Source organism: Nocardia coubleae NBRC 108252 (assembly GCF_001612805.1).
Classification (GTDB): domain Bacteria; phylum Actinomycetota; class Actinomycetes; order Mycobacteriales; family Mycobacteriaceae; genus Nocardia; species Nocardia coubleae.
The window spans coordinates 57,672-115,342 of the sequence record NZ_BDBD01000025.1 but is presented as its reverse complement, the minus strand read 5'-3'; the positions used below and the strand labels follow the sequence as shown (position 1 = coordinate 115,342).

52 protein-coding genes and 1 riboswitch (2 of these 53 cut by a window edge) are annotated in these 57,671 nt (G+C 69.6%); of the genes, 31 read left to right on the top strand and 21 right to left on the bottom strand.

Annotation, left to right across the window (positions count from 1 at the left end; genetic code table 11):
* The 4 genes from ctaE to qcrB form a co-directional block, all read left to right on the top strand.
* Positions 1-112, top strand: the 3' portion of a protein-coding gene (ctaE, locus tag NCO8_RS25680; RefSeq protein WP_067642954.1) for an aa3-type cytochrome oxidase subunit III. Its footprint begins 500 nt before the window's first position; 112 of the gene's 612 nt are visible here — the last part of the coding sequence; the start codon falls outside the window, past its left edge; the stop codon is at positions 110-112.
* A 58-nt stretch (positions 113-170) separates the two neighbouring features.
* A complete protein-coding gene (gene qcrC / locus NCO8_RS25675) occupies positions 171-1,028 on the top strand; it encodes a cytochrome bc1 complex diheme cytochrome c subunit (RefSeq protein WP_084457473.1) in 858 nt (285 codons plus the stop codon).
* A 118-nt stretch (positions 1,029-1,146) separates the two neighbouring features.
* On the top strand, positions 1,147-2,286 hold the full coding sequence (gene qcrA, locus NCO8_RS25670; RefSeq protein ID WP_067642948.1) for a cytochrome bc1 complex Rieske iron-sulfur subunit: 1,140 nt from the start codon (positions 1,147-1,149) through the stop codon (positions 2,284-2,286).
* On the top strand, positions 2,283-3,914 hold the full coding sequence (gene qcrB / locus NCO8_RS25665) for a cytochrome bc1 complex cytochrome b subunit (RefSeq protein ID WP_067642945.1): 1,632 nt from the start codon (positions 2,283-2,285) through the stop codon (positions 3,912-3,914). The genes qcrA and qcrB overlap by 4 nt, the downstream gene beginning before the upstream one ends.
* 54 nt (positions 3,915-3,968) lie before the next feature.
* Here qcrB and NCO8_RS25660 read toward each other — a convergent pair whose 3' ends face one another.
* Complete coding sequence (locus NCO8_RS25660; RefSeq protein WP_067642942.1) at positions 3,969-4,466, bottom strand: polyadenylate-specific 3'-exoribonuclease AS; 498 nt, start codon at positions 4,464-4,466, stop codon at positions 3,969-3,971.
* A 194-nt stretch (positions 4,467-4,660) separates the two neighbouring features.
* On the opposite strand from NCO8_RS25660, the gene NCO8_RS25655 reads away from it, so the two are divergent.
* Entirely contained in the window at positions 4,661-6,046 is a 1,386-nt protein-coding gene (locus NCO8_RS25655) for a class II 3-deoxy-7-phosphoheptulonate synthase (RefSeq protein WP_067497414.1), read from the top strand.
* Between the two features lie 102 nt (positions 6,047-6,148).
* On the opposite strand, the gene pknB is transcribed toward NCO8_RS25655, so the two are convergent.
* On the bottom strand, positions 6,149-8,068 hold the full coding sequence (gene pknB, locus NCO8_RS25650) for a Stk1 family PASTA domain-containing Ser/Thr kinase (RefSeq protein WP_067643290.1): 1,920 nt from the start codon (positions 8,066-8,068) through the stop codon (positions 6,149-6,151).
* A 127-nt stretch (positions 8,069-8,195) separates the two neighbouring features.
* On the opposite strand from pknB, the gene NCO8_RS25645 reads away from it, so the two are divergent.
* Positions 8,196-8,564, top strand: a complete 369-nt coding sequence (locus NCO8_RS25645; protein ID WP_067643287.1) for an Rv2175c family DNA-binding protein — start codon at positions 8,196-8,198, stop codon at positions 8,562-8,564.
* Positions 8,565-8,829: 265 nt separating this feature from the next.
* Here the strand turns inward: NCO8_RS25645 and NCO8_RS25640 are convergent, their stop codons facing one another.
* The 4 genes from NCO8_RS25640 to NCO8_RS25625 all read right to left on the bottom strand — a co-directional run bounded on the left by NCO8_RS25640 (position 8,830) and on the right by NCO8_RS25625 (position 14,384).
* Complete coding sequence (locus tag NCO8_RS25640) at positions 8,830-9,876, bottom strand: phytoene/squalene synthase family protein (protein WP_067642939.1); 1,047 nt, start codon at positions 9,874-9,876, stop codon at positions 8,830-8,832.
* Positions 9,873-11,534, bottom strand: a complete 1,662-nt coding sequence (locus NCO8_RS25635) for an alpha-(1->6)-mannopyranosyltransferase A (RefSeq protein WP_067642936.1) — start codon at positions 11,532-11,534, stop codon at positions 9,873-9,875. The genes NCO8_RS25640 and NCO8_RS25635 overlap by 4 nt, the downstream gene beginning before the upstream one ends.
* A 101-nt stretch (positions 11,535-11,635) precedes the next feature.
* Entirely contained in the window at positions 11,636-13,222 is a 1,587-nt protein-coding gene (gene crtI, locus NCO8_RS25630) for a phytoene desaturase family protein (protein ID WP_067642933.1), read from the bottom strand.
* Positions 13,223-13,229: 7 nt separating this feature from the next.
* A complete protein-coding gene (locus NCO8_RS25625; protein ID WP_084457471.1) occupies positions 13,230-14,384 on the bottom strand; it encodes a polyprenyl synthetase family protein in 1,155 nt (384 codons plus the stop codon).
* A 314-nt stretch (positions 14,385-14,698) separates the two neighbouring features.
* Here NCO8_RS25625 and NCO8_RS25620 point away from each other — a divergent pair, with 314 nt between their 5' ends.
* Positions 14,699-15,700, top strand: a complete 1,002-nt coding sequence (locus tag NCO8_RS25620; protein WP_067642930.1) for a methylenetetrahydrofolate reductase — start codon at positions 14,699-14,701, stop codon at positions 15,698-15,700.
* A 33-nt stretch (positions 15,701-15,733) separates the two neighbouring features.
* Here the strand turns inward: NCO8_RS25620 and NCO8_RS25615 are convergent, their stop codons facing one another.
* The 7 genes from NCO8_RS25615 to NCO8_RS25585 form a co-directional block, all read right to left on the bottom strand.
* A complete protein-coding gene (locus NCO8_RS25615) occupies positions 15,734-16,318 on the bottom strand; it encodes a DUF2867 domain-containing protein (RefSeq protein WP_067642927.1) in 585 nt (194 codons plus the stop codon).
* 98 nt (positions 16,319-16,416) lie between these two features.
* Positions 16,417-17,568 (bottom strand): LLM class flavin-dependent oxidoreductase, encoded by a 1,152-nt coding sequence (locus tag NCO8_RS25610; protein ID WP_067642923.1) that lies wholly within the window; start codon positions 17,566-17,568, stop codon positions 16,417-16,419.
* Positions 17,565-18,374: a DUF1684 domain-containing protein gene (locus tag NCO8_RS25605; protein WP_067642920.1), complete on the bottom strand. Its 810-nt coding sequence runs from the start codon at positions 18,372-18,374 to the stop codon at positions 17,565-17,567. Before NCO8_RS25605 ends, NCO8_RS25610 begins: the two co-directional genes overlap by 4 nt.
* Complete coding sequence (locus NCO8_RS25600; RefSeq protein ID WP_067642917.1) at positions 18,371-19,738, bottom strand: NtaA/DmoA family FMN-dependent monooxygenase; 1,368 nt, start codon at positions 19,736-19,738, stop codon at positions 18,371-18,373. Before NCO8_RS25600 ends, NCO8_RS25605 begins: the two co-directional genes overlap by 4 nt.
* Positions 19,735-21,144, bottom strand: coding sequence for an LLM class flavin-dependent oxidoreductase (locus tag NCO8_RS25595; protein ID WP_067642914.1), 1,410 nt, complete (start codon positions 21,142-21,144; stop codon positions 19,735-19,737). Before NCO8_RS25595 ends, NCO8_RS25600 begins: the two co-directional genes overlap by 4 nt.
* On the bottom strand, positions 21,141-22,751 hold the full coding sequence (locus tag NCO8_RS25590; RefSeq protein ID WP_376739958.1) for a dipeptide ABC transporter ATP-binding protein: 1,611 nt from the start codon (positions 22,749-22,751) through the stop codon (positions 21,141-21,143). The genes NCO8_RS25595 and NCO8_RS25590 overlap by 4 nt, the downstream gene beginning before the upstream one ends.
* Positions 22,752-22,816: 65 nt before the next feature.
* Positions 22,817-23,629 carry an ABC transporter permease gene (locus tag NCO8_RS25585; RefSeq protein WP_210740853.1) on the bottom strand — a complete coding sequence of 271 codons (813 nt, stop codon included), beginning with the start codon at positions 23,627-23,629 and terminating at the stop codon, positions 22,817-22,819.
* Between NCO8_RS25585 and NCO8_RS31900 the strand changes: the two genes are divergently transcribed.
* The gene (locus tag NCO8_RS31900; RefSeq protein WP_167353331.1) at positions 23,603-23,986 is read left to right on the top strand and encodes a hypothetical protein; all 384 of its coding nucleotides are present in this window, start codon (positions 23,603-23,605) and stop codon (positions 23,984-23,986) included. The genes NCO8_RS25585 and NCO8_RS31900 overlap by 27 nt on opposite strands.
* A gap of 168 nt (positions 23,987-24,154) precedes the next feature.
* Here NCO8_RS31900 and NCO8_RS25580 read toward each other — a convergent pair whose 3' ends face one another.
* From NCO8_RS25580 to NCO8_RS25570, 3 genes are read right to left on the bottom strand one after another with little or no spacing between them, the layout of a single operon-like run.
* Positions 24,155-25,198 (bottom strand): ABC transporter permease, encoded by a 1,044-nt coding sequence (locus tag NCO8_RS25580; RefSeq protein ID WP_084457490.1) that lies wholly within the window; start codon positions 25,196-25,198, stop codon positions 24,155-24,157.
* Between the two features lie 16 nt (positions 25,199-25,214).
* The gene (locus tag NCO8_RS25575) at positions 25,215-26,837 is read right to left on the bottom strand and encodes an ABC transporter substrate-binding protein (protein ID WP_067642912.1); all 1,623 of its coding nucleotides are present in this window, start codon (positions 26,835-26,837) and stop codon (positions 25,215-25,217) included.
* Complete coding sequence (locus NCO8_RS25570; RefSeq protein WP_067642909.1) at positions 26,834-27,904, bottom strand: LLM class flavin-dependent oxidoreductase; 1,071 nt, start codon at positions 27,902-27,904, stop codon at positions 26,834-26,836. The genes NCO8_RS25575 and NCO8_RS25570 overlap by 4 nt, the downstream gene beginning before the upstream one ends.
* 6 nt (positions 27,905-27,910) lie before the next feature.
* Positions 27,911-28,007, bottom strand: a riboswitch (SAM riboswitch).
* Between the two features lie 258 nt (positions 28,008-28,265).
* Here NCO8_RS25570 and NCO8_RS25565 point away from each other — a divergent pair.
* Positions 28,266-28,973 (top strand): hypothetical protein, encoded by a 708-nt coding sequence (locus tag NCO8_RS25565; protein WP_067642906.1) that lies wholly within the window; start codon positions 28,266-28,268, stop codon positions 28,971-28,973.
* A gap of 85 nt (positions 28,974-29,058) precedes the next feature.
* Here the strand turns inward: NCO8_RS25565 and NCO8_RS25560 are convergent, their stop codons facing one another.
* From NCO8_RS25560 to NCO8_RS25540, 5 genes are all read right to left on the bottom strand, one after another.
* The gene (locus NCO8_RS25560; RefSeq protein ID WP_067642903.1) at positions 29,059-30,231 is read right to left on the bottom strand and encodes a glycosyltransferase family 2 protein; all 1,173 of its coding nucleotides are present in this window, start codon (positions 30,229-30,231) and stop codon (positions 29,059-29,061) included.
* 1 nt (position 30,232) lies between these two features.
* Entirely contained in the window at positions 30,233-30,976 is a 744-nt protein-coding gene (locus tag NCO8_RS25555) for an LppM family (lipo)protein (RefSeq protein WP_067497557.1), read from the bottom strand.
* A 97-nt stretch (positions 30,977-31,073) separates the two neighbouring features.
* Positions 31,074-31,877, bottom strand: coding sequence for a carotenoid biosynthesis protein (locus tag NCO8_RS25550; RefSeq protein WP_067643276.1), 804 nt, complete (start codon positions 31,875-31,877; stop codon positions 31,074-31,076).
* Positions 31,878-32,049: 172 nt separating this feature from the next.
* Positions 32,050-33,627, bottom strand: coding sequence for a phytoene desaturase family protein (locus NCO8_RS25545; protein ID WP_067642900.1), 1,578 nt, complete (start codon positions 33,625-33,627; stop codon positions 32,050-32,052).
* Positions 33,624-34,259, bottom strand: coding sequence for a GNAT family N-acetyltransferase (locus tag NCO8_RS25540; RefSeq protein WP_067642897.1), 636 nt, complete (start codon positions 34,257-34,259; stop codon positions 33,624-33,626). Before NCO8_RS25540 ends, NCO8_RS25545 begins: the two co-directional genes overlap by 4 nt.
* 100 nt (positions 34,260-34,359) lie before the next feature.
* Here NCO8_RS25540 and NCO8_RS25535 point away from each other — a divergent pair, with 100 nt between their 5' ends.
* The 22 genes from NCO8_RS25535 to ileS all read left to right on the top strand — a co-directional run.
* Positions 34,360-34,809 (top strand): SAV_6107 family HEPN domain-containing protein, encoded by a 450-nt coding sequence (locus NCO8_RS25535; RefSeq protein ID WP_067497449.1) that lies wholly within the window; start codon positions 34,360-34,362, stop codon positions 34,807-34,809.
* Between the two features lie 125 nt (positions 34,810-34,934).
* Positions 34,935-35,357 (top strand): SCO2097 family morphological protein, encoded by a 423-nt coding sequence (locus tag NCO8_RS25530; RefSeq protein ID WP_067642894.1) that lies wholly within the window; start codon positions 34,935-34,937, stop codon positions 35,355-35,357.
* Between the two features lie 429 nt (positions 35,358-35,786).
* On the top strand, positions 35,787-36,218 hold the full coding sequence (gene mraZ, locus NCO8_RS25525; protein ID WP_067497455.1) for a division/cell wall cluster transcriptional repressor MraZ: 432 nt from the start codon (positions 35,787-35,789) through the stop codon (positions 36,216-36,218).
* A 192-nt stretch (positions 36,219-36,410) separates the two neighbouring features.
* Entirely contained in the window at positions 36,411-37,409 is a 999-nt protein-coding gene (gene rsmH / locus NCO8_RS25520) for a 16S rRNA (cytosine(1402)-N(4))-methyltransferase RsmH (protein WP_067642891.1), read from the top strand.
* Positions 37,406-38,335: a cell division protein FtsL gene (gene ftsL, locus NCO8_RS32615; protein ID WP_245655496.1), complete on the top strand. Its 930-nt coding sequence runs from the start codon at positions 37,406-37,408 to the stop codon at positions 38,333-38,335. Before rsmH ends, ftsL begins: the two co-directional genes overlap by 4 nt.
* Positions 38,332-40,215, top strand: a complete 1,884-nt coding sequence (locus NCO8_RS25510) for a peptidoglycan D,D-transpeptidase FtsI family protein (RefSeq protein WP_067642888.1) — start codon at positions 38,332-38,334, stop codon at positions 40,213-40,215. Before ftsL ends, NCO8_RS25510 begins: the two co-directional genes overlap by 4 nt.
* A 57-nt stretch (positions 40,216-40,272) precedes the next feature.
* Complete coding sequence (locus NCO8_RS25505; RefSeq protein ID WP_084457469.1) at positions 40,273-41,997, top strand: UDP-N-acetylmuramoyl-L-alanyl-D-glutamate--2,6-diaminopimelate ligase; 1,725 nt, start codon at positions 40,273-40,275, stop codon at positions 41,995-41,997.
* Positions 41,994-43,493, top strand: coding sequence for a UDP-N-acetylmuramoyl-tripeptide--D-alanyl-D-alanine ligase (locus NCO8_RS25500; protein WP_067642886.1), 1,500 nt, complete (start codon positions 41,994-41,996; stop codon positions 43,491-43,493). Before NCO8_RS25505 ends, NCO8_RS25500 begins: the two co-directional genes overlap by 4 nt.
* Complete coding sequence (gene mraY / locus NCO8_RS25495; protein ID WP_067497468.1) at positions 43,490-44,566, top strand: phospho-N-acetylmuramoyl-pentapeptide-transferase; 1,077 nt, start codon at positions 43,490-43,492, stop codon at positions 44,564-44,566. Before NCO8_RS25500 ends, mraY begins: the two co-directional genes overlap by 4 nt.
* Before the next feature lie 50 nt (positions 44,567-44,616).
* The gene (murD, locus tag NCO8_RS25490; RefSeq protein ID WP_067642884.1) at positions 44,617-46,053 is read left to right on the top strand and encodes a UDP-N-acetylmuramoyl-L-alanine--D-glutamate ligase; all 1,437 of its coding nucleotides are present in this window, start codon (positions 44,617-44,619) and stop codon (positions 46,051-46,053) included.
* Positions 46,050-47,498, top strand: coding sequence for a putative lipid II flippase FtsW (gene ftsW / locus NCO8_RS25485; protein ID WP_245655495.1), 1,449 nt, complete (start codon positions 46,050-46,052; stop codon positions 47,496-47,498). Before murD ends, ftsW begins: the two co-directional genes overlap by 4 nt.
* Positions 47,495-48,604 (top strand): undecaprenyldiphospho-muramoylpentapeptide beta-N-acetylglucosaminyltransferase, encoded by a 1,110-nt coding sequence (gene murG / locus NCO8_RS25480; protein ID WP_067642880.1) that lies wholly within the window; start codon positions 47,495-47,497, stop codon positions 48,602-48,604. Before ftsW ends, murG begins: the two co-directional genes overlap by 4 nt.
* Positions 48,605-48,729: 125 nt before the next feature.
* Positions 48,730-50,172 (top strand): UDP-N-acetylmuramate--L-alanine ligase, encoded by a 1,443-nt coding sequence (gene murC, locus NCO8_RS25475; protein ID WP_067643267.1) that lies wholly within the window; start codon positions 48,730-48,732, stop codon positions 50,170-50,172.
* Positions 50,173-50,180: 8 nt separating this feature from the next.
* Positions 50,181-50,858 carry a cell division protein FtsQ/DivIB gene (locus tag NCO8_RS25470; RefSeq protein WP_067643264.1) on the top strand — a complete coding sequence of 226 codons (678 nt, stop codon included), beginning with the start codon at positions 50,181-50,183 and terminating at the stop codon, positions 50,856-50,858.
* Positions 50,859-50,989: 131 nt separating this feature from the next.
* Positions 50,990-52,249, top strand: coding sequence for a cell division protein FtsZ (ftsZ, locus tag NCO8_RS25465; protein WP_067497477.1), 1,260 nt, complete (start codon positions 50,990-50,992; stop codon positions 52,247-52,249).
* Between the two features lie 150 nt (positions 52,250-52,399).
* Positions 52,400-53,131 carry a peptidoglycan editing factor PgeF gene (gene pgeF / locus NCO8_RS25460; RefSeq protein ID WP_067642878.1) on the top strand — a complete coding sequence of 244 codons (732 nt, stop codon included), beginning with the start codon at positions 52,400-52,402 and terminating at the stop codon, positions 53,129-53,131.
* A 34-nt stretch (positions 53,132-53,165) separates the two neighbouring features.
* Entirely contained in the window at positions 53,166-53,903 is a 738-nt protein-coding gene (locus tag NCO8_RS25455; protein ID WP_067642875.1) for a YggS family pyridoxal phosphate-dependent enzyme, read from the top strand.
* Between the two features lie 107 nt (positions 53,904-54,010).
* Positions 54,011-54,766: a cell division protein SepF gene (locus NCO8_RS25450; protein ID WP_067642872.1), complete on the top strand. Its 756-nt coding sequence runs from the start codon at positions 54,011-54,013 to the stop codon at positions 54,764-54,766.
* An 89-nt stretch (positions 54,767-54,855) separates the two neighbouring features.
* On the top strand, positions 54,856-55,158 hold the full coding sequence (locus tag NCO8_RS25445) for a YggT family protein (RefSeq protein WP_067642869.1): 303 nt from the start codon (positions 54,856-54,858) through the stop codon (positions 55,156-55,158).
* Positions 55,159-55,218: 60 nt separating this feature from the next.
* Positions 55,219-56,082, top strand: coding sequence for a DivIVA-like cell division protein Wag31 (gene wag31 / locus NCO8_RS25440; RefSeq protein WP_067642866.1), 864 nt, complete (start codon positions 55,219-55,221; stop codon positions 56,080-56,082).
* Positions 56,083-56,168: 86 nt separating this feature from the next.
* Positions 56,169-56,369, top strand: a complete 201-nt coding sequence (locus tag NCO8_RS25435) for a hypothetical protein (RefSeq protein WP_067497495.1) — start codon at positions 56,169-56,171, stop codon at positions 56,367-56,369.
* Positions 56,370-56,638: 269 nt separating this feature from the next.
* A protein-coding gene (gene ileS / locus NCO8_RS25430; RefSeq protein WP_067642863.1) for an isoleucine--tRNA ligase crosses the window boundary here: on the top strand, positions 56,639-57,671 show its 5' end (the start). It continues 2,102 nt past the right edge of the window; 1,033 of the gene's 3,135 nt are visible here — the first part of the coding sequence; it begins with the start codon at positions 56,639-56,641; its stop codon lies beyond the right edge, outside the window.

Genomic DNA, 57,671 nt, shown 5'->3' with positions numbered 1-57,671 from the left:
GAGCAAGTTCACCCCCGCTCAGGCCACCGCCGCCATCGTGGTGTCCTACTACTGGCATTTCGTCGACATCGTCTGGATCGGGCTGTTCGCCACGATCTACTTCGTCAGCTAGCCCGCGGGCACACAAGCTTTTGCACAAGTCGGTTCCGTCTACTCCAAAGGGACTACAGATGAGTTCATCTCCCCCGTCGGCCCCCGAGCCCGCAGGCGCCGGTCAGGCTGCCAAGACGCGCAAGCAGCGTCGCGCCCGCCGTCGTATCGCGGGTGCGCTCGCGCTGATGGTCGGCCTCGTCGGAGCCGGCTTCCTGGCGAGCGCGCTCACCCCCGAGCCGCAGATCGCCACCGCGAACGAGGACCAGTCCGCGCTGATCCGTGAGGGCAAGCAGCTCTACGAGACCTCGTGCATCACCTGCCACGGTGCGAACCTGCAGGGTGTGCCCGATCGTGGTCCGAGCCTGATCGGTGTCGGTGAGGCCGCCGTCTACTTCCAGGTCTCCTCCGGCCGTATGCCGATGGTGCGCAACGAGGCCCAGGCCATGCGTAAGCCGGAGAAGTTCGACGCGCATCAGACCGACGCGCTCGGCGCCTACGTCGCCGCCAACGGCGGTGGCCCCTCGGTGATCCGCGACGCCAACGGCGAGATCGCCCAGGAATCGCTGCGCGGCGACGACATCGGCCGCGGTTCGGAACTGTTCCGCATGAACTGCGCGTCCTGCCACAACTTCACCGGTCGCGGTGGCGCGCTGTCCGGCGGTAAGTTCGCGCCGCCGCTCGAGCCGGCCAACGAGCAGCAGATCTACGACGCCATGCTCACCGGCCCGCAGAACATGCCCAAGTTCTCCGACCGGCAGCTGACGCCGGAAGAGAAGCGCGACATCGTCGCCTACGTCAAGAACTCCGCCGAGGAGAAGTCGCCCGGCGGCTGGGATCTCGGCGGTTTCGGTCCGGCGACCGAAGGTCTCGCCATCTGGGTCATCGGCATCACCGCTGTGGTCGGCGCCGCTATGTGGATCGGTTCCCGGACATGATCGGTCAGCGTGCGGAGGCGGTAGCGCAGCGTAACCACGCAGCGCGCCCGAGCATGTCCAATCGGGCACAGCACGTGATCGGGCAGGTCGCGCTCGGCGCGTCGGATAGGACACAGTCATGAGTGGACAGGAGCGAAGCGACATGGGTCGCGAACCCACCGAAGACGAACTGGACGCGATGTCGCGTGACGAGCTCGTCGAACTCGGTACCGCGCGAGACGACGTCGAGGTCGTGTACCGCGGCGAGCGCTGGCCGGTGGCCGGCACCCGGGCGGAGAAGCGCGCCGAGCGGGCCGTCACGTTCTGGTTCGCCGTCTCCGGTCTCGCGGCCGCCGCGCTGATCGGTGTCTTCCTGTTCTGGCCGTGGGAGTGGAAGGGCAAGGGCGACGAGGGCCACGAGGCCTACTCGCTGTTCACCCCGCTCATCGGTCTGACCTTCGGTATCTCGGTGCTGGTCATCGGTATTGCCGTGGTGCTGATCCGCAAGCGGTTCATCCCCGCCGAGATCTCCATCCAGCAGCGCCACGACGGCCCGTCCGACGAGGTCGAGCGCCGTACCCTGGCCGCCGAGCTGCAGGACGCGCTCGAGACCTCGACCCTCGGTCGCCGCAAGATGATGCTCGGCACCGCCGGTGCCGGTGTCGGTGTGCTCGGCCTCGGTGCCGCGATGGTGTTCATCGGCGGCATGATCAAGAACCCGTGGGCGAAGAAGGAAAAGTCGCCGCTGTGGGTGTCGGGCTGGACCCCGGACTACCCGGGCGAGACCGTCTACATCCGCCGCGACACCGGCCGCCCCGACGACATCGTCCTGGTGCGCCCGGAGGATCTCGACGCGGGCGCGATGGAAACCGTCTTCCCCTGGAAAGAGAAGTGGCGCGGCGATTCGCACGCCACCCTGCAGTCGCTGCGCGGCATCCGTAACTCCGTCATGCTGATCCGTCTGCGCACCGAGGACGCCGAGAAGGCGATCAAGCGCAAGGGCCAGGAGAGCTTCAACTACGGCGACTACTTCGCCTACTCGAAGATCTGCACCCACCTCGGCTGCCCGACCTCGCTGTTCGAGCAGCAGACCAACCGGATCCTGTGCCCGTGCCACCAGTCGCAGTTCTCGGCGACCGAGTGGGGTAAGCCGGTCTTCGGTCCGGCCGCCCGCGCGCTGCCTCAGCTGCCGATCACCGTCAACTCCGAGGGCTTCCTGGTCGCCGCGGGCGACTTCATCGAGCCGCTCGGCCCGGCCTTCTGGGAGCGTCGTTCATGAGTGCTGGAGATATGGCCGCTAACCAGGCCAACGAGATGGACGAGCGGTATCGTGCCGCGGCGTTCGTGAAGCGGTCGATCAACAAGGTCTTCCCGACCCACTGGTCGTTCCTGCTCGGTGAGATCGCGCTGTACGCGTTCATCATCCTGCTGCTGTCGGGTATCTACCTGACGCTGTACTTCGACCCGTCGATGGCGCACGTCGTGTACGACGGTGCCTACCAGCCGCTGCGCGGTGTCGGCATGTCGCGGGCCTACGAGACGACGCTGAACATCTCCTTCGAGGTGCGCGGTGGTCTGTTCGTCCGCCAGATCCACCACTGGGCGGCCCTGCTGTTCGCGGCGTCGATCATCATCCACCTGTTCCGCATCTTCTTCACCGGCGCGTTCCGCAAGCCGCGTGAGGCGAACTGGGTGATCGGCTCGCTGCTGCTGATCCTGGCGATGTTCGAAGGCTTCTTCGGTTACTCGCTGCCCGACGACCTGTTGTCCGGTACCGGTCTGCGTGCCGCGTTCTCGGGCATCACCATCGGTATCCCGGTGGTCGGCACCTGGATGCACTGGCTGATCTTCAACGGTGACTTCCCCGGCGACATCATCATCCCGCGCCTCTACATCGCGCACGTGCTGCTGCTGCCCGGCATCATCCTGGCGCTGATCGGTGCCCACGTGGCGCTGGTCTGGTACCAGAAGCACACCCAGTTCCCCGGCCCGGCCCGCACGGAAACGAACGTGGTCGGTGCTCGCATCGTCCCGGTGTTCGCCGCCGACCAGGGCGCGTTCTTCGCCTTCACCCTCGGCATCGTCGGCATCATGGGCGGTGTCCTGCAGATCAACCCGGTGTGGAACCTCGGTCCGTACAACCCGTCGCAGGTGTCGGCGGGTTCACAGCCCGACTTCTACATGATGTGGACCGACGGTATGGCGCGTCTGATGCCTGCCTGGGAGCTCTACCTCGGCCGGTACACGATCCCGGCGGCGTTCTGGGTCGCGCTGGTCATGGGCCTGGTGTTCACGCTGCTGATCGCCTACCCGTGGATCGAGAAGCGCCTCACCAACGACCACACCGCGCATCACAACCTGCTGCAGCGTCCGCGCGACGTGCCGGTGCGCACGGCGATCGGTGCGATGGCCATCGCGTTCTACGTGGTGCTCACGCTGTCGTGCGTCAACGACATCATCGCGCTGAAGTTCGATATCTCGCTGAACGCGACCACCTGGATCGGTCGTATCGGCCTGCTGCTGCTGCCGCCGCTGGCGTACTTCATCACCTACCGGTTCTGCATCGGCCTGCAGCGCAGCGACCGCGCGGTGCTCGAGCACGGCATCGAGACCGGTGTGATCAAGCGTCTGCCGCACGGTGAGTACATCGAGGTGCACCAGCCGCTGGGTGGGGTCGACGCACACGGCCACGCCATCCCGCTGGAGTACCAGGGTGCCCCGGTGCCGAAGAAGATGAACCGCCTCGGTTCGGCGGGCAAGCCGGGTACGGGCAGCTTCCTTCGCCCCGACCCGCGCGCCGAGGGCCAGGCTTGGGCCGAGATCGAGGAGGCCGAGGAGCACAAGATGCTCGGCGCCCTCGCCGAGCACCAGGCTCGCACCGGCAATGGTGACCACAGCGGTCACTGATACCGCGAACAACGAAGGCCCCGCGTCGTTTTCGACTCGGGGCCTTCGTCGTTTTCAGAGGCGCGGCGTGCGGCGGTGGGATTCGATGGCCTCGAACTTGGCCAGGTTGTGGCGGGCGTCGGCCAGGGCGTCGTGCGCGTCGTCGGGGATGGGCGGCAGTTCGGGGCTGCCGTGGGCCACCCAGTGCTGGCGCAGTTCGTTGGTGTAGCGGGGCATGTTCTTGGGCAGGGCGGTCATGTCGCCCCACAGCTGGCACAGCGCCACGTGGTCGTAGGCGCCGACCCAGGCCCACAGCTCCGGATACACACCGGGCCGGGGCAGGAAGAACTTGAACAGGTCGTCGCGGATCTGGGCCCGGGTGCGATACAGCGGCGAACCGGCAGGCGGCAGCTTCGGCAGCACATTGCGGCGCACCCACGGCCCGGCCCGTCCGGCGTCGAATTCGGTGGAGACGGCGTAGTACTCGCGTCCGTCCTCGCAGACGACACCGATCGAGATCAGATCGATCGTCACGCCGTCCTCGACGAATTCCGAATCGTAGAAATATCGCAGGGAGATCGCCTCTTCGTGCCGGTGGGCGCCCGTCCCGTCCGGCGCGACGAGGCAGGCGGACCCACGATGAATTGAGTGAAACCCTATGCGGGCACTTCGCGCGTGGTGCGCAGGGGTCGCTGCCGGGGGTCCCGTCGGCCCGTCGCAGGTACGCCGGATATTCGCCCGCTTCGGTGAGTCCGTATTCTGATCTGGTGACCTGGACCGTCGACGTACCGATTGACCGCCTGCCGGAACTGCCGCCGCTGCCTGACGATCTGCGCAGGCGACTGGACGCCGCTCTGGCTCGCCCCGCCCTGCAGCAGCCGTCCTGGGACGCCGACGAGGCCACCACGATGCGCACCGTGCTCGAGAGCGTGCCGCCGATCTGCCTGCCCGCCGAGGTCGAGGACCTCAAGGCGCAGCTGGCACAGGTGGCGCGTGGCGAGGCCTTCCTGATGCAGGGCGGTGACTGCGCGGAAACCTTCGCCGACAACACCGAACCCCACATCAGGGGCAATATCCGCACCCTGCTGCAGATGGCTGTGGTGCTCACCTACGGCGCGAGCATGCCGGTGGTGAAGGTGGCCCGCATCGCCGGTCAGTACGCCAAGCCGCGCTCGGCCGACATCGACGCGCTCGGCCTGAAGTCCTACCGGGGCGACATGGTCAACTCCCTGGTCGCCGACGAGCAGCTGCGCCGCCACGACCCGTCACGCCTGGTCCGGGCCTATGCCAACGCGAGCGCCGCGATGAACCTGGTCCGTGCCCTCACCAGCGCGGGCACCGCCGACCTGCACCGCCTGCACGACTGGAACCGTGACTTCGTCGCCCAGTCGCCCGCGGGTGCGCGCTACGAGACCCTTGCCGAGGAGATCGACAAGGGTCTGCGGTTCATGGCGGCGTGTCAGGTCAACGACCCGAGCCTCAAGACCGCCCGCATCTACGCCTCGCACGAGGCGCTCGTCCTCGACTACGAGCGCGCGATGCTCCGCCTCAGCGAGAGCGAGACGGGCGAACCACTGCTCTACGACCTCTCGGCGCACTTCCTGTGGATCGGTGAGCGCACCCGTCAGCTCGACGGTGCCCACATCGCCTTCGCCGAGTTGCTGGCCAACCCCATCGGCCTCAAGATCGGCCCGACCACCACCCCCGACCAGGCGGTGGAATACGTCGAGCGGCTCGACCCGAACAACGAACCCGGCCGGCTCACCCTGGTGGCGCGCATGGGCAACGGCAAGGTGCGCGATGTGCTGCCGCCGATCATCGAGAAGGTGCAGGCCACCGGCCACCAGGTGATCTGGCAGTGCGACCCGATGCACGGCAACACCCACGAGTCGTCCACCGGGTTCAAGACCCGCCACTTCGATCGCATCGTCGACGAGGTGCAGGGGTTCTTCGAGGTCCACCACGCGCTCGGCACCCATCCTGGCGGCATGCATATCGAGCTGACCGGTGAGAACGTCACCGAATGCCTGGGTGGTGCGCAGGACATCTCCGATCTGGATCTCGGCGGTCGGTACGAGACTGCCTGCGATCCTCGGCTCAATACTCAGCAGTCGCTGGAACTGTCGTTCCTGGTGGCGGAGATGCTGCGCTGAGCTGGTTTCGGTAGAGCCCGGTCAGCGGTTACCGCCGCGGCCGGGCTTTTCCTTGTCGTCGTCCTTGTCGGGCTTTTCGTCTTTTTCCGGGGCGCGATCTCTTCAAGGTAGGGCGGTCAGCGATACGACGCTGCCCGCCTCCACGTTCGTGTTGATGCCGGGGACCTGGCCGATCACCAGGGAGCTGTCGGAGTCGGTGAGGGATTTGACCTCTACGCGCAGGCCTAGTTGCTGGAGTTTGGCGCGGGCGTTGCCGACGTTCTGACCCATCACGTTGGGGACCTTGATCGCGTTGGAGACGAGCAGGGTGACGCTGTCGCCGGACTGCAGGGTGGTGCCGACGGCGGGGTCGGTGCCGATGGCCTTGTCGGCCTCGATGCTCTTGTCGAACTGCACCTTCACCTCGCGGACGGTGAGTCCGGCCTTGGTGAGCGCCTGGGTGGCTTCCTCGGTGGTCTTGCCGCGCACATCGGGCACGTTCACGGGCTGGGAGCCCTTGCTGCGGTACACCTTCACCTGCGCGCCCATCGGCAGCACGGTGCCGGGGGCGGGCTCGACCCTGGCCAGTGAGCCCTTGGGGGCGGTGCTGGCCGCTTCGCCGCTGTCGATGGGTTGCAGGCCCATGTCGCGGATGGCGGCGTTCACGGCACTGATCTGGTCGCCCGGCTTGATGTCCTCGGGGACGCGCGGTTTGCCGTTGGAGATCAGCACGGCGATGGTGGAGCTCTTGGTGACCCGTGAGCCCGCCGACGGGTCGGTGCCGACCACGCCGCCCACCGGGATCGTGTCGGACGCCTTCTGCCGCAGTACGGTCTCGAATCCGGCCTGTTCCAGCACGGCGACGGCCCGCTCGCTGTCCATGCCCGCGATCGGCGGCACGGCCGTGTAACGGCCGACGCCGAGCCACCAGCCACCGATGCCGACCAGCAGCGTCAGCGCGGTGACGATACCCACCCACACCAGGCCGGTGCGGCGGGTATGGGTCTCGGCCGGGACGAACGGATTGTGCAGGGGCGCGGGCGGGTTGGCGTGCTCGTCGAGCCGCGGCCGTTGCGCGGTGACCACCCGGGTGTGCTGCGGCTGGGCGACCGGACGCGGCGGTGCGGGTTCATGCGGGGGCGCAACAGGATTCGCCGCGGCCACGGGTGCGCGAAAGGCCTCGCTGAGATGCTCGGCCGAATCACGGGGTGCCGGAACGCGATACGGCGGCAGGTTCAAGGTCATCGCGACGGCCTGCAGGTTGGCCGCCATCTGGTTGGCGTCGGCGAAGCGCTTCGCGGGGTCGCGGGAGGTGGCCTCGGCGACGAGGGCGTCGAATTCGGCGGGCACACCGTCGATGAACTGACTCGGCGCCGGTACGTCGTTCTCCACGCGCTGGTACGCCACCGACAGCGAATTGTCACCGGTGAACGGCACGCGGCCGGTGAGCAGTTCGAAGATCAGGATGCCGAAGGAGTACACGTCCGAGCGCGCGTCGGCGGTGCCGGTGGTGACCTGCTCCGGCGACAGGTAGGCGGCGGTGCCGAGGATCACGCTGGCGGAGGTGGTGTTGGCGGCGGCCACGGCGCGGACCAAGCCGAAGTCGGCGATCTTCACCTCGCCCGCGTCGGAGATCAGCACGTTCTCCGGCTTGATGTCGCGGTGCACCAGGCCGGCGTCGTGCGCGGTGCCGATGGCGCGCAGCACCGGTTCGGCGACGGCCCGCACGGCGTGCGGCGGCATCGGGCCGCGTTCGCGCAGCAGCTCACGCAGGGTGCCGCCCTCGACCAATTCCATGATGAGGAAGGGGTATTCGCCGTCGACACCCTGGTCGTACACCGCGACGAGCGACGGGTGCTTGAGTTTGGCCACCGCGCGCGCCTCGAACTCGAAGCGGCTCAGGAACTGTGGGTCGCTCGCGAACTTGGGGTCCATCACCTTGATGGCGACGGGACGGTCGAGCCGGGTGTCGGTTCCGCGGAACACCATCGACATTCCGCCGCGCGCGATCGGCGCGTCGATGCGATAGCGCCCTTCCAGCATCTGGCCGATCACAGGTTCCTCCGGCGTACGACAAACTGGCCACGGTGGTGCGGCCCCCACGATCGTAACCGGGTGCGACGGCATGCCCGCCGATGGATGCGCCGCGTCACGTACTACCGTTGTGCGGGTGAGTGCCTTTCCCTGCAGCGACGACGTGCTGCCCGACACCGAAACCCTCGTCTCCCTGCCCGAGGCCGCCGACATACTCGCCGTCCCGGTGACCGCGGTGCACCAGATGCTGCGCGATCACCAGCTCATCGCGGTGCGCCGGGGCGGTGTCGTCGGCATTCCGTCCCGCTTCTTCGACGACAACGACGAGATCGTCCGCATGCTGCCCGGCCTGATCACGGTGATGCGCGACGGCAAGTACAGCGACGAGGACATCCTCCGCTGGATCTACACCGAAGACGACTCCCTGCCCGGCCGCCCGGTCGACGCCCTGCACGGCCCGCTGGCCCGCGAGGTCATCCGCCGCGCCGCCGCAGAGCCTTTCTGAGGACCTGCCGCCGACGGGCGCGTGTCGTGAGCAGGCTGAGCGGAGCGTGCGCGGCGGACAGGTGCGAATCGTCGAGGGCAAAGAATCAGCCCTGACGACCGCGGCGGGCGGTGATGAACGGCCGATTCAGGATCGGTGCACCGGCTGAGCAAGCCGATCGGGGAGTTGCTCGCCGAGTCGCGCATCGTCGGGCTCGCCACATCAGCCTGTCTCCCGGCGGACCGGATGTTCAGTGCGCCCTTGCCCGGCTTCGGCTTCGTGGTGGTTACCTCGCGCGGGAGCGGAGTCCCGGCCCGTGGCGGCGCTGAGTCGCGAAACCCTTGGCGGCGACCACGATTCGGCGGTGGTTGGGAACCGTCGCACGGGTGGTGAAGACCTGGTAGTCGGCTGCTTCGATCTGGTCGAGGATCTCGGCGTAGAGCACGGCGGCGGTTCGGATCGCCGGACGGACCCGGGGAGCCAGCAGGTCGATGCCGGGGACCGCGCGGCGGTAGATGTCGCGGTTGACGGCGATCAGATGGGCCAAAGCGCGTCGCGTCGGCTGATCGGTTCGCCCGGCCGTCCGGCACGCGCGCAGTCGCGCCTCGTCGACACCGAACGCGGCCAGTTCGTCGGCGGGCAGGTAGATGCGGTCGCGATCGAGGTCTTCGGCCACATCACGCAGGAAGTTCGTGACCTGGAACGCCTCGCCCAACGCGGCGGCAGCGGGTTGGGCCTCGGCCACCGGGACCACGGTGCCGAGCACCGGCAGCAACTGCAGACCGATGGCGGCGGCCGACCCACGCATGTACTCGGCCAACTCGGCCATGCTCGCGTAGCGCCTGCGGTGCACGGTCGTGCCGGGGACATCCATGCGCATGGCATCGAGGAACGTCCAGATGTGGTCGTGCGCGATGCCGTAGCGGGCGATGGTGTCGGCCGTCGCGGTGATGATCTGGCGGCGCCGCAGGTCGGCGGTGTCGAGGTCGCCCTGCTCGATGGCCAGCCGGAGCTGCTTCTCGACCAGATCGAGGTGCTGAGCGGGGGAGATGCCGTCGCTGTCGTGGGCAAGGCGGCGATCAGGACCATGTGCGCCTGGGGTGGCGCTGGACGGGAGCGCTTGTGGCCGGTCGGCCGGGTCAAGGATCCACGCGGGGTCGTCGGCGTGGTCGACGATGTCGTCCACCATCCGCGCGAACGCGTACAGCGCGTGCACGGCCCGGCGCCGCTCCGGGCTCAGTAACGCCGTGGCGAGGAAATAGGTGCGTCCGTGCTCGGCGGCGATGCGGCGACAGGTCGCGTAGGCGTCGTCCAGCGCGGTGGGAACACTCATGCCGCGACGGGCGGTGCATGTTCCTTGGCTATCGCGCGGGAACTCGCCGAACGCAGGTGCAGCGGGTCGACGTGGCGCAGCGACACGGCGGCCACCACGGCGGCGAACGTCGCCAGCGCCACGTGCCAGAAGTTGTAGAGGCCGATCGAGCCGTCCGGCTGGAACACCAGCATCAGCCAGGTGCAGATACCGACCAGCCACTGCAGGGTCACCGTCGACATCGCGAAACCGGCGGCCAGCGCAAGCGGCCACGAGTAGTACCAGGGCAGGGCGGCGGGGGAGAGCAGCACGATCGCCACGAACGCGACGATGATGCCCATCACGGCCTCGCGCTCGCTGTGGCGGAACCGCCACCAGGTCGCCACGAGCAGGACGACCAGCGCGACCTTGCACAGTTCGCGGGTGACGGACAGGACCGAATCCAGCGACCACGGCGTCACCCAGGTGACCATGTGGGCGAGGATCGTCGGCAGCGACAGCCAGTTGATGATCTTGTTCGAGCCCTGCAACGCGGTCACCCAGCCGAAGCCCACCCCGGCGATCACCGAGGCCGCACCGAAGACCAGTGCGAAGACGCCGATGCCGATGCCGGCGATCTTGGTGAACACGAGCAGTGGGTGCGGCATGTCGGCCGATGGCCGAGCCGCGTCGGGATGCTTCAGTTCCTCGGCGAGACCGGCATCGGAGTCGGCGCGGGCCCGGCGTTCGGCCGCCCGCCGTTCCTTCTCGTGCAGGATCCAGATCCACACCAGGAACGGCAACGCCACGCCTGCCGTCGCCTTGATCGCGACGCCGATGGCCACCACGACGATGCCCGCCACATGATGACGCTCGAGCACGAGCGCGATACCCGCGCACATCAGCCCGACCATCAGCATCTCGTTGTGCACGCCGCCGATGAGGTGCACGAGCACCAGCGGATTGAGTACCGCCAGCCACAGCGCCACGGTCGGTTTGCCGCCGAGATGCTTGGTCAGATAGGGCACCGCCCACACCATCAGTGCCAGGCCGGGCAGCATGACGAAGCGCAGCGCGATGGTTCCGGCGATCACATTGTCACCGGTGAGCGTGGTGATCGCGCGGCCCATCAGCAGGAACACCGGCCCGTACGGCGCGGTGGTTGTGGTCCACACGGGGCTCACATTGTCCAGCAGCACACCGGGATTGGCGACGGGACCCACCTGGTAGGGGTCGAAACCGTCGCGAAGGAGAGCACCCTGGGCGAGATAGGAGTAGGCGTCGCGGCTGAACATCGGGGCCGCGAAAAGCAGTGGGGTGATCCAGATTCCGACGATCACCCGCAGCTCGTTGAGCGTGACCTTCGGTTCACCGTTGCCGATGAGCGTGCGGCCAAGGCGCACCCACGCGGTGATCATCAGCAGCACACCGGCCCAGATGACGATCATCGACAGGGCATAGCCGTGGCCGAATCGCAGCCACGACAGGTGCAGCGCCTCGAGCAGCGGATCGCGTTTGCGGACGGCGCCCGCACCGAAACCGCCGAAGGTGATCATGATGGCGCCGAAGAATCCCATGAAGGCCGCGTGACCTTCGGGACTCCGGGCGAAATCGCCGACAGTGCGCAGCCGCGACCGGACGCCGGGATCGGTCCCGGCGGGCAGATGGCGCTGCGGTTCGAGGGTGCGCGTGGTGTCCATGGGGCCTACGGTCGTCTCGGGGGGCGGCATCTTCGGTCGGTCCCCCCGGATGGTCGGCGGTCGCAACCGCGAGCTGATAAGTCGGCCGTCAGTTTACGGCTTCAGTTCCGAACACTAACCCGGTGGTCGCTACCGGTGTGCGCCCGGCTGCCGGTGATTCGCGCCGCCGCCAGTTCGCCCGACAGCAGCGTGGTGGGCACACCGACCCCCGGAGTAGTACCGCAACCTGCGAGAACGACATTGTCTACGCCCCTTGGCAGGTTGCGTGGACGCAGCGGTCCGGTCTGCCGGAAAAGGTGCGCCACCGAGAACGGCGTGCCCGCGATCATGCCCTGGGCCGCCCAGGTCGCCGGTGTGTCGAGGTGATCGACGCGGAAATACTCACCGATGCCGCTGTAACCGCGCTGCTCGAGCGTCGCGAGCAGTTCGCGCAGGTAGGCCGGGCCGATGCGGTCCCAGTCCAGCGGCGCCGAGGTCAGGTTGGGGCACGGCGCGAGTAGCGAGAGCGGCTCCCAGCGGCCGTCGGCGCGGTCGACGAACTGGCCCGCGTCGGTGAGCGCGGGGCGGGTGAGCAGCAGCGACGGGTCGCTCATCAGTTTGCCCCGGCCCTTGCCCGCGGCGATCTCGCGGAAGGTCTGCTCCCAGGCGGCCCCGAACTCGATCGTGTGATGGGCCTGCACCGGCCACCGCGCGGCAACCTCGGCGGGCACGGTGCCGTGCGCGACGACGGCCGACGGCGAGGCCCGCAGCCCACGCCGGTTGCGCAGCCCGAAGCGGCGGATCGAGCCGAGGTCGGCGGTGATGACCACCGCGTCGCAGGCGACGTTTCGCCCGTCGACCGTGCGGACGGCCTCGGCGTGGCGGGCACCGGGTGACGCGGTGCCCTTGCGGGTCGCGTACTCGATGCCGGTGACCTCGGTGCCGAGCTCGAGGCGCCCGCCGGCGGCGGTGAAGGCCTCGGCCAGCGCGGTGGTGACGGCCCGCATTCCGCCCTCGGGGAAGTACACCCCGAGGCAGGTGTCCATGTTCGGGATGGCGCCGTAGACGGCGAGGGCCTGGTCCGGTGCCGTCCCCGCGTAGAGCGCCTGGAAGGTGAAAAGCCTGGTCAGTCGCTCGTCGCGGAGGTACGAGCGCACCCGCGGCCCGAGTTTGCCGAGCCCGCCGAGGCGCACCACCCGGGCCAGCGCCGACCGGGCGGCCGGTGTGCGGACCATGTCGAGAGGCGAATCGAAATCGGCGTTCATGAATTCGTCGAACTCGGCCTCGTACATCCGGCCGAGCCAATCGCGCAGACGCCGATAGCCACGTGCCTCGCGGGGACCGCACGCGCGGGTCACCTCGGCCGCCATCTGTTCGGCGTCGTCGAAGACCCGGATGTCGCTGCCGTCGGCGAAGCGCGCGTGATAGGCCGGAGCCAGGCGATGGATGCGCAGCCCGACGTCCTCCCGGGTCTGCCCGACCGCCGCGAGGGCGTTGTCGATCGTCTCGGGCAGCGTGAGCACCGTTGCGCCGCTGTCGATCTCGTAGTCGGCGAAGCGGTAACGGCCCACCCGCCCACCGGGGTGATCGGCGCGCTCGAGCACGGTCACCTCGAGCCCGGCACCCCGCAGATGCAGCGCGGCGCCGAGCCCGGCCAACCCGGCCCCCACGACGACGACATGATTCGCTTGTCCCACAACAGTTTTCACAACGTCCTCAGGCGGTACGGCGAGTGGCGGCCAACGCCATATCGTGCAACAGATGCTTGGCGGCGGGGGTGGCGGCGCTGTGCGCGATCGCGGCCAGACCCGTTTCGGTGAGCTCGGTGATGCGGCGCTCCACGTCGTCGACGGCGCCCAGGTCGATCAGTACCGCGCGCAACCGGTCGACGGCCTCGTCGTCGAGGTCGGTGCCGAGCCCGGTGCGGATCAGCGCGGCCGACTCCGGATCGGCGCGGCGCAGCGCCTCGGCGATGAGCACGGTGCGCTTGCCCTCGCGCAGATCGTCGCCCGACGGTTTGCCGGTGACAGCCGGATCGCCGAACACCCCGAGCAGGTCGTCGCGCAGCTGGAACGCGATACCCACATCCGTTCCATAGGTGCGCAAGGCCGCGACCAGGGCGTCGTCGGCGCCGGCCAGTGCGGCACCCAGGTGCAGCGGCCGTTCGATGGTGTAGGCGGCGGTCTTGTAGCGGTTGATGCGCAGCGCGGCCTCGACCGACTCGTCGCCGCCGGCCTCGCCGTTGATGTCGAGCAGTTGCCCGCCGAGCACTTCGGTGCGCATGCGCGCCCATACCGGGGCGAACCGGGCGAAGGACGCGGTGTCGAGTCCGGCCGCGTTCACCAGGTCGTCGGCCCAGGCCAGGGCCAGATCGCCGATCAGAATGGCGACCGCCGACCCGTATGCCTCGCCGTCACCGGACCAACCGGCCGTGCGGTGCCGATCGGTGAAGTCGATGTGCACCGTGGGGAAGCCACGCCGGGTGCGGGAGGAGTCGATGATGTCGTCGTGCACCAGCGCGCAGGCCTGCACCAGTTCCAGTGCGGCACACGCGGTGAGCACCGAGGCCGCCTCGGGGGCGGACGGGTCGCCACCGGCGCCGAGCCAGCCGGTCCAGGCGAAGCCCGGCCTGGTGCGTTTACCGCCGCGCACCACGAACTGTTCCAGCGCCTCGGCCGCGTCGACGAACACCGGACCGAGGGGTTCGACGATCTCGCGGCGGCTCGCGAAGAACTCCGTGAGCACCTGTTCGACCGCCGCGACGAAGGCCGGTGTGCCGGGGGTGAGCGCGACTAGGTCGACCGAGGTCAGCACGTCGGCGGCGGACCGGGAGAGCGGGGTACCGATTCCGGCGGACAGGGCGGCCTCCAAATGGCGAGCGTCAGGATCCGATGACGCACCCTCGCGGTGCGTGCACAGCGTCGTCTCGACGATACGCGGGCCGCGCGGAGCGTCAGCGGGCGCACAGGGCCGCTGCGACCGATCCCACACCCGGCGTTTCCTCGGGTCCGGGGCTCCTCGGTCCGTGTGTCCATCCGGCTTGACATTCTCCGCTCCGAACAGGGGATTTCCCCTCGGCGGGTGCTGCGGCCTGCGGGGTTGTGCCCGGCGGGGACGTGCCGTGACCGGTATCGGAGTTCCCCGGTCGGCGCCGTAGGCCCGGAACGTCCCACTAGACTGAGCCGGTGACTTTCGACAGTGGACGGGGACGTTCGACCCCCGATCGGCCCGCCAAGCAGCAGTCGATCGTCTCGAACACGCCCTCGGTGGTGCAGAGTCTGCGCACCCATTCGGGCACGGGCGTGCCGTTTTCGGTCGAGTTCAACCCGCCCCGCGACGCGGCCGGTGAGGCCAGGCTGTGGCGCGCGGTGCGCGAGTTCGAACGCATGCACCCCGCCTTCGTGTCGATGACCTACGGCGCGGGCGGCTCCACCCGCGACCGCACGGTCCGCATCACCGGCGCCCTGGCACAGGAGACCACCCTGCTGCCGGTCGCCCACCTGACCGCCGTCGGCCACAGCATCGCCGAACTGCGCTCGCTGGTCGGTTCCTACGCCGACTCCGGCATCTGCAACGTCCTCGTGCTGCGCGGCGACCCGCCCGGCGACCCGCTCGGTGAGTGGCGCAAGCATCCCGAGGGCGTCGAGTACGCCGAGGAACTCGTGCGCATCGTCCGCGATCTCGGCGACTTCCACGTCGGTGTCGCGTCGTTCCCGCAGGGCCACCACCGCTCACCCGACCTGGACCACGACACCCGTCACCTGTGCGCGAAACTGCGTGCGGGCGCGGAGTATTCGATCACCCAGATGTTCTTCGACGTCGAGCACTACCTGCGCCTGCGCGACCGCGTGATCGCCATGGACCCCGCCGAGGGCGCCAAGCCGATCGTCCCCGAGCTGATGCCCATCACCTCGCTGCGCACCGTCGCACGCGCCGAGGAACTGTCCGGCCGCCCGGTGCCCGCCGACATCGTCGCCCGCCTCACCCGCGCCGCGGGCACGGGCCCCGAGGAGGACCGCGCCGCCGTGCGCGCCGAAGGCATCCAGATCGCGACCGAGATGGCCCAGCGCCTCATCGACGAAGACGCGCCCTGCCTGCACTTCATCACCCTCAACTTCGCCAAGGCCACCAGCGAGGTCCTCACCAACCTCGGCTACGGCGTCACCGCCGCCCCGCTCAGCGCCTGACCGGCGGCTGGACGGGCGGCTTTCGGCGCGTTGTCACCGCCTCGCAGCGGCGAGGGTCTGCCAGGTTCGTTCCCAGTTGCGGGTCATGGCCGGGTAGACGATGAGGTAGCGGAACGGCTTGATGAGGGCCATGTAGAGGCGCCCGAGGCGGCCGTTCGGTTTGACCAGAACGGCCATCTGCAGGTGGTAGCCGGTGTCGTCGGGCACCCAGCCGAGATGCATGACGCCGTGCATGGTGCCGTTGGCGATTTCGGCCGCGTACTCGTTGTCGAGGACGTAGAGGCTGGTCAGCGGGCTGTCGCTGTCGTCGGGAGTCGGGGTGTCGCGCAGGTCGGCGGGGAGGCGGTCGCGCAGGGAGCCGACGCGGGTGCCGGTGCCCGCCGATTCCTCGTCCCAGCCGAAGATCTCGCCCAGTTTCCAGCGGATCTTGAACAGCACCCCGCTGATGCCCGAGCTCTCGGACGCCTTCTCCGCCTGCAATGCCGCGAGGAAGGCGGGGAAATCGTCGGGGCCCGCGCCGGGAGTGCGGAACTGCCAGACGTCTTCGGTATCGAAGTCGCGCGCGATCTCGTGGATGCGCCACGGCTGGGCGGAGTGTGCGGAGGTGGGAAGTCGCATGACATGACCTCGATCTGTACGGGGGCGTATAACAACTGAGGCTACCGCTGTTATACGCCCCCGTACAGCTCTGCTCGCCGTGCCGTCGCCCACTCCGGCTACGCGGCCAGTGAACCCCGTAAACCCCACGCCCCGGCCAGCAACCGATGGGATTCGAGCCGGTCGGCGTGCGCGTGGGTGATGGTGGTGACCAGCAGTTCGTCGGCGCCGCTCACCCGGCGCAGGGCGTCGAGCCGTTCGACCACGGTGGCGGGTGAGCCGACGATCTGTGCGGCCAACCGGTCCTCGACCAGGCGGAACTGGTCGTCGGTGAGCGGTGCGGCGGTGGCCGGATCGAGGTACTCGCCCGCGCCCGCGCCGCTGCGCACATTGTGCACCCAGTGCCCGTAGGTGCTCGCGTGCCTGCGGGCGGTGTCGTCGTCGGCGGCCACGACCACGTCGGCCGACACGATGACGTACGGCGCGGCGAGCACCCGCGACGGCCGGAACGCCGCCCGGTACGCCGCCACCGCGTCCAGCGCGGTCCCCGGTGCCACGTGGTAGGCCGCCGCGAACGGCAACCCCAGCCGGCCTGCCAGTTCCGCGCTCTCCCCGGCGGAACTGCCGAAGATCCACAGCTCGGTATCGATGCCCTCACCCGGAACCGCGTGCAGCGCGACACCGTCGGAGGTGGTGTAGGTGCCGTCGAGCAGGGCGCTGATCTCGGCGACCTGGTCCGCGAAGTCCAGAGATCGTGCGCCGGGCTGCTGCAGTGCCTCGAGGGAGGCGAGGAATTTCGACCGATCGAGGACCCGTCGCGGATCGAACGGTGGTGGCACGACCACCCCGTCGCGCACCTGGGTGCGTCCGACGACCGCGTCGAGCACCGGCCGGCCGCCCTTCGCGGTGGTGGTCGCGGCGCCGTACTGGGTGCGCCGATGTCCGGAGCGGCCGAGGCCGAGATCGAGCCGGCCCGGGTGCAGCGCGTCGACGGTGCCGAACGCCTCGACGATCGAGGCCGAGGTGTGCTGACCCACCTGCACCGCGCCCGTGCCGACCCGAATCCGCTCGGTGGCCGCCGCGACCAGACCCAGCAGCGTGAGCGAGGCGGAACTGGCCACCGACGCGAAATGGTGCTCGGCCAACCAGAACCGGTGATAACCCCACTGCTCGGCGTGCCTGGCCAGATCGATGCTGTTGCGCACCGCCGCCGCGGCGCTCGATCCCTCGCTGATCGGTGCCAGGTCCAGGATCGAGAGCGGCACACTCATGATCTCGGATCCTGTTCTCCCGCTTCCACCGCCGCCCGCAGCCGGTTCTCCCGCGGGGCCACCGGGCAGGTGGCGTAGTCGGTGAAGGCGCACGGCAGGTTCACCGCCCGGTTGAAGTCGAGGGTGACGGTGCCGTCGGCGGCCACCGCGCCGATCGCGAGCGAGCGTGCCGCCGGGTAGGTGGTGATCCCGCTGGTGGCGTCGGTGAACAGCACCTTCAGATCGTCCGGGGTGCCGAAGGCCAGCAACGCCTCATGGCTGTCACCGAGGCGGAACTCGATGACGCCCGCCGCCGGGTGGTGGTGTTCGAGTCCTTCGACCACCGCGCCGGTGGTGACGGTGCGTGGCTGCTCGAACGGGGTGAAGCGACCGGTCACCACCCAGCGCGGGTCCGCCGGGTAGGCGGGCACGCCGGTGAACGCGACCAGGGTCGGTGCGGCCGGATCGTGCACGCGGACCGCGAATTGCCCGGAGCGCCTGATCACTTCGAGGACGCGCTCCTCGTTGAACACGCTCACCCCGGGCGCGCCCTCGCCGGGTTCGAGGATGCGGACTCCGGCGATCCGGTCGCCCTCCACATCGAGCCGGTCGGCGGGCTGGGCGGTGACGAACACCTTCTCGTCGGTGACCCACCAGGTGCCTGGCACACCGTCGAGGCGTTCGGGACGATCGGTGAGCCAGTGCAGTCCGGCGAGGCTGAGCCAGCCGAGCGGGTCGCGCAGCCCGTCCTCGCGGGCGTGGTGCCAGCGGGCCCAGTCGTCGGCGAAAGTGGTTGTGGTGTCGAGGTTGTCGATGGTGACGGTCATGACGCGCGGGCTCCTTCGGTGACGGTGCGGTGACGGGGATGGCGCAGACCGAGGTGGTCGCGCAGGGTCGTGCCGGTGTAGGAGGTGCGGAAACTGCCTCTGTTCTGCAGTTCCGGCACCACGGAGTCGACGAACTCGTCGAGTCCGCCGGGGGTCAGGTGGGGGACGAGGATGAATCCGTCGGCCGCGTCGGACTGCACGTAGTGGTCGATCTGCTCGGCCACCTGGGCGGCGGTGCCGACGAACTGCTGCCGGGCGGTGACCTCGATGACGAGCTCGCGGATGCTGAGGTTGTCCGCCTCGGCACGTTCGCGCCAGGCTTTCACCACGGCCAGCGGATCTTTCGCGTGCCTGACCCGGCCACGGGTGATCTCGGTGGCCGGGTCGGGTTCCACGTCGGGCAGCGGGCCGTCCGGGTCGTATCCGGAAAGCTCTCGGCCCCAGACCTGTTCGAGGAAGGCGATGGCGGTGGCCGGGCTCACCTGCTGGTAGCGGATGTGGCGGGCCCGCTCGTGCGCGTCGTCGGCGGTGTCGCCGAGGACGAAGGTCGCGGCGGGGAAGACCACCAGCTCATCGGGTGTGCGCCCGTATTTCGCGAGCCGCCCCTTGATGTCGGCGTAGAACCGCTGACCCGCCTCGAGGGTGCCGTGCGCGGTGAAGATGGCATCGGCGGTCTTCGCACCGAACTCACGCCCTTCGTCGGAATCGCCCGCCTGCAGCAACACCGGGTGACCCTGCGGTGCGGGTGGGACGACGAACGGCGCACGGATGTCGAATTGCGAGCTCCGGTACGAGGTCTCGGGGATCTCGCGAGCGAACACACCGCGCACACGGTCGACCACCAGGGTGTCGGCGGGCCAGCTGTCCCACAGCGCCCGGGCCGCCTCGACCACTTCGGCGGCGCGCTGATACCGGGCGCCGTGCTCGAGATATCCACCGCGCCGGAAGTTCTCGCCGGTGAACGCGTCGGAGGAGGTGACCACATTCCAGGCCGCCCGGCCACCGGACAGGTGATCCAGGGCGGCGAACTGCTTGGCCAGCTCGAACGGTTCGTTGTAGGTGCTGTTGATGGTGCCTGCCAGCCCGAGCCGTTCGGTGACCGCCGCCACGGCGTTGAGCACGGTGAACGTGTCGGGACGGCCCACCACGTCGAGGTCGTGGATCCGGCCGCGATGCTCACGCAGCCGCAGCCCCTCGGCCAGGAAGAAGAAGTCGAACAGGCCGCGTTCGGCGGTGCGGGCCAGGTGCTCGAACGAGGCGAACTCGACCTGCGATTTCGAGGCCGGGTCGGCCCAGACGGTGGTGTTGTTCACGCCGGGAAAGTGCGCGGCGAGGTGGATCTGCTTGCGCGGTTTCGAGGTCACAGCGCTGCTCCTGCGGCGTATCGGCTGACGGGTCGGGGGAGACCGAGGCGGTCGCGAAAGGTGGGGTCACGGCGGTGTGCCGAAGAGGCGGAGTCCGCGGGGACGGCGTCGGGTGCGTCGGCTGTCGTGGTATCGGCCGATCGGGAGCCGTCCGCCTCAGTTCGCGCGCCGGTGGGGGGTCGGCGGTGCGCGGTGAGAACCGACAAGGTGGCGTGGACAGCCAACGGTTGCAGCACCACACCGTCGGCAGCCCCGGACCGCACGATCTCGGTGAGCAGATCGTCGAGCGTCGCGGCGGTGCCCACGTGCCGCAGCCCACCGCTTCCCTCGGTATCCCGGGCCGAGCGATCCGTCCCGGCGAACGTCTCCCTGCCGAGCGCGTTCCGGATGCGACCGGCCGTGCTCGCCCGATCGGCTGGGCCGTGTGCGTCTTCGGGCGGGTTCGCGTGATCCGACGCGGCGGTGGCCTGCGGTCGGTCCAGCTGGTGTCGTTCGCCCCCGGCCGCGGATGACGGCCCTGTGTGCTGTGGCGACTCCGCCCAGCGGTCGAGTTCGTCGATGTCGGCGTGTGCAACCGCGACCGAATCGGCGAGGTGCACAGGCAGATCCAGCAGAACCCGCACTGCATCGGGGTCGCGTCCCGACCCCGCGATCGCGGCGCGCAGTGCGAGGCGGTGTGCGGCGGCGGTGGGGAGGTCGGCTGCGGAGATGCGGATCAGGTCGGCGCGGTGGACGGCGATCCCGGTCGAGGACGGGTCGTCGGCACGCACCGTGACGATCGGCTGACCCTGGGGTGAGCGCGGGGTGATCGCCGGGCCCTTCACCGAGAAGTTGTCACCCTCGAAATCGATGTAGTGCAGGCGGTCGCGTTCGATGAACCGGCCGGTCGGCACATCGCGGATCTCGGCGTCGTCCTCCCAGCTGTCCCACAGCCGCGTCACCACCTCCACCGCTTCGTCGGCCTCGTGCCAGAGCGAGGCCGTGTCCTGAATCTTCTTGCGGCCGAACGCGGCTGCCTCCGTCTCGCCGGTGGACACGGTGACTTCCCAGCCCGCGCGACCGAGACTCGCGAAGTCGAGCGCGGCGATCGCCTTGGACACGTGGAAGGGCTCGGTGTGGGTCACCGGTACCTGCGGGACCAGGCCGATGTGGCGGGTCAGCCGGGCGGTGCGGGCGGCGACGGCCACCGCGTCGAGCCTGCCGCGGGTCACGGCGGGTCCGCCTTCCTGCAGGGCGAACGAGTCCGGCAGGAACACAGCGTCGAACCCGAGCGCCTCTGCTGAGGTGATCACCTCGGTCCAGTAGTCGGCCGTGAACAGGTCTTCGGCGCGGGAATCGGGACGCCGCCAGGACGCGGGGTGGGCTCCGGTGCCCGGTGTCTCGATGCCGAGGAACAGCGCGCTCATCGGGTCTCCTTTCCGTCGATGTCGAAGGCCGGTGCGGGGATGGCCGCGAGCAGTTCCCTCGTGTAGGGGTGCTGCGGGGCGGTGAACAGCGACGCGGTCGGGCCGGTTTCGACGATGCGCCCGTGCCGCATCACCGCCACCCGGTCGCTGATGCGGCGCACCACGGCCAGGTCGTGGGAGATGAACAGGTAGCCGAGGTCCAGTTCGGATTGCAGGTCGTCGAGCAGGTCGAGGATCTGGGCCTGCACCGAGGCGTCGAGCGCGGAGACCGGTTCGTCGAGGACGAGCAGGTCGGGTCGCAGGGCCAGCGCGCGGGCGATCGCGACCCGTTGCCGTTGTCCGCCGGACAGTTCGGCCGGTCTGCGCCGGGTGAAATCGGTGGGCAGCGCCACCTGATCGAGCAACTCGCGCACCCGCTGGGAGCGGTCGCCGATGCCGAAGGCGCGCAACGGCTCGGCGATGATGTCGCCCACGTTCCAGCGCGGGTCGAGGGAGGAATACGGGTTCTGGTACACCACCTGGAACCGTCTGCGCAACGCGCGCAAGCCTTTCCGGCGAGCGCCGGTGAGATCGTGACCGTCGAAGGTCACCGTTCCGCTGTCCGCGTCGGTGAGCCGTAGGGCGATACGCGCGGTGGTCGACTTGCCGGAACCGGATTCCCCGACCAGGGCGAGGGTTTCGCCGCGGTCCAGGGAGAACTCGACATTGTCGACCGCGGTGATACCCGCCTCGTGAAAGCGTTTGTGCAGCGCGTGTACCGACAGCAACGGTGTGGCAGCCCTGGCACGGGCCGGCCGGAAAGGGGTGGGGGCCAGCGCGGGTGAGGCCGCGAGCAGACGCCGGGTATAGGGGTGCGCCGGGTGAGCGAGAACCTGGGAGATCGGCCCCGACTCGACGACCTCACCACCTTCCAATACAACCAGCCGGTCGGCCCGTTCGGCGGCCACGGCCAGATCGTGGGTGATGAGCAGCACCGCGGTCCCACGTGCGGCGATTCGTTCCGCCAACCGGTCGAGGACCTGGCGGGCCACGGTGGCGTCCAGTGCGCTGGTCGGTTCGTCGGCGATGATCAGGTCCGGACCGCAGGCCAGCGCGATCGCGATCAGCACGCGCTGTCGCTGCCCGCCGGACAATTCGTGCGGGTACTGACGCGCTCGTTGTTCGGGCCGGTCCAGCCCCACTTCCTCCAGCAGGTCCAGGGTCCGCAGCCCCGCGGTGCGCTTGTCGGCGAGGTGGTGCACGAGCAGGGCCTCTGCCACCTGGTCGCCCACGCGCAGAACGGGATTCAGGGACAAGCCGGGATCCTGCGGAACGAAGCCCACACGTCGCCCGCGCAACCGCCGCAGCGACTTCTCGTCGGCGGGATCCACGTGCTCGCCCGCGAATTCGACACGGCCGGAATCGATGCGGGCGTTGTCACCGAGCAGGCCGATCACCGCATGGGCCAAGGTCGACTTCCCCGAACCGGATTCGCCGACGAGCGCGACGACTTCACCCGCACCCACCTCGATGGACGCACCGCGCAGCGCGGCCACGGGACCTGCACCCGAGCGGTAGGAGACGCGCAGATCGTCGACCCGCAGCAGCGTCGCCCCGTCGTCCGAGATGGGCACTGTCGACGGCGCGATGTCCGCCGCCGAACCCGACGTCGTGGGAGTCACGGCCGACTCGTTCATCGCTGATCGCTCCTTCCGGCGAATCGGCCCACCCGCTGGGCGGCCAGCACCACGGCGACGATGACGAGGCCGGGCAGGGTGGTGAGCCACCAGGCGGCGGCGAGGAAGTTGCGGCCTTCCGAGATCAGCGAACCCCATTCGGGCGTAGGCGGTTTGGTGCCGTAACCGAGGAAACTCAGCGACGAGACCGCGAGCACCGCCATCCCGAATTCGACGGCGGCCAAGGCCAGCACCGGCTGGAACGAGTTGGGCAGCACATGTCGTAGCAGGACCGCGTACCAGCGCACCCCCGACGCGTGCGCCGCCTCGACGTAGGGCGCGTGCCGCACCCGCAGCACCTCCGAACGCATCACCCTGGCGAAGTTCGCGATCAGCGAGATACCCATGGCGAGCGCGACATTGCGCGTGCCGAAGCCCAACGCCGTCACCAGCGCCAAGGCCATCAGCAGCGACGGAATCGACAGCAGCACGTCGACCACCCGCATGATCGCGGTATCGACGATCCCACCCGCCGCCCCCGACAGCAGCCCGAGCAGCGAACCGACCACCAGCGCGATCCCGACCGCGGTGAGGGTGGCGGTGAGGGACAACCCCGCACCGTGCACCATTCGCGTGTACAGGTCGCGCCCGAGATTGTCGGTGCCGAACCAGTGCGCCGCGCTCGGCGCCTGAAACTTCTCGCCGGGCACCCCGGTCAACGGATCACCCGGCGCGAACACCGACGGCACCACCGCCCACCCGACCGCGATCACCAGCACGACAGCGGAGAGCACGAGTCCGAGGTGCCCGCGAACCCACCCGCCGATCAGCGCCCCACGACGGCCGTTCGGCGCGGCAGGGCGGTCGGTCTTCGCGCCACGGCGGCCGATCCGCGCGCCAGGCCGGTCGGCCTGAGCGCCACGGGGCTCGATCTGCGTGCCAGGGTGATCGGACTGCGCGCCAAGAGGGTCGGCGTCGCCGTTAAGGGGGTCGGTCTGCGTGCCAAAGTGGTCGGTCTGCGCCCCACGGCGACCGATCTCGGCGCCACGATGACTGGTTTCAGCGCCGGCGGGGGTGATGTCGGCGCCACGGTTGGCGTTGTCATCCCCACGGCGGACGTCGCCGTCCCCATCGCGGGCGATGCCGACATTCCCCGCGGGCGGTTGGGTGACCGGCTGTGCCGGTAGACCGGCGGATGGCCCGTCACCCTGTCGATCGGCGCGCTGCAGTATCGACATCGTCACTCCCTTCGCCCGCCGTGCGGGACAGATCGCGGCGAACCGCTCGAGCTTTCAACTGCCGGTACGAGGCCGCAGGTTGGCCGCGCGGCACCGTGACGACCGTGTCCGGGGAGGTCAGACATCGCGCGCCACCTTCGTGGCGGTGACGTTCGGAAGGGCGCGAGCGGCAGGCGCGGATACCGGCTCATCGATGGGTGGCGCGTCCACCGCCTTCGCGACCCGACCGGCGCCGGTGATCCGGGGATCGAGCAGCGGGTACAGCAGGTCGACGGCCAGGTTCACGACGACGAAGATCAGCGCCGACAACAGCACCACCCCCTGCACGACGGGGATGTCCTGATTGAGCACCGAGGTCTGGGTGAGCCGCCCGACGCCCGCCCGGGCGAACACCGACTCCACCACCACCGAACCGGCCAGCATGGTGCCAACCAGCACTCCGGCGATGGTGAAGGCGGGCACGCTCGCCAACCGCGCCACGTGCCTGCGCTGCACCCACCAGCGCGAAGCGCCCTTGGCCAGCGCCACCTCGGTGAACGGCTGGCGCCACGTCTGGGTGAGCCCGGCGGCGAGCACCTGCGCGATCACCGCACCGATCGGGAGGGCGAGGGTCAGCGCGGGCAGGATCGTGCCGCGCAACCCCGTGCCGCCGAAGGCCGGGAACCAGCGCAGCTGGAACGAGAACAGCTGCAACAGCAACAGCCCGGTCCAGAAGGTCGGCACCGAAACACCCAGCGGCGGAAGCGCACTCAAGGTGTTGCGCAGCCACGGCCGACGCGTATAGGTGGCGGCGAACGCCAAGGCCGTTCCACCGAGCACAGCGAAAAACAATGCGAGCGAAGCCAAGCCGAGCGTGGCGGGCAGTGCGTCACCGAGCGCCTCGGTGACCGGCTGTCCGGTGTTGACCGAACGGCCGAGATCACCGGTGAGGGCATTGCCGAGCGCGGTGACGTACTGCTCCCACAGCGGCTTGTCCAGCCCGTAGCGCGCCTGCAGCTCCGCGATCGCCGCCTTGTCGACAGGGGTGCCGGAACCGGAACTGTCGGCTGCCATCGAGACCGGGTCGGCGGGCAGCAGGTACAGCACGACGAACGACACGGTGAACGCCGCCCACAGCACCCAGATCGCCTGCAATAGTCGCGAACCCACGTATCGCACGATGGGTCGCCGGATCAGCTCAGTCATCGCCGTGACCGCTCAGCCAGGTGTCGAAGAACTGCAGTCGCGCCGAGGCCTCGAACTTCAGGTCCTGGGTGTGGGCGGCGGCACCGATGGCCTGCGACAACTCGATCGTGGGCACGTAGAGCCCGTTGTCGAGGATCTCCCGCTGCGCGGTCGCGATGAGTGCCGCCCGCGCCGCCGGATCGTTGGTGGCCAGCTGCTGATCGAGGGCGGTGTCGAGAGCCGGAACCGGCCCGCGGACCGACAGATTGCGGCCGGTGAGGGCGAACGTGGTGCGCAGGATGTCACCGTCGGCACGAGTGGAGTTGCCGTAGACGGCGTCGTAGTCCTTGCTGTTCTGCCGGGCCGTCTGCTCCGAGAACGACACCAGGTCGAGCCGCAGATCCACGCCGACCTGTCGCAACTGCTGCTGCACCAGTTCCAGAATCGCCTGGTTGCCCGCGAATACCTGACTGAAGGTCACCCCGAAGCTCAGGCGCTCACCGCCCTTCACCCGGATACCGTCGGCGCCGGGCAGCCAGCCCGCCTGATCCAGAATCGTCTTCGCCTTCGCGGGGTCGTAGCCGAGCCGGGCCGAGAGGTCGGTATAGGCCGGGGTCGACGCGGCCAGCACCGAGGTGGCGGGTCGGAACTGTGGGCTAAGGACGGTGTCGATCAGCTGACGCCGATCCAGCGCGGGCAGCAATGCCTGCCGCACCGCCGGATCACGCAGTGGCCCACGCGTCACGTTGGGGTGGAAACCGAAGACCAGGCCCGGGTTCGACGTCGAGAGCACCCGTCCGCCGACCGCCTCGATCTGCGGCGCGTCCTGCGGCAGGGCATCGCTGATCGCGTCGAGCTGACCGGAAGCCAGACTGCCCGTACGCACCCCCGACTCGGGCACGACGGTGAACTCGATCCGGTCGAGATAGGCCTCACCCTCGTGGGCGAAAACCTGCGAGCCCCAGTGGTATCCGGCGCGCTTGGCCAACGTCACCGAGACGTCCTGCTTGTACTCGGCATAGGTGAACGGTCCGCTGCCGATGTTGTCGCCCGCGCAGCGCGCCTCCGCCGGCTTCGCGTTGGTCGACGGGGCGAGGATGCCCAGCTGCGAGGTCGAGGACGCCTGCAGGAACTGCGCGTTCGGCGCGCTGAATTCGACCCGGGCCGTGAGCTTGTCGACCACGGTGGTGCCGACGTAGTTGGCCAGGTAGCTCACGCCGAGCGGCGCTTTGGCCCCACCGAGCCGGACCACGGCGTCGAAGGTGTCGCGCACCGATTCGGCGGTGAGCGGCGTGCCGTCGCTGAAGGTGACCCCGTCGGTGAGGGTGAAGGTGAAGACCTTCGCATCGGGGCTGACCTCCCAGCTGCGTGCCAGCCACGGGGTGATCGCCCCGGTCGCCGGATCCTGATCGGTGAGCGAGTCGACGATCTGCCGGGTCACGTAGATGGTCTGATTGCTCCCCGCCTGGGCGGGATCCGAGCACGACGGTGCCTGCGAGAGCCCGTAGCGCAGGGTGCCACCGGGTTGTGGAGGACCGGCTTGTCCGCCGCCGACGGTGTCACCGCCGCCGCAGGCGACCACCGTCGCGGTGGCGGCGAGAACACCGGCGAACGCGGCGATGCGATGTCGAATCATGAAACAACTCCAGCGAATTCACGGCCTGCGGCCAGGGGACGGCTCGGGATGCGGCGGCGCAACTCCGGCGCCACCTCGGCCTGGAACAGTTCGAGACTGTCCAGGTAGTCGGACTCGGCTCGGCCCTCACGATCGGCGGACAGGTGGATCACCTCGTGCCCGAACTGCTCGTGATACCGGCCGACCTTGTCGACCACCTGCTCCGGACTGCCGACCAGGGCCGAGGAACGGGCGAGGAAATCCTCGAGGGTCTCGAAGACCACCGGGTTGCCCACCTGCCGCTGCAACGCGGTGCGGGCCTCGTAGAGCGGGCGATACACCTCGACGGCCTCCTGGGAGGTCCGCGCCACGTGCAGACCGGCCGTGCCCGCACCGACCAGGGCGTCGGCGGGGTCGCGCCCGTAGTCCACCCAGCGCTGCCGGTAATGGCGGATCAGCTCGGCGTACGGCTCGATCGGGTGCGTGACGTTCGCCGAGAACACCGGATCACCGTGGCGCGCGGCCAGTTCCACCGATTCCCGGCTCGTCGCGCTGCCGTGCCAGATCCGCAGCTTCGGTTGCAACGGGCGCGGCAAGGCTCGTGCGTCGGTGAGCGGCGGCCGGAACCGGCCCGACCACGTCACCTCGTCGCGGTCCCACAGCGCGCGCAGCAGTTCGTATCCTTCGCGGTTACGGTCCCACTGATCCTCGGTCGTCACGTGGTAGAGCTGCGCCTGGGCGGTGCCGTTGCCCTTGCCGATGATCAGCTCGAGCCGCCCGTCGGACAGGTTGTCGAGTGTGGCGTAGTCCTCGAAGGCGCGCACCGGGTCGAGCAGGCTCAAGGTGGTGACCGCGGTGAACAGGGTGATCCGCGAGGTGACCGCCGCCAAATGGCTGAGCACCACCGGGGGAGCGGCGGATAGGAACGGGTCTTCGTGCCGTTCGCCGACCGCGAACCCGTCGAAGCCCAATTCCTCGGCGCGCCTGGCCTGTTCGACAACCTCACGGAAACGGTCGCGAGTGCTCGGCACGACACCGGTCACCGGATCGGGAACCCGGGTGATCAGCGTCATGAGCAGGAATTTCATCGATCTCCTCCATCGAACCCGGCAGAAGCACCCACACCCGGACAGACCGGGCGGGTTGCTGCGACGTCGTAGAGCCAGGTCTCTCAGTCGCTCTGGATGGTGCGCCCGCTGCCGAAGCGTCGAGCCGGATCAGCATGTGGCACAGCTGTGATGGCGCACAACGGTAGAAATCAGCGTGAGCGCAGCGGTTGGAATCGGATGCGCCTGCGGGCACAATCGCCGACGTCGGGCCCGGTCGACCCGATCCAGGCCCCCGCTGCGGCGGTACGCGACGCGCCGAATACTCGGTCACTTCACCTGCGCGGATTCATCGGCTCGCCGGAGTAATCTCGGCCTTCTCCGCGTCGATGAGGAGTTCGCCGTGACTGTTGCGCGTCGTCTGACCACACTGACCTCGCTGACGGCCTGCGCCGCCGCCGTGCTGCTTGCCGCCCCCGTCGCCGCCGATCCACCGGTGCGGCCGGCCGTCACCCGCGACGCCCCGGCCACACCCACCGCGGGCCCCGGCGATCTCCTCGCCGCCTATCAGACGGTCGTCGAAACCCTCGAGGCCCTCGGTATCCAGCCCTTCCTGTACCCGACGGTCGCCGCGAACTGTTCCGGTGACGGTCTCGGCCTGGTCCCGGCCGTCGCGGGTGCGGTTCCCGGCCCGTGGCCGACGAACACCCTCCCGATTCCGGGACTCGATCTCACGGCCGTGAAATCAGGCCAGACGCTGTTCACCTTCCTCCCGTACGGCCTGGAACCGGACACGGCCGCCACCAAGACTTCCGGTATGCAGGTGGCCTGGCTCAACCTCAGCACCGGGCGCGGTGGGATGGCCTCGATGGGGACGATCGCCGACATCGTCCGGGCGATGGTGCCGCCCGAGGTTCCCGCCGAACTCCGGCCGCTCGCCGAGAACGTCATCCGCGATTTCCTGCGCACCGCGATCCCGGTCGGCGGTGTGCGCGCGGTCCCCGTCGACACAGGGAAGGGCACCATCCTCGCCGCCGTCTTCGGTACCACCGACAACGCGGGTCGCTCGTGCTTCTTCTTCCCGACCCTCGGCATCACCGAGGTCGCCTGATCCGGTTTCCGCGAGGGCGGACAGTCGACAGCGCACGTCCTCCGGTGGACGCACCGGGCGGTGTGGAATACCTGGGCCGCCCGAGTCAGCCGTGACGAGCGAGCGGCGCTTCCGGTGCGACGAGGGGACGCTGCTTCCAGCGCAGCCGCCCGGTGCGACGCAGACGGTGCGAGCGGGCCCACAGGGTGAGGTAGTAGCCGACGGACACCGGATGGGCCAGTGCCGAGCCGAGGTCGGCGCCGATGGGTGGGCGCCGGGTTTCGACGGCTCGGGCCGTGAGCCGACCGGTGACGGCGGCGAGGTAGCCGAGCAGACCCGCCCGGCGCACCCGGCCACGACCGACGAGAACCGCCAGCGGCGGAATCCAATAGGCAAGGGCGGCAAGGACACCGATGGCCGCACCGGTGTCGACCCGGCCGCCGTAGGCCGACCACAACCAGCGGGTATAGCCGCCGGCGAGGTCGTCGGCGCCGGTGTACATGCGGGTGCGGGCGGCGGGCCCGGCGGTGACGAGCGCGGTCCGATGGCCCGCCCGGCGCAGCGCCCGCGCCAGATCGAGATCCTCGGTGGCACTGGCCGCCACACCGGCGTGACCCCCACCCGCCCGGTACGCCGCGGCGTCGACGGCGAGGAACTGCCCGCACGCCACCGCCGTCGACGGCCGCAAGCTGTGATTGGCCGGGCCCACCGGGAGCGTCGACGCCCACGACCAGGCCAGCAGCGGCTGAACCAGCTGCTCGGCGACCGAACCCGAATCCTGCGTCGGCCACGCCGACACCAGACCCGCGCCGCGCTTGCGCAATTCGGTCACCGCGGCGGCGATCGCCTGCGGTTGCAGGCGCACATCGGCATCGACGAAGACCAGTGCCGCCGCATCGGTCCTGGCGGCCAGCCGCGCACAGGCGGCGGCCTTCCCGGTCCATCCCGGCGCCGGGTGGGCGGCCGAGCGGAGCACGGTGAATCGTTCGTCGCCGCCGATCGCGGCGAGCGCGGCCTCGTAGGTGCCGTCGGTGGAGGCGTCGTCGAGGATCAGCACTCGCAGCCGCGGCACCCCGGTCTGGGCGCGCAGGTCGGCGATGAGGTCGGGCAGCCGCTGGGCTTCGTCACGGGCGGGCACGCACACGGTGACCGGTTCGATCACCCCCGACACCTGCCGGGGCAGGGTGCGCAGGGTGGCGAGGTTGTAGGCGGCGGTGCCGGCGCCGATCGCGGCGAGACCGGTGCCCGCCCAGGTCAGGTAGCGTCCCGCCGCGCCCATGTCAGCGGCCTAGCCTGCGCTGGGTGATCTCGCGCCACATCTCCGACGGCGAGAAGTTGGGGCGCGGCGCGTTCGGCGGGCGCGGGTTGCGATCGCGGTAGGCGAGACCGGCGATCATCGCGGCCACGGCCAGGGTGATGCCGCCCATGATGCCTGCCCAGCCGGCAAACGAACGGGTGTTGGGGTCGGCGTATTTGACCTCGGCACGCAGGGTCGAGGACTCACCGGCGGGCAGCTTCCACGACACGGTGTTGTCGCCCTCGCGGGTGCCGTTGGTCTTGGCGACACGCGACGGGAACGCGATGGAGAACTGCACGTCCGACCCGTGCGGCGGCACCGACTCGAGGTCGACGCGGCCGGTGAGGCTCACCAGGTCGCCGTTGCGTTTGAACTCGAGGGTGAACATGCCCTGGGTCTGATCCGACAGGCTGCCGAGCTGGCTGACCTCACCGAAGGTCAGGTCGTCGAAGAACACCTGCGTGCCGACGTAACCGTCCTGGTTGTACGGGTCGACGCGCACCTTGGCGGCCAGCGATTCGGGCGCCTTGAGCTGCGGGCCCTTGTCGTCGGGGCCCTGCGGGGCCACGGCGGCGACGATCCGTCCCGATACCCGGTCGTTGGACGACACCCCCATCGACACCTGCACCCGCAGGCATCCGGTCAGCGCGGGCACCAGCAGGGCCAGCAGAACGGCGACCGCCGCGACGCGCCGGGCGGGCCCGGAACGGCGCGAGGGGGAAGGCATGTCGGCGACGAGACTCGGCTGCACGGTTGACATCGTGCCAGGCTCGGGCCGCAGAACCCACACGACGGGCCCAACCACCTCCCGCCACCCGCCGCGATCAGGGATTTCGCCACCGTGCGGCAGCCTGTCGAGCCAACGGGATTCCGAGCAGTCCCATCCCGGCGAAACCCCAGGCCGCCGATGCGGGAAGGCCGAGGAACACCGCGTGCGCGAGGGCCGAACCGAGCCAGGTCCACGCGAACACCGCGACCGGCACCGCCACCGACGGATCGTGGGCGCGGGGGAGCAGCCGGTCGAGTGCGGTGAGCAGCACCGCCATCAGCGACGCGACGAGCATCCAGCCCAGATAGTTGGTGTAGGGGATCTGCGCCAGCCCCGGCAGACCGGCGTCGGTGACCGACCACGTCCACTGCCCGTCGGCGACCATCTGCGGATCGAGAAACAGATCCCATCCCACCGCCCCGACAACGAGCAGTGCGGCACGTATGACGCCGGCCCGCCCGCCGATCCAGTGCACCCAGGCGGCCCCTCCCGCGCCGTGGCCACCGGTTCTTGCCGCATCGATCCCCGCGAGCAGACCCGCGACGACCCAGATCGGATACAGCCCACCGGTCCACGCCAGTGGCACCACCAGCGGCACATCGGCAAGTGCCGGCCCCAGCCGATCCGTCGCATAGGCATAGGCGCCGTAGGGCACCCCGGTCGCCGTACCCACGATCTCGGAGGCGAGCCCGATCCCGGAGACGATCACGAAAAAACCTGTTGCCCAACGCCACCCGCGAGTCGTCACCGCATGCAGCAGGGCCGTCGTCACCGACAACACCACCACGGCCACCGTGATCCGATCGCGCAGCGTCCCCTCGCTGAGCGGATAGGTGATCTGCGCGAGCACGAGCACCATCGCGGCGCCCGCCGGGATCGTCCGCGGACGATGGGCACCGACCCAGCTGCGGGCGGTGGCGGCGATGCGGCTGACCGCGCGGCCGGTATTCACGACGTCAGCCGACCGGTCGTCGCACCACACGACATGTGCGAGCACCCGGCCGGCGCACCCGGTGCCGAATCGAGCGCGGTCATCGCTTGCGCGGGAAGGGGAATCGGCGGGTGCGCCGGTCGCCGAGCACGAGGTGAGCCGCACTGCGTCCACTGGCGCCGGACACCCCGCCGCCGGGGTGGGTCGACGCGCCCGTGAGGTACAGGCCGGGCGCGCCGGGTACCCGCTGACCCGACAGCTCCGGCAGCGGTCGCCACAGCATCATCTGGTCAAGAGACATCTCCACGTGCATGACATTGCCGCCGCGCAGGCCCATCTCCCGTTCCAGGTCCACCGGAGTCTGGACGAACCGCTGCACCACCGAATCGGCGAAACCCGGTGCGTACCTGTCGACTTCGGCGATGATCCGGTCGGCCTCCCGCCCGGCGTGCGACGACCAGTCGCTGCCGTCGGCGAGTTCGTAGGGATGCCACTGCGCCCACAGCGAGAGCTGGTGCTTGCCGGGCGGGGCGATGGTCGGGTCCAGCGCGCTGAAACTCATCGCCAGCACCACCGGGCGCGGCGGCAGCTCACCGGCCGAGGCCGCGCCGTGCGCGGCCCGCAACTGCCTGCGATCCGATACGAGGAACTGCAGACCGTGTGCGGACTCCGCCGCCGATGCACCGGGGTAGGACGGCAGCCGGTCGGTGGCCAGGCGCACCACCATGCCGATGCCGGGACCGACCCGGATGCGGCGCTCCCAGTCGTCGAGCACCGCTTCGTCGAAACCGCCCGCGCGCAACAGGTCGAGGGTGGCGAGGATGTGCGAGCCCGCTATCACGGTGTCGGCGCGCAGCTCACGCTCCGATTCCGTGCGCACCTGCCACCCGCGCCCCGACCGCCGCAGCTCCGTGACGGCATCACCGGTGTGGACCTCACCGCCGTCGGCGCGCAGCCGCGCGATCAGCGCCGCGCTGAGCGCCCCACTTCCCCCCACGGCCCGCCCCGGCGGCAAGGTGTGCATGAGCGCGGCGAAACCGGCCATCGGCGCGGTCCCCGGTTCCGACATCGGCGGACCCGACTGCGCACCGAACCACGCCAGCGACGCCTTGAGCCGTTCGTCGTCGAACCAGTAGTCCAGCAGCGCGTCGCCGGTCTGCAGAAACTCCCGCGACAGCGCCGACCCGCCGTCGCGCGCGTCCAGCCCCCAGAACGCGCGAACCAGCCTCCCCGGCGTCGGCGGACCACCGAACGCCCGCATCACCCGCGCGCTTCGCTCACCCCACACCGCGACGAAACGCCGGTAGGCCGCGGCGTCTTTCGCCCCGCACGCCGCCGCGATCGACGCGCAGGTGGCGTCGAGATCACGGCGGAATACGATCGGTGGGCGTACACCGTCGGACGGCGTGAATCCCCACGGATCACAGTCGAGGTAGCGCAACCCGAACCGCTCGAGCTCGAGTTCCTCGATGATCCCGGTGTGCCGGACCATGATGTGCGCCGAGGAACCGCGATCCACAAGATGGCCGGGGAACCGTTCGACCGTCGACACCGCCCCGCCGGGCACCGTGTCCCGTTCGAGCACCTGGACCCGCTGCCCGGCCCGCGCCAGATAGCAGGCCGCGACCAGCGCGTTGTGCCCCGATCCGACGACGACCGTTGTCTCGCTCCGGCTCACGCCCGTTCGCCCGCCGGTGGCATCGGCAGCCTGCGGCCGAGGATCGCGAACGGCCGGGTATCCCCCGCGAAGACGAAATTGCGGATCACATCGGTGAATCCCGCGCGCCGGTACAACCGCCAGGCCCGGTTGTCCTCCTCGGGAACCTCCGGCGTCGACAGCAGCACCGCCGCCTCGGGGCGGTCGGCGAGCAACCGCTCGAGCAGCGTCGCCCCGATCCCGCGACCCTGTGCGGCCGGGTGCACGTGCAGCTCGGTGAGCTCGAAGTAGTCGGCGAGCAGCTCGCGCGCGGCCGCCTCCGGCCAGCCGCACCGGCGCATCCCGGTGTGTACCTGCTGATGCCACCACTGCCGCGGCGCGCCGCTGTATCCGTAGGCGATGGCGAGCAGCGGGGCGGTGCGCAGGTCGACCCCGCCCGCGTCGTCGGGCAGCACGGCGGCCACCGCCCGCCAGCCCGCCCGGGTGGTGTGCTCGTTCCACATCGGGGCACGGTGATGTTCGGTGCCGCGCGGATAGTCCATCGCGGCCACATACACCGAGAGGGCGTCGTGCAGGCGGGCCCGCAGGGCGGCGACGCTCAGGTCGACGACCACAGGTGCTGGAGTGTGGTGATTGGGCTTGACGGCTGTCATCGCTCTCGTCGGAACTTGTCGGTGGGTGTCCCTATATTCAATCTCAATTCAAACGTTCGAATGGTTGTTCGATCTGTGCGAGGGGCGAAAGGGGCAGCAGATGCCTGGTCACAACGATGGTCGAGCGCATGCGGGCCACGACGGCCGCGCCGGCGGGCTGCTACGACAGGCCGATGCGCTGCTCACCGACTCGGCCTGGGAGCACGAGCCGGGGGAGCGGTTCCGCACCGCCTATCTGGCCGCGCTGCGTGGCGCCGGTGCGATGATCGCGCTCACCGGCGCCGATCGCGCGCCGCGGGCTCGTTCGCGCAGCGCCTGGGTATTACTGAGACGCGCCACGCCGGAGTTCGCGATGTGGGCCGACTACTTCGAGGCGCACTCGCCGCTGCGGGCCGCCCTGGAGGCCGGATTGGACCGCACGATCACCGACACACAAGCCGACGAGTTCTGTTCGCGGGTGGGCGCGTTCCTCTACGACGTCGACGATGCGCTGGTCGCCGCCGCCAAGACACGCCCGCAGCCGAGTCGCGACCGGGACATGACCGCTTAGTTATCACCGAGTAGGTGGTACGGCCTCGATCGAACTCGTATCATGGGGAGCAGATAGCCGCCAAGGTCGGCTACCCGTCGCCTACCCGGAGGCGACCAGCCACGCCTAGTGCCGGGGGAGGTACCGTGCCACTCTCCGAGCACGAGCAGCGCATGCTCGAACAGATCGAGAGCGCTCTCTATGCTGAGGACCCGAAGTTCGCCTCGTCCGTCCGCGGCGGACGACTTCGCTCCACGTCGAGTCGACGCAGGCTCCAAGCTGCGGCGTTGTTCGCCGTCGGCCTGTTCCTGCTCGTCGCCGGCATCGCCGCCCCGTTCAAGCCGGGCGGGTTCCCGATCATCAGTCTCGTGGGCTTCATCGCCATGTTCGGCGCCGGTGTCCTCCTGATGATCGGCAGCTCGCGTCGGCCGGGTGCGGCAGACGCCCCCGGTGAACCGTCGGCGGGCGCGAGCCCGTCGGGCGGGCGCGGTGGCCCGCGGCCGCGCAAGTCGGGCGGCTTCTCGGAGCGGATGGAAGACCGATTCCGCCGCAGATTCGAGCAGGAGTAGCCCTGCTCCGACCGTGAGGTCGAGCACAACGGCATAGCAAGCGGTGTCGCACCCGGTCGCGGGTGCGGCACCGCTTTCGCATGCCCGCGTCCGGGTCGGCCCGGATCGCACTCGCAGGGCGGTTCCCCCACCTTCCCCACCATCCCCCACCAGGGCAGTCTCGTACGCCGTCGAACGACGGGTCCGCCGGTGGCACCTGGGAAGTTTGCTGAACGTTGTCGGAACCGGGGATTGCCGACCCGCGCGGGTTGTCCTAACACGCGATAATCCCGAATCTCATTGATAGCTGACATGACCTGCGGAATTGTGTTGGCGGGGAGCAGGATCACCCAGGGTTTCGATTGAAAGTGGGGGAAAGTGGGGTAATGTGGGTCGCGCACTACAGGAGAGGCCGTACGGCCAGGTGATCCAGTAGGGAGGTGGCCGGGAATGTTTCTCGGTACCTACACCCCCCGATTGGACGACAAAGGGCGACTGACGTTGCCTGCGAAGTTCCGAGACGATCTGGCGGGAGGGTTGATGGTCACGAAGGGTCAAGACCACAGCCTTGCCGTGTATCCGAAAGAAGAGTTCACCGCGCTCGCCCGGCGGGCCGCGGCGGCGTCTCGAAGCAACCCGCAGGCAAGGGCTTTCGTCCGGGCACTGGCGGCCGGAACCGACGAGCAGCGTCCGGACGCACAGGGCCGGATCACGTTGTCGCCGGACCACAAACGCTATGCCGGACTCACCCGGGATTGCGTGGTGATCGGTTCGGTCGACTTCCTCGAGATATGGGACAAGCAGGCGTGGGAGTCCTACCTCGCCGAGCACGAGGAGGACTACGCGCAAGCCAGAGACGAGTCGCTGGGCGGGATCTTCTGACCCCGCAGCACGCGAGTGCTGCGAGGCCTCTGCCCGGGCGTGGACCCTGACGTACTTCCCCGACGCCAGGTGCCGCGCCCCGGTCAGAGACCTCGACGCATTCGCACTCATCCGAGTAAGCAACTCATTCCAAAAGCACTGTGTGGCAAGGCGACCCGTCTGCGACGCGAGGCAGTATCCCGGGAGGTCGAGGTGAACCATGACACCGAGAACCCCCGTCATGTGCCAGTGCTGCTCGAGCGTGCCGACGACCTGCTCGGTCCGGCACTCGACGAGCCGGGCGCGGTCTACCTCGACGCGACCCTCGGCCTCGGCGGGCACGCCGAACACTTCCTGCGCACCTACCCGAACGCGCGGCTGGTCGGACTCGACCGCGACACCAACGCGCTGAAACTGGCCGGCGAGCGCCTTGCGCCCTACGCCGACCGGATCACGCTGGTGCACACCCGCTACGACGGCATCCCCCAGGCGCTCGCCGAGGCGGGACTGGCCGAAACCGGTTCGGTGTCAGCGATTCTCATGGATCTCGGCGTGTCATCGATGCAGCTGGACGAGGCCGACCGCGGCTTCGCCTACTCCGTCGACGCGCCGCTGGACATGCGGATGGACCCCACCACCGGCATCACCGCCGCCGACGTACTCAACACCTACAGCCACGGCGACCTGGCCCGGGTGCTGAAAACCTATGGCGACGAACGGTTCGCGGGCAAGATCGCCTCGGAGGTGTTGCGCCGCCGCGCCGTCAAGCCGTTCAGCACCAGCGCCGAACTGGTCGAGGTGCTCTACGCCACCATCCCGGCCGCCGCACGGCGCACCGGCGGGCATCCCGCCAAGCGCACGTTCCAGGCGCTGCGGGTGGAGGTCAACGGAGAACTCGACTCGCTGCGGGCCGCGCTGCCCGCGGCGCTCGACGCGCTGCGCGTGGGCGGGCGGATCTGCGTGATGTCGTACCAGTCGCTCGAAGACCGGCTGGTGAAGCAGGAATTCGCGCCACGGATCGTGTCCCGGTCCCCGATGGACCTGCCGGTCGAACTGCCCGGCATGGGACCGGAGTTCAGGATGCTCACCCGCGGCGCGGAAAAGGCGACCGAGTCCGAGATCGAGGCCAACCCGAGGTCCGCTCCGGTGCGGATGCGTGCGGCCGAACGGATCACGGAGAGGTCAGGGAGGACACAGGAGGGGACACGATGAGCGTGCGGACGAGCACCGTTGCCGTGCCGGGGCGTACCGCCCGGCGCGTGCAGGCGGCCGAACGAGTGAAGTCCGGTGCCGCGCAGCGGGCCTACGCGCGCAAACGCACCCGCCAGCAGCTGCTCGACGGGATATCGCTGCCCGATCGGTCCTCGACCATGGCCGGGCGCATCCCGTTCGTCACCGCGATCATCGGCATGCTCGGTTGCGGTCTCGCGCTCACCCTGCTGCTCACCACCCGTGCCGCCGAGGACAGCTACCTGCTCGGCGACATGCGCGCGGACAACCGAACGCTCGCCGACGAGCGGGCCGCACTGCAGCGCGAGGTCGCGGCCGCCGACTCGGCTCCCGAACTGGCCGCGCGCGCACGGGAACTCGGCATGATCCCGGCCAAGGATCCGGCGCGTCTGGTGATCGGTCCCGGCGGGGAAGTGACCGTGATCGGCACACCGACGCCCGCCCAGGGTGCACCCGCGCCGCCGTTGAACGGGCCGCCGACGACCACACAGAACCCGGCGCCGGGTCACCAGGCGCAGGGCGAACGGGTGGTCCCGGTGCAGCCGGGCACCCCGGCCACCGACCCCGCCGCTCCGAACAACACTCCGCCCGCCGTGCTCGCGGCACCGGGTGGCCAGGCCGGAGCGGCGAACGCGCCCGTGGTTGATCCGTCGCAGGCCCAGCCCGAATCACCGCAGGATGTACCGGGTTCGCCGCAGGCACAGGTCCCGCCCGCCGGCGAGGGCGCTCCCGTGGCACCGTCGGAGTCGCCGGTTCAGGCACCGGCACCCCAACTGGTCCCCGATCGGGTGGAGGTAGCCGCGGCCCCGGCCGACACGCCGCCCCCGGCACCGGATGTCGCGCCGTTACCGGACGCGGGCCCGCCGAGCGAGACGCCGCAGATCGTCGCTCCCGAGGCAGGCCGATGAGGCAGAGCGGGCCCGCGTCGCGACAGCGACGCGGGCCGGTCTCGTCGAGGGCCCGGCGCAGCGGGTCGCTCTCGCCGGACCGGCCGATCCGGCTGCGCCTGGGCGTCGGCCGGGTCACCATGCTGGCCACCCTCGCCGTGGTCGCGCTGCAACTGCTCTACATCCAGAGCATCGCCGCACCGGGACTCTCCGCGCAGGCCGCCTCGCAGCGCACGACCAAGGAGACCGAGGCCGCCGTGCGCGGCCCGATCACCGACCGCTACGGCAACCCGCTGGCCTTCACCATCACCGCGAAAGCGCTGACGTTCCAACCGGTCCGGGTGCGCCAGCAGCTCGCCGACGCGAAGAAGACCAAGGAGAACGCGCCCGACCCCGAGCAGCGCCTGAAGGACATCGCGAAGTTCGTGCACGACAAGCTCGGCGCGAGCGGCCCGAAAGAGGAAGAGCTGCTCGACAAGCTGCGCAGCGACAAGCCCTTCCACTATCTGGCCCGCAATGTCGATCCCCGGATCGCCTCCGAGATCACCACCAAGTTCCCCGAGGTCGGTTCCGAACGTCAGGACCTGCGCGAATATCCCGGCGGGGCGCTGGCGGCCAATGTGGTCGGTGCGACCGGCTGGGACGGGCACGGTCAGATCGGCCTCGAATCGGCACTCGACTCGGTACTCGCGGGCACCGACGGTTCCCGCACCTACGATCGTGGCTCCGACGGTGCGGTGATCCCCGGCAGCTACCGCGACCAGCAGCCCGCGGTGAACGGGCACGGCGTGGAGCTCACCCTCGACGAGGACATGCAGTACTTCGTGCAGCAGCAGGTGCAGCAGGCCAAACAGCTCTCCGGTGCGGCCTCCGCCTCGGCGGTCGTGCTCGACGCCAAGACCGGCCAGGTGCTGGCCATGGCCAACGACAACACCTTCAATCCCGCACTGGGACCCCAGCACTGGGCCTCGGCGAACATGAGCAACCCGTCGGTGTCGGAGCCCTTCGAACCCGGCTCGGTGAACAAGATCGTCACCGCCGCCGCCGCGCTCGAATACGGGCTCACCAACCCCGACGAAGTACTGCAGGTGCCCGGTTCGATCCGGATGTCGGGCGTCACCGTCAACGACGCCTGGCAACACGACGTGGCGCCCTACACCACCACGGGCATCTTCGGGAAGTCGTCCAATGTCGGCACCCTCATGCTCGCGCAACGGGTGGGGGAGGACCGCTTCGCCGATATGATCGACCGCTTCGGTCTCGGCAAGCGCACCGGCATCGGCCTGCCCGGCGAGAGCCCGGGGCAGGTGCCCGCCCGCGACCAGTGGTCCGGCGGCACCTTCGCCAATCTGCCCATCGGCCAGGGCCTTTCGATGACGACGTTGCAGATGACCGGCATGTACCAGGCCATCGCCAACGACGGCCTGCGCATCCCGCCGCGCATCGTGAAGGCCAGGATCGCACCCGACGGCACCCGCACCGAGGAACTGCAGCCCGAGCCCGTGCGAGTGGTCAGCCCGCAGACCGCCGCCACCTTGCGCACGGTTTTCCAGGCGACCGTGCAGAAGGACCCGATGGGGGTGCAGATGGGGACCGGGCCGCAGGCCGCCGTGGAGGGCTACCAGGTGGCGGGCAAGACCGGCACCGCGCAGAAGGTCGACCCGGCGTGCCGCTGCTATTCGACCTCGTCGTTCTACATCACCTTCGCCGGGATGGCGCCCGCCGACAACCCGCGCTACGTGATCGGCATGATGCTCGACGCGCCGGTACGCAGCTCCGACGGCTCCGGTGGCGGGTCGGCCGCGCCGCTGTTCCACACCATTGCTTCCTGGGCGTTGCAGCGCGACCGGGTGCCGCCGTCGCCGGAGCCTAGGCCGCTGGTGCTGGAGGCCGGGCTCTGACGGTAACCTGACTCGTCGTCTTGCCCACGCGCTCGATCACTCTCAGAGAGGAGCCTTGTGCCCGCGCAGTCCAGCCCGCACGCGCTCCGGCCGAACACCCCGCCGTCGACGCCGCTGCAGGCCCTGCTGGAGCTCACCGGCGCCACCACACTCACCCCGGTACCGGCCGAGGTGACCGTCACCGGCATCGAGCAACGATCCAACGCCGTCCGCCCCGGTGACCTGTTCACCGGCCTGCCCGGCGCCACCTCGCACGGCGCCCGTTTCGCCGCCGACGCCGTCGCGCGCGGTGCGGTCGCGGTGTTCACCGACGCGGCCGGTGCCGAACTGATCGGCGAGGTGGCGGTGCCCGTGCTGGTGCGTGATGACCCGCGTGCCGTGCTCGGCGAGCTGTCCGCCGAGATCTACGGTCACCCCAGCGATCGCCTGCGCATCGTCGGCATCACCGGCACCTCCGGCAAGACCACCACGTCGTACCTGGTGGAGGCGGGTCTGGTCGCGGCGGGCCTGTCGACCGGCCTGATCGGCACCATCGAAACCCGCATCGGCGGGCAGCGGGTGCCGAGCGCGCTCACCACTCCCGAGGCGCCGCAGCTGCACGCGATGTTCGCGGCCATGGTCGAGCAGGGTGTGCAGGCGGTGGTCATGGAGGTGTCGAGCCACGCGCTGGCCCTCGGCCGGGTCGACGGTGTGCGCTTCGCCGTCGGCGCGTTCACCAACCTCTCCCAGGACCACCTCGACTTCCACAAGGACTTCGAGGACTACTTCGCCGCGAAACGCCGCCTGTTCGAACCGGACTCGCCCATCGCCGCGCGCACCTCGGTGATCTGCGTGGACGACGAGTGGGGCAGACGCCTTGCCGCGGACCTCCCGGCCCCGATCACGGTCTCGACCGGTGACCCCGCGAACACCTCCCGGAGCCGCACGGTCGGCAGCTCTGATCGCGCGGCGGGCATCGACTCCGAGCAGCCCGGGCGCACCGGCGCATCCGGCGAGGCAGGTGCGGGGGCACCCGCCCACGCCGCGTCGACCGGTGCGGACTGGCAGGTTGTCGGTGAGGTGAAAACCACCGGCGGCGAACAGGAGTTCACCGCGGTCGGCCCGAGCGGCGAGCTGACCGTCCGCTTGCGCCTGCCGGGCCGCTACAACGTCGCCAACGCCCTGCTCGCGGTAGCCACCTGCGCGGCCGCCGGGGTCGATCCGGCGATCGCCGCGCCCGCGCTGGCCACCGTCGACGTGCCGGGACGCATGCAGCGCGTCGAACGCGGACAGGACTTCCTCGCCGTCGTCGACTACGCGCACAAACCCGCCGCGATCGAATCGGTGGTCGCCACCCTGCGCGCGCACCTCACCGACGCGGGCCGCGGCAGGCTCGCGGTGGTCGTCGGCGCGGGCGGCGACCGGGACGCGGCCAAACGCCCGCTCATGGGCGCGGCGGCGGCACGCGGTGCCGACCTGGTGATCGTCACCGACGACAATCCACGCACCGAGGACCCGGCGGCCATCCGCGCCGCCGTGGTCGCCGGTGCGCACGAACTCCCGGCCACCGACCGCGGCGAGATCCGCGAGATCGGTGACCGCGCGGCGGCCATCGCCGCCGCACTCGCCTGGGCGCGTTCCGGCGACGTGGTGCTCATCGCGGGCAAGGGCCACGAGGCGGGTCAGGAGATCCAGGGCGTCAAGCATCCCTTCGACGACCGTGAGGTCCTCGCCGCGGAGCTGGATTCTCTACTGGCACAACACAGTCCGCACACGGACTCGGAGGACTTGACGGTTTCATGATCGAGATGACACTGCGGGAGATCGCGGACGTCGTCGGCGGCGAGCTGCACGACGTACCCGACCCCGAGGCACTGGTGACCGGGTCGGTCGAATTCGATTCGCGCCGAATCGGTCCCGGTGATCTGTTCCTCGCACTACCCGGCGCCAACTCCGACGGACACGACTACGCGGCCAACGCGGTCGAGGCCGGAGCTGTCGCCGTGCTGGCGGCACGCCCGGTCGGCGTGCCCGCCATCGTCGTCGCGCCGGACGCGGGCACCGTGCCCGCCACCTCGGTGGCCCTGAGCCACGACGGCGACGGCTCCGGTGCCGCCGTGCTCGCGGCCCTGGCCGAACTGGCACGCGTGAGCACCGAGCGGCTGGCCGAGCGCACCGGTCTCACCGTCGTCGGTGTCACCGGGTCGTCGGGCAAGACCTCGACCAAGGACCTGCTGGCCGCCGTGCTCGCACCGCTGGGTCCCGTGGTCGCCCCGCCCGGTTCGTTCAACAACGAACTCGGCCACCCGTGGACGGCCCTGCGCGCCGACGCCGACACCAAGTTCCTCGCTCTCGAGATGTCGGCGCGCGGCGTCGGCCACATCGCCGCCCTGGCCCGCATCGCGCCGCCGCGCATCGGTGTGGTGCTCAATGTCGGCACCGCCCACCTCGGTGAGTTCGGCAGCCGCGAGGCCATCGCGCAGGCCAAGGGTGAACTGGTCGAAGCACTCCCGGCCGAGGGCCTGGCCGTGCTCAACGCCGACGACCCGAACGTCGCCGCCATGGCCTCGCGCACGAAAGCGCGCGTGGTGATGGTCGGCCTGTCCGGCGACGCCGATATCCGTGCCACCGATGTGACCACCGACGACCAGGCCCGCGCCCGCTTCACCCTGCACGCGGGTGGCGAATCGGTGCCGGTGCAGCTGGCCGTGCACGGTGAGCACCAGGTCGGCAACGCGCTCTCGGCCGCCGCCGTCGCCCTGGAATGCGGCGCCGACCTGGCGACCGTGGCCCAGGCGCTGTCCGGGGCGAGGGCCGCGTCGGTGCGCCGGATGGACGTGCGGACCACGCCCGACGGCATCACCGTCATCAACGACTCCTACAACGCCAACCCCGACTCGGTGCGGGCCGCGCTCAAGGCGCTGGTCACCCTCGCCAAGTCGGGCCCCGAACCGCGCCGCAGCTGGGCCGTGCTCGGGGAGATGGGCGAACTCGGCGACACCTCGGTCATCGAACACGACGCGATCGGACGGCTCGCCGTGCGCCTCGACGTCGACCGATTGATCGTGGTCGGCACCGGACGACCCTCCCGGGGAATGCACCAGGGAGCGGTGATGGAAGGCTCTTGGGGCGAGGAGTCGATCCTCGTACCCGATATCTCGGCGGCCATCGCGCTGCTCGACGACGAAATCGCCGCCGGCGATGTGGTACTGGTCAAGGCGTCGAAAGCGGTCGGTCTGTGGGCCGTCGCCGAACACCTGACCAGGGCAGGGGAAGGTAGCTCGGAGGCAGCTCGATGAGGCAGATTTTGTTCGCGGCGGGGATCGCGCTCGCGGTGTCGATCCTGTTGACGCCGTTTCTGATCCGGGTCTTCGCCAAACAGGGCTTCGGCCAGGAGATCCGGGTCGACGGCCCGGCCAGCCATCAGGCCAAACGCGGCACCCCGACGATGGGTGGCGTCGCCATCCTGATCGGTATGTGGGCCGGATACCTCGGTTCGCACCTGATCGGCCTCGGCTACGACGCCGAGGGTCCGACGGCCTCGGGCCTGCTCGTACTCGGGCTCACCACCGCACTCGGTGTGGTCGGCTTCCTCGACGACTTCATCAAGCTGCGCAAACAGCGCAACCTCGGGTTGTCGGCGGCCGGTAAGTACATCGGCCAGATCAGTGCCGCGGTGATCTTCGCGGTGCTGGTGCTGCAGTTCCGTGCCGACAACGGGCTCACCCCCGGCAGCAAGCACATCTCGTACGTGCGTGACTGGTCGACGGTGTCGATGGGCGCGCTGGTGTTCGTGATCATGGTGTGTCTGCTGGTCGTGGCCTGGTCCAACGCGGTCAACCTGACCGACGGTCTCGACGGTCTCGCCGCCGGATCGATGAGTCTGGTGCTCGGCGCCTACGTCATCATCACGTTCTGGCAGTACCGCAACGCCTGCGCCACCAGCCCCGGACCCGGGTGCTACAACGTGCGCGACCCCCTCGACCTCGCGCTGGTCTGCGCGGCGGCCGCCGCCGCCTGCATCGGCTTCCTGTGGTGGAACGCCGCGCCCGCCAAGATCTTCATGGGCGACACCGGATCGCTGGCCCTCGGCGGCATGCTGGCCGGTCTGTCCATCACCACCCGCACCGAGCTGCTGATGGTCGTCATCGGCGCGCTGTTCGTCGCCGAGGCGGCGTCGGTGGTGCTGCAGGTGGCGGTGTACCGCACCACCCGCAACCGATTGTTCAAGATGGCGCCGTTCCACCACCACTTCGAATTGAGCAAGTGGGCGGAGACTACGGTGATCATCCGGTTCTGGATCCTGGCAGGCATCGCGGCCGCCGTGGGTCTCGGACTGTTCTACAGCGAATACCTGTCCCAGGTCGGGTGAGAGCGGAAATGGTAGAACACTCGCCCCGTGCCCTGCGTTCCCCGGGCCCCATGCTCGAATTCCTGCGTGGCCGTGACGTTCTCGTCGCCGGCTGGGGCGTCTCCGGACGCTCCCTGATCGAACCGCTGCGCGATATCGGCGCGCACCCCGTCGTCACCGACGGCGGCGCCAAAGCCCTGGCCGAGGCCGCCGAACTCGGGCTCGAGATCGCCACCACCGTGGAGCTCGAGCACGCCGATCTCACCCGGTTCGCCCTCGTCATCACCAGCCCCGGCTGGCGGCCCGATTCGCCGGTGCTCGTCTCGGCGGTCACCGAGGGCATCCCGGTCTGGGGTGACGTCGAATTCGCCTGGTGGGTCGATCAGGCCCGCATCTACGGCCCGGTCCGCAAGTGGCTGGTGGTCACCGGAACCAACGGCAAGACCACGACCACCCAGATGACGCACTCGATCCTGCGCGCCGCGGGCATCGCCAGCGTGGCCTGCGGCAATATCGGCCTGCCCATCCTCGACGCCCTGCGCCGCAATCCCGGACCACAGGTGCTCGCGGTCGAGTTGTCGTCGTTCCAGCTGCACTGGGCGCCGTCGGTGCGGCCCGAGGCCGGTGTGGTGCTCAATGTCGCCGAGGACCACCTCGACTGGCACGGCGGGCTCGACGCCTACGCCGCCGCGAAGGCGCGTGCCCTCACCGGCCGCATCGGCGTGGTCGGCCTCGACGACCCGGTCGCCGGTGCGCTGGCGCGCAAGTCCAAGGCGCGGCGCACGGTCGGGTTCCGCGTGGGCGTGCCCGCCGACGGCGAACTCGGCGTGGTCGACGGCAAACTCCTCGACCGCGCCTTCACCAAGGCCGCGATCCTCGCCGAGACCTCCGACATCAGCCCGCAGGGGCCCGCGGGCATCGCCGACGCGCTCGCCGCCTCGGCGCTGACCAGGGCCATCGACGTGGCACCCCAGTTCGTGAAAGAGGGCCTGGCCGAACACAAGGTCGGCCCGCACCGCACCGCGTTCGTGCGGGAACTGGGCGGCGTCGACTTCATCGACGACTCCAAGGCGACCAACCCGCACGCCGCGCGCGCATCGATCCTCGCGCACCCGCACGTGGTGTGGGTCGCGGGCGGCCTGCTCAAGGGCGCGACCATCGACGACCTCATCGAGGAGGTCGCCGACCGGCTCGTGGGCGCGGTCCTGTTCGGGGCCGACGCGCCGGTGATCGCCGCCGCATTGGCGCGACACGCGCCCGAAGTCCCGGTCATCGCACTGGACGCGGGAGACGATGCAGACATGGAGTCGTCGAGATCGCAGCGTGCCGAAGCGGTGATGGGCCGCGCCGTGCGCGCCGCGGCGGGCATGGCGCGGGCGGGAGACACCGTGCTGCTGGCACCCGCGGCCGCGTCCCTCGACATGTACGACGACTACACCCACCGCGGACGCTGCTTCGTCGACGCGGTCACGGCACTGGAAGACGGTGACATCGGGCGGGCGCTATGACATCGACGGGCCAGACCACCCGGACCGGGGGGCGCCGGAAACGGATCGCCCCGCAGCCGGGATGGGCGGGGGAGCGTTTCGGCGCATGGCTGGCCCGTCCGCTCGCCTCGTTCCACCTCGTGGTCACCATCGCGACCCTGCTGACGGTGCTCGGCCTGGTGATGGTGCTCTCGGCGTCGAGCGTCGAGGCCTATGCCGGTGGTGGATCGGCGTATTCGCTGTTCATCCAGCAGGCCATGTTCGCCGGGCTGGGCGCCGTCGCGTTCTACATCGCGTTGCGGTTGCCGCTGCGGGTTCTGCGGCAGTGGTCGTTCCCGGCGTTCAGCATCTCGGTGATCGCGCTGGTGCTCGTGCTCATTCCGGGCATCGGCGCGGTGCACGGTGGCGCGCGGCGCTGGTTCGACATCGGACCCATCTCGATCCAGCCGTCCGAGGTCGTGAAGGTGACCCTGGTGGTGTGGGGCGCGCACCTGCTCGCGTCGCGGCGCGGGGCACACCTCAAGGACATCCTGGTGCCGTTGGTGCCCGCCGGCCTGCTGGTGTGTCTGCTCGTGGTGCTCGAGCCGAACCTGTCGACCACGATCGCGCTCGGCATCGTGCTGATGGCGCTGCTGTGGTTCGGTGGGCTGCCGGTGCGGTTGTTCGTCGGGATCATGGTCAGCGGCTTGGTCGTCGCGTCGGTGCTGGCGCTGTCGGCCGGGTACCGGTCCGACCGGGTGCGCGCGTTCTTCAATCCCGGTGACGACCCCCAGGGCGCCAATTATCAAGCACGCCAGGCCAAGTACTCGCTGGCCGACGGCGGCATCCTCGGCCGCGGGCTCGGGCAGAGCCGCGCCAAGTGGAGCTACCTGCCCAACTCGCACAACGACTTCATCTTCGCCATCATCGGCGAGGAACTCGGCTTCCTCGGCTGCATGGCGGTGCTCGCCCTGCTGGCGATGTTCGTCTACACCGGCATCCGCATCGCGCTGCGCTCGGTCGACCCGTTCCTTCGCCTGCTCACCGCCACCGCGACCACCTGGATCACCGCGCAGGCCCTGATCAATATCGGCTACGTCGTCGGCCTGCTGCCGGTGACCGGTCTGCAGCTGCCGCTGGTGTCGGCCGGTGGTTCGTCGCTGGCGATCACGCTGTTCATGTTCGGCATCATCGCCAGCGCGGCCAGGCACGAGCCCGAGGCGGTCTCGGCGCTCAAAGCGGGCCAGGACGGCAGGCTCAGCAGGCTGTTGCGGCTGCCCGTGCCCGAGGTGTACACCCCGGCGCCGCGCAAGCCCGCGCCGCGCGCGAGAACCGAACGCCCACGTCAGGCCCCACGCCGCCAACCCGATGCTCCGCGCAGACGACGCGCGCCGGAAAGCCGCGGCACCAGTTCGCTACGGTCGACCAGAGCATGGGAACCGACCTATCCGATGCCACACGCTAGAGAACGAGGTAGATCCAAGTGAGTAGCCCGCGATCCGGGTTGTCGGTGATCGTCGCAGGCGGGGGAACCGCAGGCCACATCGAACCCGCGCTGGCGGTGGCCGACGCCTTGCGCAGACTCGACGATTCGATCCGGGTGACAGCACTCGGCACCGAGCGCGGACTCGAGACGAAACTGGTGCCCGACCGTGGGTACCCGCTCGAGCTGATCCCGCCGGTCCCGTTGCCCCGCAAGCCGTCGGCCGACCTGCTTCGCCTGCCCGGACGGGTGTTCTCCTCGGTGCGCGCCACCCGCGCGGTGATCGACCGGGTGGAGGCCGATGTCGTCATCGGCTTCGGCGGCTACGTCGCCCTGCCCGCCTACCTCGCCGCGCGCGGTATCGGCAGGCAGCGCCGGATTCCGGTCGTCGTGCACGAGGCCAACGCCAAGGCGGGCATCGCCAACAAGGTCGGCGCCAAGCTGGCCACGAAAGTGCTTGCCGCCGTACCCGACTCCGGGCTGGCCGGCGCCGAGGTCGTCGGCATTCCGGTGCGCGCCGCCATCACCGAACTCGACCGGTCCGCGCTGCGCGCGCAGGCCCGCGAGCACTTCGGTCTGCCCGCCGATGGCCCGGTTCTGCTGGTGTTCGGCGGCTCACAGGGCGCGCGCAGCCTCAACGAGGCGATCTCCGGCGCCGCACCGCAATTGGCAGCCGCCGGGATCTCGGTGCTGCACGCGCACGGCCCCAAGAACAGCGTCGAGGTGAGTACCGCCGACGCGCCCGCACCGTACGTGGCGGTGCCGTACCTGTCGCGGATGGATCTGGCCTACGCCGCCGCCGACGCGGTGGTCTGCCGCTCCGGCGCCATGACCGTCGCCGAGGTGTCGGCGGTCGGGCTGCCCGCGTTCTACGTGCCCCTGCCGCACGGCAACGGCGAGCAGGAGTTCAACGCGCGCCCCGTGGTGACCAAGGGGGGTGGCAGAATTGTCCCCGACGCCGAGCTGACCCCGAAATTCGTGATGGACGAGGTGATTCCGCTGCTGCTCGACCCCGCCCGACTCGCCGAGATGAGCCGCGCCGCCGCAGGCGCCGGTCACCGCGACGCCGCCGACACCGTGGCACGCATCGTCGCCGGGCTCGCCCGATGAGCGGTCAGCGGCCGGAGGCGGAAGCCGAGCGTGACCAGCCGGGCCGCCCGAGCACGGGCACCGCGGTGAACGCCGCGGGCGAGCCCGTGGGTTCGGCGTTGCCCGCCGAACTCGCGCGGGTGCACATGGTCGGAATCGGCGGTGCGGGCATGTCCGGTATCGCGCGAATCCTGTTGGCGCGTGGCGGTGCGGTGTCGGGATCCGATGCCAGGGAGAGCCGTGGGGTGCTGTCGCTGCGGGCCCGCGGCGCGCAGGTGCGCATCGGGCACGACGCCGACGCGCTCGACCTGCTGCCCGGCGGCCCGACCGTCGTCGTCACCACCTACGCCGCCATCCCGAAGACCAACCCCGAACTGGTCGAAGCCAATCGGCGCAGCATTCCCGTGCTGATGCGTCCCACCGTGCTCGCCGCCCTGATGCGCGGGCACAAGACCCTGCTCGTCTCGGGCACCCACGGCAAGACCTCGACCACCTCGATGCTGATCGTGTCGCTGCAGCACTGCGGCGCCGACCCCTCGTTCGCGGTCGGTGGCGAACTCAACGAGGCGGGCACCAACGCCCACCACGGCAGCGGTGACATCTTCGTCGCCGAGGCCGACGAATCCGACGGTTCGCTGCTGCAATACGACCCCGACGTCGCCGTGGTCACCAATATCGAATCCGACCACCTCGACTACTTCGGCACCGACGAGGCCTACATCCAGGTCTTCGACGACTTCGCCGACCGGCTCGCCCCCGGCGGGCTGTTGGTGGTCTGCCTCGACGATCCCGGCTCGCTCGCCCTGGCCGAACGGGTCGCGCCCCGGCTCACCGAACGCGGTGTGCAGGTGCTCGGCTACGGCTCCGGCGACCTGACGAACGCGCCCGTGCCCGTCGGTGCCCGGCTGCTCGACTGGCAGCCGCGCGATGTCGGCGGCATCGTCGAATTCCAGCTCGGCGGCGAGACGACGCCGCGCACGGTCCGCCTGTCGGTGCCCGGCAGGCACATGGCCCTCAATGCCCTCGCCGCGCTGCTCGCGGCCCGGGCGACCGGTGCCGACATAGACGAGATCGTGCAGGGCCTGGAGGGTTTCGGTGGCGTGCACCGCCGGTTCCAGTTCACCGGTCGCGAGAACGGCGTGCGTGTCTTCGACGACTACGCCCACCATCCCACCGAGGTACGGGCCGTGCTCGAGGCCGCCGCGCAGCTCGTCGCACAGGAGGCGCGCGACGGAGCGCGCCTCGAACGCGGCCGGGTGATCGTGGTCTTCCAGCCGCATCTCTACAGCCGCACCGCCACTTTCGCGGCCGAGTTCGGCACCGCGCTGAGCCTGGCCGACGAGGTGGTCGTGCTCGATGTCTACGGCGCGCGTGAGGAACCGCTGCCCGGCGTGAACGGTGCGCTGGTGGCCCAGTCGGTGACCAAACCCGTGCACTACCAGCCCGATATGTCGAAGGTCGGCCGTCAGGTCGCGGCGCTCGCGCAGCCCGGTGATGTCGTGATCACCATGGGCGCCGGCGATGTCACCATGCTCGGCAACCAGATCCTCGACGGCTTGCGGGCCCGCCCGCAGCAGGGCGGCCGGTGAGATTGCCGATGCCCGCCGCGCGCGGGTGGCACGGCTACCGGCTCTGGACGGCGGTCGGGCTGGTCGTCGTCACCGTGCTCGCGGTGCTCGCGTGGTTCACCCCGGCATTGTCGGTACGGACCGTGCGGATCGACGGCCTGACGGCCGTGCCCGAGGAACAGGTGCGCGAGCGGCTCGAAATCCCGGACGGGCGTTCGATGTTGCGCATCGACACCACCGAGATCGCCCGCCGCGTGGCGGCGATTCCCACGGTGCGCTCGGTCCGGGTGCAGCGGAAGTTTCCGTCGACGGTGCTGGTGACGGTCGTGGAGCGAACTCCGGTGGTGTACATCGACGCTCCCGACGGCGCCCACCTGATCGACGCCGAGAGTGTGGAATTCGCGATCGAACCGGCACCGCCGATCGGTGTGCCGAAATTGGTCACCGAGGGCTCGATGCCGGGACCGGATGCGGCCCGCGCCGCCGTCGCCGTGCTGGTCACGTTGCCGCCCGCGTTGTCGGTGCAGGTGGGTGAGGTTGTCGCACGGTCGGTTTCGGATGTCTCGCTCAACCTGCGCGACGGAAGAAAGGTAGTGTGGGGCGGCACGGGCGACGGGGAGCGCAAAGCTGCCGTCGTAATGCCGCTGCTCACCCGGGAAGGCACCGTGTTCGACGTTTCGAGTCCGAATCTGGTCACGGTAAAGTGAGCGAAACTTCGGCGCGCCTGCGCCGGGATCGCGGTGGCTGCGAATAGCGTTCCGCAGCAGTCGGATACTTGACATAACGCCAACCCTATGGTTGAGGTTGAGGGTTTTAGATCGAAGGAAGGCGAGAGCCCATGACGCCCCCGCACAACTACCTTGCCGTGATCAAGGTCGTCGGTATCGGCGGCGGCGGCGTGAACGCCGTCAACCGGATGATCGAACAGGGACTCAAGGGAGTCGAGTTCATCGCGGTCAATACCGACGCACAGGCCCTGCTGATGAGCGACGCCGATGTGAAGCTCGATGTCGGCCGTGAACTCACCCGAGGACTTGGCGCCGGTGCCGATCCGGAAGTCGGTCGCAAAGCGGCCGAAGACCACAAGGACGAGATCGAAGAGGTGCTCAAGGGCGCCGACATGGTCTTCGTCACCGCGGGCGAAGGCGGTGGTACCGGAACCGGTGGCGCCCCTGTCGTCGCCAGCATCGCCCGCAAGCTGGGCGCGCTGACTATAGGTGTCGTGACCCGGCCGTTCTCCTTCGAGGGAAAACGGCGTGGGAACCAGGCCGAAGTGGGCATCAACCTGCTTCGCGAGTCGTGCGACACCCTCATCGTCATTCCGAACGACCGGCTGCTGCAGCTGGGCGACGCGGCGGTGAGTCTGATGGATGCCTTCCGGTCGGCAGACGAAGTGCTGCTCAACGGTGTTCAGGGTATTACCGACCTGATCACCACCCCCGGCCTGATCAACGTCGACTTCGCCGACGTGAAGAGCGTGATGTCGGGGGCCGGTTCGGCCCTCATGGGCATCGGTTCGGCGCGCGGTGAGGGCCGATCGGTGAAAGCTGCCGAGACGGCGATCAATTCGCCACTGCTCGAGGCATCGATGGACGGTGCGCACGGCGTGCTGCTCTCGATCGCGGGTGGTTCCGATCTCGGTCTGTTCGAGATCAACGAGGCCGCCTCGCTGGTGCAGGAGGCCGCCCACATCGAGGCCAACATCATCTTCGGTACGGTCATCGACGATTCGCTCGGCGACGAAGTGCGCGTCACCGTGATCGCCGCCGGTTTCGACGGCGGCGGCCCCTCGCGGCGCGCGGTCGAGAACACCATGCAGACCGGCCGGTCCTCGTCCAACCCGATCGGCTCCGGTCGTGCGGGCGAGGTCGGGCAGAGCCGAAGCACGGAGGCACCGGCCCGGCCCACCGAGCCCGCCACCGCGGGCATGTCGAGCGGACGGGCGGCGGCGCCCAACTACCGCGACACCGAGCGGTATCGGGAGTCGGAGCGGCAGCGGGTCACCGAGCAGGCGCTCAACCGCGTCAACAACCCCGAACCGCGCGACGACGGCGACGATGACGACGACATCGAGGTGCCGATCTTCATGCGCCGCTAGGCACGGACCACAGCGCCCGAACTCCCCGGTGAGTTCGGGCGCTTTCGCGTCTCCGGCTCAGCTCCGGGGCCGCCGCGGCCAGCGGCCGGGTTGACCGATGTCACCCCGCACGCGCACCGATCGACCCGCCGACCGCACTACCCTCGAACCATGACTTCCGCACCCCCCACCGTGACCGTTCGCCGGGTGACCACCACCCGCGCCGGTGGCTTCTCCGTCGCCCCGTACGACTCGTTCAACCTGGGCGATCACGTCGGTGACGATCCGGAGGCCGTGCGCCGCAACAGGATCCGCCTGGCCGAGGGCATCGGGCTCACCCCGGACCGGCTGGTGTGGATGGAGCAGGTACACGGCCGCAATGTCGAGATCGTCGACGGGCCGCGCGCCGAACCGGTCCCGGTGACCGACGCACTCGTCACCACGGTGCCCGGCCTCGCCCTGGTCGTCCTCACCGCCGACTGCGTGCCGATCCTGCTGTCCGACGACGAGGCAGGCGTGATCGCGGCAGTGCACGCGGGCCGCATCGGCGCCCGAATCGGCATCGTGCCGCGGGTACTCGAGGCGATGGTCTCGGTCGGCGCCCGGGTGGAGCGCATCGGCGCCTTCCTCGGGCCCGCCGCATCGGGTCGTCAGTACGAGGTGCCCGCCGCTATGCGCGCCGACGTGGAGGCCCACCTGCCCGGCAGCGCAACCACCACGGTCCGCAAGACACCGGGCCTGGATCTGCGCGCGGGCATCAGCAGGCAGCTCACCGAGGCGGGCGTCGGCGGCATCGCCCTCGACCCGCGCTGCACCATCGAGGACAAAACCCTGTTCAGCCACCGCCGCGGCGCCCCGACCGGCCGCATCGCCGGTGTGATCTGGATGGACCCGACCGCATGAGCCCACAGCACACCACCCGGCGAGGGGAGGCCGCATGACCCAGGAGACCTCGACCGGCACCGATCGCGCGAGCGAACTCTCGACCCGCCTGGACGGGCTGTTCACGCGGCTCGACGCCGCCGTGGCCGCCGCGGGCCGCCCGGCGGGCTCCGTCCGACTGCTGCCGGTGACCAAATTCTTCCCGGCCGCCGATGTCGACATCCTCTATCGCCTCGGCAGGCGCGAGTTCGGCGAGTCGCGTGAGCAGGAGGCCTCGGCCAAGGTCGCCGAACTGGCCTACGACGACGTCGAGTGGCACATGATCGGCCGCTTGCAGCGCAACAAGGCACGCGCCGTGGCCCGATGGGCACACACCGTGCACTCGGTGGACAGCGAACGGCTGGCAAACGCGCTGGACCGGGCGGTGACCGACGCACAGGCAGCCGGCGAGCGTACCGCGCCCCTGCGTGTGCTGCTGCAGGTGAGCCTGGACGCCGACCCCGGACGCGGGGGTGTCGAACCGGCCGATCTGCCCGCCCTGGCCGACCTGGTAGCGAAGGCCCCCGGACTGCATCTGGCCGGTCTGATGGCGATTCCACCCCTTGACGCCGACATTCATGCGTCCTTTGCGAAGCTTGCGACTTTGCACACTTCGCTGCTCGCGCAACACGCCGATGCCACCGAACTTTCTGCAGGTATGTCGGGTGATTTGGAGATCGCGGTCGAACACGGTTCGACGTGTGTGCGTGTCGGTACCGCCTTGATGGGCGGCCGACCGATAACCTCGGCGTAGCAAAGAAACCTCATCAGTCACATTCGACACATACGATTGGCCGACGAGGCGCTGAGCAAGAACTTCAACACCCGGCCGCCACCGGGGCCGAAGGAAGGTCGTCCAGGATGAGCACGCTGCACAAGTTCAAGGCGTACTTCGGCATGGTTCCGCTCGATGAGTACGAAGACGACTACGTCGACGATCACGCCTCGCGCGGCCCCGAGGAGCGCGCCGGCCGTACTCGCCCGCGCAGCTACGACCGCTACGCCGAAGATCGTTACGGCTCCGAACGTTTCGGCGACGAAGCCGACGACTTCCCCCAGCCTGCCTACAAGCCGGCTTATCAGGCGCGTCGCGACGACTACGTCGACGACGCCTACGCCGAGGATCGCTACGATCCGCCGCGGCGCCCGACCAGGATCGAGACGGCGCCCTCGTCGGGCCGTGCGTTCCGGGCGGGCGGGGTCGCGCCGGGGATGCGCGGCTCGACCCGTGGCGCGCTCGCGGTCGATCCCGACGCCGAGGAGCGCAGGTTGGAGGAGCGCTTGCGCCCCGAGCCCGCGCCCGTGCGGCGGCCCGGGATCTTCGAGGACGGAGGTCCCTTGTCCAAGATCACCACGCTGCGTCCGCGCGATTACAGCGAGGCCAGGATCATCGGTGAGCGTTTCCGCGAGGGAAACCCGGTCATCATGGACCTGGTCGACCTGAGCAACGCCGATGCCAAGCGGCTGGTCGATTTCGCGGCCGGGCTGGCGTTCGCGCTGCGTGGCTCGTTCGACAAGGTGGCCACGAAGGTGTTCCTGCTCTCACCGGCCGATGTCGACGTATCGGCCGAAGAGCGTCGTCGGATCGCCGAAAACGGCTTCTACAACCAGAAATAGTGACAATTCACGAACTGCCATGATGGCCGCCCGCGCACTGCGCGGCGCGGCCATTTTGCACGTCGCCGATTTTGCGGCAGAGTGAACCCGTGGCCCTGTTCGCGGTTCTGTACCTCGTGCTTTTCATCTTCTGGCTGTTGTTGATCAGCCGGGTGATCGTGGAGTTCATCCGCAGTTTCGCGCGTGACTGGCGCCCGAGGGGCGTGGTGGTGATCGTGTTGGAGTTCATCTTCACCGTCACCGATCCGCCGGTGAAACTGTTGAGACGCTTGATACCTCCCGTGAATCTGGGCGGTATTCGGCTCGATCTGTCGATTATGGTTCTGCTCTTCGTCGTGTTCATCCTGATGTCCATCGTGGGTAGGCTCGGGCAGCCCGTGACCTCCGTGTGACACAATGAGTCGAGAAGACCGCTTGCTAGTTCTCCAAAGACCGCGTGAAGGGATCCTTCGATGCCGCTGACTCCCGCCGATGTGCACAACGTCGCGTTCAGCAAACCGCCGATCGGTAAGCGCGGCTACAACGAGGACGAGGTCGATGCCTTCCTGGATCTCGTCGAGCAGGAGCTTTCGCGCCTGATCGAGGAGAACGCCGACCTGCGTCAGCGGGTCGCCGAGCTCGACACCGAGCTAGCCGACGCCAAGAAGAATCGCGGGGCGGCCCAGGTCGCCGCCGTGAAGGCCCCGGTCCAACAGGCACCGCCGCCCGCACCCGAACCTATTCCGGCGCCGGTCCCGGCGGCGCCGCCCGCGCCGATGCCGGTGGCAGCGCCCGTCCGCGACAACTCGGGCCCCGACGCCAACATGCAGGCCGCGAAGGTCCTCACCCTGGCGCAGGAGATGGCCGACCGCCTCACCACCGACGCCAAGACCGAGGCCGAGAGCCTGCTGTCGAACGCGCGGGCAAACTCCGAGCGTCTGGTGGGCGACGCCCGCACCCGCTCCGAGGCGATGATCGCCGACGCGCGGCAGAAGTCCGACGCGATGCTCGCCGACGCGCAGAACCGTTCCGAGACCCAGATCCGCCAGGCCAAGGACAAGGCCGAGGCCCTCACCGCCGACGCCGAGCGTCAGCACGCGGAGATCATGGCGACCATCACCCAGCAGCGCACGGTGCTGGAAAGCCGGATCGAGCAGCTCAAGACCTTCGAGCGCGAGTACCGCGTGCGCCTGAAGTCCTACCTGGAGTCGCAGCTCGAGGAACTGGAGAACCGTGGCTCGGCCGTTCCGGTCGACGGCGGCGAGTTCGCGGGCGACACCAACGGATCGTCCAACAGTTTGGCTCCGGCCTCCTCCTTCGCCAAGGGCGCCAAGTAAACTGGAACCCGGGTCGCGCGGCGCAGCGCGTCGCGTGATTCGGGAACGCCCAGTTCGTCGGGCTGCTCGGTTGCTTGGGAGTCAGCATGCTCGTCTTGACGCTCGTTCTGGCCGCGATCGGATTCGCACTGCTCGTGGCGGCACTCGCCACCGGCTCGGTGGCGTGGGCGTGGGGCTGCATCCTGATCTGCGTCATCGGCGCCGGCACCCTCCTGGTGAGCGCGCTCGCCGGTGGGCGACCCGAGAACGACCCGGTTCCGCCGGGGCGGCATGCTCGCAAGGACTGACCGGGCGGAAATGGGCTGGACGAGCCCGGTTAGAATCGATTCACACACGGCGTTGATCCGGCCATCACCGGGGAGTCTTCGGAAGAACGGCGCACGCGCGCTCAGTAGAACCGAACGGGTGAGCCCGTCACAGCTCGCAACGAGAGGCTCGCGTGCTTTCCCGGCGCGGGCAAACGGGGTGGTACCGCGGTTTCGGCGCACCTGCGCCGGCATCGTCCCCGTGCCACGGATCCGCGCCGGCGGCGCGGCGGCACGAGGAGCATTCCGCAATGGCGGACGAGACAACCACCGGTGGCGCGTACCCCCGGGTCGATTTCGGTGCCGGTTCCGGCGCGACGTTCCCGGAACTCGAAACCACGGTGCTCGACTACTGGGCGCGCGACGACACCTTCCGCGCCAGCATCGACAACCGTGACGGCAACAGTGAGTTCGTCTTCTACGACGGGCCCCCCTTCGCCAACGGCCTGCCGCACTACGGCCACCTGCTCACCGGTTACGTCAAGGACCTGATCCCGCGCTTCCAGACGATGCGCGGCAAGAAGGTCGACCGGCGCTTCGGCTGGGACACCCACGGCCTGCCCGCCGAGATCGAGGCCGAGAAGCAGCTCGGCATCACCGACAAGTCGCAGATCGACGCGATGGGGCTGGCCGAGTTCAACGCCGCCTGCAAGTCCTCGGTGCTGCGCTACACCAACGAGTGGCGCGAGTACGTCACCCGCCAGGCGCGTTGGGTCGACTTCGACAACGACTACAAGACCCTCGATCTCGACTTCATGGAGTCGGTGATGTGGGCGTTCAAGTCCCTCTACGACAAGGGGCTGATCTACCAGGGCTTCCGGGTGCTGCCCTACAGCTGGTACGAGCAGACGCCGCTGTCGAACCAGGAGACCCGCCTCGACGACGCGTACAAGATGCGCCAGGACCCGGCGGTCACCGTCGACATGGTGCTGTCGGTCCCCGCCGAGCACCCCCTGACCGCGCTCGACGGCGCCAACGCACTGATCTGGACGACCACCCCCTGGACCCTGCCGTCCAACCTCGCGATCGCGGTGCACCCCGACGTGCGCTACGTCCACCTCCAGGCCGCCGACGGCAAGCGCTATCTGCTTGCCGCCGAACGGGTTTCGCACTACGCCCGCGAATTCGGCGAGGAACCGGCCGTGCTCGGCGAGTACGACGGCGCCGCCCTGGCGGGGCTGTCCTACCAGCCGCCGTTCGACTTCTTCCTCGGACATCCGAACGCACACCGGGTACTCACCGCCGACTACGTCACCACCGACTCCGGCACCGGAATCGTCCACC

Excerpts from the sequence above, each read along its gene's own strand:
- NCO8_RS25635 (WP_067642936.1), bottom strand. The coding sequence starts at position 11,534 with ATGGACACCACGCGCACCCTCGAACCGCAGCGCCATCTGCCCGCCGGG.
- NCO8_RS25640 (WP_067642939.1), bottom strand. The coding sequence starts at position 9,876 with ATGAGTGTTCCCACCGCGCTGGACGACGCCTACGCGACCTGTCGCCGC.
- wag31 (WP_067642866.1), top strand. The coding sequence starts at position 55,219 with ATGCCGCTGACTCCCGCCGATGTGCACAACGTCGCGTTCAGCAAACCG.
- mraZ (WP_067497455.1), top strand. The coding sequence starts at position 35,787 with ATGTTTCTCGGTACCTACACCCCCCGATTGGACGACAAAGGGCGACTG.
- NCO8_RS25500 (WP_067642886.1), top strand. The coding sequence starts at position 41,994 with ATGATCGAGATGACACTGCGGGAGATCGCGGACGTCGTCGGCGGCGAG.
- NCO8_RS25550 (WP_067643276.1), bottom strand. The coding sequence starts at position 31,877 with ATGGTGCTCGTGCTCGCGCAGATCACCTATCCGCTCAGCGAGGGGACG.
- NCO8_RS25540 (WP_067642897.1), bottom strand. The coding sequence starts at position 34,259 with ATGACAGCCGTCAAGCCCAATCACCACACTCCAGCACCTGTGGTCGTC.
- NCO8_RS25595 (WP_067642914.1), bottom strand. The coding sequence starts at position 21,144 with ATGAGCGCGCTGTTCCTCGGCATCGAGACACCGGGCACCGGAGCCCAC.
- ftsZ (WP_067497477.1), top strand. The coding sequence starts at position 50,990 with ATGACGCCCCCGCACAACTACCTTGCCGTGATCAAGGTCGTCGGTATC.
- murC (WP_067643267.1), top strand. The coding sequence starts at position 48,730 with ATGGTCGGAATCGGCGGTGCGGGCATGTCCGGTATCGCGCGAATCCTG.
- NCO8_RS25455 (WP_067642875.1), top strand. The coding sequence starts at position 53,166 with ATGACCCAGGAGACCTCGACCGGCACCGATCGCGCGAGCGAACTCTCG.
- NCO8_RS25610 (WP_067642923.1), bottom strand. The coding sequence starts at position 17,568 with ATGAGTGTGCCGCTCTCGATCCTGGACCTGGCACCGATCAGCGAGGGA.
- NCO8_RS25605 (WP_067642920.1), bottom strand. The coding sequence starts at position 18,374 with ATGACCGTCACCATCGACAACCTCGACACCACAACCACTTTCGCCGAC.
- ftsW (WP_245655495.1), top strand. The coding sequence starts at position 46,050 with ATGACATCGACGGGCCAGACCACCCGGACCGGGGGGCGCCGGAAACGG.
- NCO8_RS25435 (WP_067497495.1), top strand. The coding sequence starts at position 56,169 with ATGCTCGTCTTGACGCTCGTTCTGGCCGCGATCGGATTCGCACTGCTC.
- NCO8_RS25575 (WP_067642912.1), bottom strand. The coding sequence starts at position 26,837 with ATGATTCGACATCGCATCGCCGCGTTCGCCGGTGTTCTCGCCGCCACC.
- qcrB (WP_067642945.1), top strand. The coding sequence starts at position 2,283 with ATGAGTGCTGGAGATATGGCCGCTAACCAGGCCAACGAGATGGACGAG.
- mraY (WP_067497468.1), top strand. The coding sequence starts at position 43,490 with ATGAGGCAGATTTTGTTCGCGGCGGGGATCGCGCTCGCGGTGTCGATC.
- pknB (WP_067643290.1), bottom strand. The coding sequence starts at position 8,068 with ATGCTGGAAGGGCGCTATCGCATCGACGCGCCGATCGCGCGCGGCGGA.
- NCO8_RS25470 (WP_067643264.1), top strand. The coding sequence starts at position 50,181 with ATGCCCGCCGCGCGCGGGTGGCACGGCTACCGGCTCTGGACGGCGGTC.
- pgeF (WP_067642878.1), top strand. The coding sequence starts at position 52,400 with ATGACTTCCGCACCCCCCACCGTGACCGTTCGCCGGGTGACCACCACC.
- NCO8_RS25570 (WP_067642909.1), bottom strand. The coding sequence starts at position 27,904 with ATGAAATTCCTGCTCATGACGCTGATCACCCGGGTTCCCGATCCGGTG.
- ftsL (WP_245655496.1), top strand. The coding sequence starts at position 37,406 with ATGAGCGTGCGGACGAGCACCGTTGCCGTGCCGGGGCGTACCGCCCGG.
- NCO8_RS25555 (WP_067497557.1), bottom strand. The coding sequence starts at position 30,976 with ATGCCTTCCCCCTCGCGCCGTTCCGGGCCCGCCCGGCGCGTCGCGGCG.
- NCO8_RS25535 (WP_067497449.1), top strand. The coding sequence starts at position 34,360 with ATGCCTGGTCACAACGATGGTCGAGCGCATGCGGGCCACGACGGCCGC.
- NCO8_RS25450 (WP_067642872.1), top strand. The coding sequence starts at position 54,011 with ATGAGCACGCTGCACAAGTTCAAGGCGTACTTCGGCATGGTTCCGCTC.
- NCO8_RS25560 (WP_067642903.1), bottom strand. The coding sequence starts at position 30,231 with ATGGGCGCGGCGGGACGCTACCTGACCTGGGCGGGCACCGGTCTCGCC.
- NCO8_RS25615 (WP_067642927.1), bottom strand. The coding sequence starts at position 16,318 with ATGCGACTTCCCACCTCCGCACACTCCGCCCAGCCGTGGCGCATCCAC.
- NCO8_RS25510 (WP_067642888.1), top strand. The coding sequence starts at position 38,332 with ATGAGGCAGAGCGGGCCCGCGTCGCGACAGCGACGCGGGCCGGTCTCG.
- murD (WP_067642884.1), top strand. The coding sequence starts at position 44,617 with ATGCTCGAATTCCTGCGTGGCCGTGACGTTCTCGTCGCCGGCTGGGGC.
- qcrC (WP_084457473.1), top strand. The coding sequence starts at position 171 with ATGAGTTCATCTCCCCCGTCGGCCCCCGAGCCCGCAGGCGCCGGTCAG.
- qcrA (WP_067642948.1), top strand. The coding sequence starts at position 1,147 with ATGAGTGGACAGGAGCGAAGCGACATGGGTCGCGAACCCACCGAAGAC.